At 35.7% G+C, this 57,671-nt stretch carries 59 protein-coding genes and 1 tRNA gene (1 of these 60 running past the window's edge); 12 read left to right on the top strand and 48 right to left on the bottom strand.

Translation table 11 applies throughout. The annotated features are described in order from the left end of the window. The 9 genes from sufB to EGX96_RS05915 form a co-directional block, all read right to left on the bottom strand. Positions 1-474, bottom strand: the beginning of a protein-coding gene (sufB, locus tag EGX96_RS05955) for a Fe-S cluster assembly protein SufB (RefSeq protein WP_001289834.1). The gene continues 945 nt to the left of window position 1, outside the view; the window shows 474 of its 1,419 coding nt (coding positions 1-474); the start codon lies at positions 472-474; its stop codon lies beyond the left edge, outside the window. 99 nt (positions 475-573) lie between these two features. Beyond that, complete coding sequence (sufU, locus tag EGX96_RS05950) at positions 574-1,017, bottom strand: Fe-S cluster assembly sulfur transfer protein SufU (protein WP_001218456.1); 444 nt, start codon at positions 1,015-1,017, stop codon at positions 574-576. After that, a complete protein-coding gene (locus EGX96_RS05945; RefSeq protein ID WP_000173341.1) occupies positions 1,004-2,236 on the bottom strand; it encodes a cysteine desulfurase in 1,233 nt (410 codons plus the stop codon). Before EGX96_RS05945 ends, sufU begins: the two co-directional genes overlap by 14 nt. A gap of 1 nt (position 2,237) precedes the next feature. Next, positions 2,238-3,500 carry a Fe-S cluster assembly protein SufD gene (gene sufD / locus EGX96_RS05940; RefSeq protein ID WP_000031280.1) on the bottom strand — a complete coding sequence of 421 codons (1,263 nt, stop codon included), beginning with the start codon at positions 3,498-3,500 and terminating at the stop codon, positions 2,238-2,240. Positions 3,501-3,536: 36 nt separating this feature from the next. Further along, positions 3,537-4,307 carry a Fe-S cluster assembly ATPase SufC gene (gene sufC / locus EGX96_RS05935; RefSeq protein WP_000114502.1) on the bottom strand — a complete coding sequence of 257 codons (771 nt, stop codon included), beginning with the start codon at positions 4,305-4,307 and terminating at the stop codon, positions 3,537-3,539. Positions 4,308-4,471: 164 nt separating this feature from the next. Continuing rightward, positions 4,472-5,632, bottom strand: a complete 1,161-nt coding sequence (locus EGX96_RS05930) for a glycosyltransferase family 4 protein (protein WP_000612108.1) — start codon at positions 5,630-5,632, stop codon at positions 4,472-4,474. 1 nt (position 5,633) lies between these two features. Continuing rightward, positions 5,634-6,389, bottom strand: coding sequence for an adaptor protein MecA (gene mecA / locus EGX96_RS05925; RefSeq protein WP_000425371.1), 756 nt, complete (start codon positions 6,387-6,389; stop codon positions 5,634-5,636). A gap of 119 nt (positions 6,390-6,508) precedes the next feature. After that, entirely contained in the window at positions 6,509-7,348 is an 840-nt protein-coding gene (locus tag EGX96_RS05920; RefSeq protein WP_000905327.1) for an undecaprenyl-diphosphate phosphatase, read from the bottom strand. Between the two features lie 45 nt (positions 7,349-7,393). Continuing rightward, a complete protein-coding gene (locus EGX96_RS05915) occupies positions 7,394-9,277 on the bottom strand; it encodes a DUF2207 domain-containing protein (protein WP_000710515.1) in 1,884 nt (627 codons plus the stop codon). Between the two features lie 135 nt (positions 9,278-9,412). On the opposite strand from EGX96_RS05915, the gene EGX96_RS05910 reads away from it, so the two are divergent. From EGX96_RS05910 to EGX96_RS05900, 4 genes are all read left to right on the top strand, one after another. Further along, on the top strand, positions 9,413-10,963 hold the full coding sequence (locus tag EGX96_RS05910; RefSeq protein ID WP_000722379.1) for an ABC transporter substrate-binding protein/permease: 1,551 nt from the start codon (positions 9,413-9,415) through the stop codon (positions 10,961-10,963). Between the two features lie 9 nt (positions 10,964-10,972). Then, positions 10,973-11,713: an amino acid ABC transporter ATP-binding protein gene (locus EGX96_RS05905; RefSeq protein WP_000189496.1), complete on the top strand. Its 741-nt coding sequence runs from the start codon at positions 10,973-10,975 to the stop codon at positions 11,711-11,713. A gap of 341 nt (positions 11,714-12,054) precedes the next feature. Next, positions 12,055-12,225 (top strand): hypothetical protein, encoded by a 171-nt coding sequence (locus EGX96_RS11100; RefSeq protein ID WP_000768357.1) that lies wholly within the window; start codon positions 12,055-12,057, stop codon positions 12,223-12,225. Between the two features lie 367 nt (positions 12,226-12,592). Then, the gene (locus EGX96_RS05900) at positions 12,593-12,709 is read left to right on the top strand and encodes a putative metal homeostasis protein (RefSeq protein ID WP_000818733.1); all 117 of its coding nucleotides are present in this window, start codon (positions 12,593-12,595) and stop codon (positions 12,707-12,709) included. A 91-nt stretch (positions 12,710-12,800) separates the two neighbouring features. On the opposite strand, the gene EGX96_RS05895 is transcribed toward EGX96_RS05900, so the two are convergent. The 4 genes from EGX96_RS05895 to rpmB form a co-directional block, all read right to left on the bottom strand. Next, positions 12,801-13,685 (bottom strand): SPFH domain-containing protein, encoded by an 885-nt coding sequence (locus EGX96_RS05895; protein ID WP_000052520.1) that lies wholly within the window; start codon positions 13,683-13,685, stop codon positions 12,801-12,803. Between the two features lie 147 nt (positions 13,686-13,832). Continuing rightward, entirely contained in the window at positions 13,833-15,497 is a 1,665-nt protein-coding gene (locus EGX96_RS05890) for a DAK2 domain-containing protein (RefSeq protein WP_000036700.1), read from the bottom strand. Next, a complete protein-coding gene (locus tag EGX96_RS05885) occupies positions 15,497-15,862 on the bottom strand; it encodes an Asp23/Gls24 family envelope stress response protein (protein ID WP_000216445.1) in 366 nt (121 codons plus the stop codon). Before EGX96_RS05885 ends, EGX96_RS05890 begins: the two co-directional genes overlap by 1 nt. A gap of 131 nt (positions 15,863-15,993) precedes the next feature. Then, complete coding sequence (gene rpmB / locus EGX96_RS05880; protein ID WP_001140949.1) at positions 15,994-16,182, bottom strand: 50S ribosomal protein L28; 189 nt, start codon at positions 16,180-16,182, stop codon at positions 15,994-15,996. 238 nt (positions 16,183-16,420) lie between these two features. Here rpmB and EGX96_RS05875 point away from each other — a divergent pair, with 238 nt between their 5' ends. Next, positions 16,421-17,338 (top strand): L-lactate dehydrogenase, encoded by a 918-nt coding sequence (locus EGX96_RS05875; RefSeq protein WP_000197060.1) that lies wholly within the window; start codon positions 16,421-16,423, stop codon positions 17,336-17,338. Between the two features lie 83 nt (positions 17,339-17,421). Here EGX96_RS05875 and EGX96_RS05870 read toward each other — a convergent pair whose 3' ends face one another. The 7 genes from EGX96_RS05870 to EGX96_RS05840 form a co-directional block, all read right to left on the bottom strand. After that, positions 17,422-18,303, bottom strand: a complete 882-nt coding sequence (locus tag EGX96_RS05870) for a class II fructose-bisphosphate aldolase (RefSeq protein WP_001018987.1) — start codon at positions 18,301-18,303, stop codon at positions 17,422-17,424. Positions 18,304-18,443: 140 nt separating this feature from the next. Continuing rightward, the gene (argH, locus tag EGX96_RS05865; protein WP_000164585.1) at positions 18,444-19,832 is read right to left on the bottom strand and encodes an argininosuccinate lyase; all 1,389 of its coding nucleotides are present in this window, start codon (positions 19,830-19,832) and stop codon (positions 18,444-18,446) included. 18 nt (positions 19,833-19,850) lie between these two features. Next, positions 19,851-21,041, bottom strand: coding sequence for an argininosuccinate synthase (locus EGX96_RS05860; protein ID WP_000514041.1), 1,191 nt, complete (start codon positions 21,039-21,041; stop codon positions 19,851-19,853). 153 nt (positions 21,042-21,194) lie between these two features. After that, a complete protein-coding gene (locus EGX96_RS05855; RefSeq protein ID WP_001874772.1) occupies positions 21,195-22,274 on the bottom strand; it encodes a sensor histidine kinase in 1,080 nt (359 codons plus the stop codon). Next, entirely contained in the window at positions 22,258-22,929 is a 672-nt protein-coding gene (locus EGX96_RS05850) for a response regulator transcription factor (protein ID WP_000590686.1), read from the bottom strand. Before EGX96_RS05850 ends, EGX96_RS05855 begins: the two co-directional genes overlap by 17 nt. Before the next feature lie 30 nt (positions 22,930-22,959). Beyond that, positions 22,960-23,646: an ABC transporter ATP-binding protein gene (locus EGX96_RS05845; protein WP_001274148.1), complete on the bottom strand. Its 687-nt coding sequence runs from the start codon at positions 23,644-23,646 to the stop codon at positions 22,960-22,962. Next, complete coding sequence (locus tag EGX96_RS05840; protein ID WP_000017575.1) at positions 23,646-24,734, bottom strand: ABC transporter permease; 1,089 nt, start codon at positions 24,732-24,734, stop codon at positions 23,646-23,648. The genes EGX96_RS05845 and EGX96_RS05840 overlap by 1 nt, the downstream gene beginning before the upstream one ends. A gap of 181 nt (positions 24,735-24,915) precedes the next feature. On the opposite strand from EGX96_RS05840, the gene EGX96_RS05830 reads away from it, so the two are divergent. From EGX96_RS05830 to EGX96_RS05805, 6 genes are read left to right on the top strand one after another with little or no spacing between them, the layout of a single operon-like run. Next, a complete protein-coding gene (locus EGX96_RS05830) occupies positions 24,916-25,902 on the top strand; it encodes a LacI family DNA-binding transcriptional regulator (protein WP_000104359.1) in 987 nt (328 codons plus the stop codon). Continuing rightward, entirely contained in the window at positions 25,895-26,806 is a 912-nt protein-coding gene (gene rbsK / locus EGX96_RS05825; RefSeq protein WP_000065863.1) for a ribokinase, read from the top strand. Before EGX96_RS05830 ends, rbsK begins: the two co-directional genes overlap by 8 nt. Beyond that, a complete protein-coding gene (rbsD, locus tag EGX96_RS05820; RefSeq protein ID WP_000750743.1) occupies positions 26,781-27,179 on the top strand; it encodes a D-ribose pyranase in 399 nt (132 codons plus the stop codon). The genes rbsK and rbsD overlap by 26 nt, the downstream gene beginning before the upstream one ends. A gap of 15 nt (positions 27,180-27,194) precedes the next feature. Continuing rightward, a complete protein-coding gene (locus tag EGX96_RS05815; RefSeq protein ID WP_000687230.1) occupies positions 27,195-28,673 on the top strand; it encodes a sugar ABC transporter ATP-binding protein in 1,479 nt (492 codons plus the stop codon). A 1-nt stretch (position 28,674) separates the two neighbouring features. Then, positions 28,675-29,616 (top strand): ABC transporter permease subunit, encoded by a 942-nt coding sequence (locus EGX96_RS05810; protein WP_000794185.1) that lies wholly within the window; start codon positions 28,675-28,677, stop codon positions 29,614-29,616. Between the two features lie 52 nt (positions 29,617-29,668). Then, positions 29,669-30,637, top strand: a complete 969-nt coding sequence (locus EGX96_RS05805; RefSeq protein ID WP_000668256.1) for a substrate-binding domain-containing protein — start codon at positions 29,669-29,671, stop codon at positions 30,635-30,637. Between the two features lie 39 nt (positions 30,638-30,676). Here EGX96_RS05805 and gltX read toward each other — a convergent pair whose 3' ends face one another. The 10 genes from gltX to tig all read right to left on the bottom strand — a co-directional run bounded on the left by gltX (position 30,677) and on the right by tig (position 41,572). Next, a complete protein-coding gene (gene gltX, locus EGX96_RS05800; protein WP_001284500.1) occupies positions 30,677-32,131 on the bottom strand; it encodes a glutamate--tRNA ligase in 1,455 nt (484 codons plus the stop codon). A gap of 208 nt (positions 32,132-32,339) precedes the next feature. After that, on the bottom strand, positions 32,340-33,659 hold the full coding sequence (locus EGX96_RS05795) for an FAD-containing oxidoreductase (protein WP_000759706.1): 1,320 nt from the start codon (positions 33,657-33,659) through the stop codon (positions 32,340-32,342). A gap of 153 nt (positions 33,660-33,812) precedes the next feature. Then, positions 33,813-34,310 carry a beta-class carbonic anhydrase gene (locus EGX96_RS05790; protein ID WP_000214742.1) on the bottom strand — a complete coding sequence of 166 codons (498 nt, stop codon included), beginning with the start codon at positions 34,308-34,310 and terminating at the stop codon, positions 33,813-33,815. Positions 34,311-34,445: 135 nt separating this feature from the next. After that, complete coding sequence (gene radA, locus EGX96_RS05785) at positions 34,446-35,810, bottom strand: DNA repair protein RadA (protein ID WP_001085195.1); 1,365 nt, start codon at positions 35,808-35,810, stop codon at positions 34,446-34,448. 161 nt (positions 35,811-35,971) lie between these two features. Then, positions 35,972-36,418, bottom strand: a complete 447-nt coding sequence (locus EGX96_RS05780; protein WP_000049186.1) for a dUTP diphosphatase — start codon at positions 36,416-36,418, stop codon at positions 35,972-35,974. Positions 36,419-36,480: 62 nt separating this feature from the next. Next, a tRNA-Leu gene (locus EGX96_RS05775) sits at positions 36,481-36,566 on the bottom strand. A gap of 46 nt (positions 36,567-36,612) precedes the next feature. Further along, positions 36,613-37,539 (bottom strand): alpha/beta hydrolase, encoded by a 927-nt coding sequence (locus EGX96_RS05770; protein WP_123957825.1) that lies wholly within the window; start codon positions 37,537-37,539, stop codon positions 36,613-36,615. A gap of 108 nt (positions 37,540-37,647) precedes the next feature. Next, positions 37,648-39,252 (bottom strand): CTP synthase, encoded by a 1,605-nt coding sequence (locus EGX96_RS05765; RefSeq protein WP_000170435.1) that lies wholly within the window; start codon positions 39,250-39,252, stop codon positions 37,648-37,650. Positions 39,253-39,524: 272 nt separating this feature from the next. Continuing rightward, the gene (gene rpoE / locus EGX96_RS05760; RefSeq protein WP_000418426.1) at positions 39,525-40,100 is read right to left on the bottom strand and encodes a DNA-directed RNA polymerase subunit delta; all 576 of its coding nucleotides are present in this window, start codon (positions 40,098-40,100) and stop codon (positions 39,525-39,527) included. A gap of 188 nt (positions 40,101-40,288) precedes the next feature. Next, positions 40,289-41,572, bottom strand: coding sequence for a trigger factor (gene tig, locus EGX96_RS05755; protein WP_000107750.1), 1,284 nt, complete (start codon positions 41,570-41,572; stop codon positions 40,289-40,291). 156 nt (positions 41,573-41,728) lie between these two features. Between tig and EGX96_RS05750 the strand changes: the two genes are divergently transcribed. Further along, positions 41,729-42,571 (top strand): mechanosensitive ion channel family protein, encoded by an 843-nt coding sequence (locus tag EGX96_RS05750; RefSeq protein WP_000631144.1) that lies wholly within the window; start codon positions 41,729-41,731, stop codon positions 42,569-42,571. Positions 42,572-42,607: 36 nt separating this feature from the next. On the opposite strand, the gene EGX96_RS05745 is transcribed toward EGX96_RS05750, so the two are convergent. The 18 genes from EGX96_RS05745 to EGX96_RS11150 form a co-directional block, all read right to left on the bottom strand. Continuing rightward, entirely contained in the window at positions 42,608-43,177 is a 570-nt protein-coding gene (locus tag EGX96_RS05745) for a TIGR01440 family protein (RefSeq protein WP_000599671.1), read from the bottom strand. Then, on the bottom strand, positions 43,174-43,638 hold the full coding sequence (locus EGX96_RS05740; protein WP_001224406.1) for an ECF transporter S component: 465 nt from the start codon (positions 43,636-43,638) through the stop codon (positions 43,174-43,176). Before EGX96_RS05740 ends, EGX96_RS05745 begins: the two co-directional genes overlap by 4 nt. Before the next feature lie 9 nt (positions 43,639-43,647). Then, positions 43,648-44,406: a bifunctional hydroxymethylpyrimidine kinase/phosphomethylpyrimidine kinase gene (locus tag EGX96_RS05735; protein ID WP_000857670.1), complete on the bottom strand. Its 759-nt coding sequence runs from the start codon at positions 44,404-44,406 to the stop codon at positions 43,648-43,650. Further along, complete coding sequence (gene truA / locus EGX96_RS05730) at positions 44,369-45,145, bottom strand: tRNA pseudouridine(38-40) synthase TruA (RefSeq protein ID WP_000199167.1); 777 nt, start codon at positions 45,143-45,145, stop codon at positions 44,369-44,371. Before truA ends, EGX96_RS05735 begins: the two co-directional genes overlap by 38 nt. Before the next feature lie 70 nt (positions 45,146-45,215). Continuing rightward, the gene (locus EGX96_RS05725) at positions 45,216-46,463 is read right to left on the bottom strand and encodes an aminotransferase-like domain-containing protein (RefSeq protein ID WP_000256864.1); all 1,248 of its coding nucleotides are present in this window, start codon (positions 46,461-46,463) and stop codon (positions 45,216-45,218) included. Between the two features lie 113 nt (positions 46,464-46,576). Then, positions 46,577-47,716 (bottom strand): molecular chaperone DnaJ, encoded by a 1,140-nt coding sequence (dnaJ, locus tag EGX96_RS05720; RefSeq protein ID WP_001066287.1) that lies wholly within the window; start codon positions 47,714-47,716, stop codon positions 46,577-46,579. A gap of 288 nt (positions 47,717-48,004) precedes the next feature. Then, positions 48,005-49,834 (bottom strand): molecular chaperone DnaK, encoded by a 1,830-nt coding sequence (dnaK, locus tag EGX96_RS05715; protein WP_000034648.1) that lies wholly within the window; start codon positions 49,832-49,834, stop codon positions 48,005-48,007. Positions 49,835-50,014: 180 nt separating this feature from the next. Further along, positions 50,015-50,587 (bottom strand): nucleotide exchange factor GrpE, encoded by a 573-nt coding sequence (grpE, locus tag EGX96_RS05710; protein WP_001865751.1) that lies wholly within the window; start codon positions 50,585-50,587, stop codon positions 50,015-50,017. A 2-nt stretch (positions 50,588-50,589) separates the two neighbouring features. Further along, a complete protein-coding gene (gene hrcA / locus EGX96_RS05705; protein WP_032465577.1) occupies positions 50,590-51,624 on the bottom strand; it encodes a heat-inducible transcriptional repressor HrcA in 1,035 nt (344 codons plus the stop codon). A gap of 142 nt (positions 51,625-51,766) precedes the next feature. Then, positions 51,767-52,342 carry a glycoside hydrolase family 73 protein gene (locus EGX96_RS05700; RefSeq protein WP_001231504.1) on the bottom strand — a complete coding sequence of 192 codons (576 nt, stop codon included), beginning with the start codon at positions 52,340-52,342 and terminating at the stop codon, positions 51,767-51,769. Then, positions 52,339-53,091 (bottom strand): M15 family metallopeptidase, encoded by a 753-nt coding sequence (locus EGX96_RS05695; protein ID WP_000739660.1) that lies wholly within the window; start codon positions 53,089-53,091, stop codon positions 52,339-52,341. The genes EGX96_RS05700 and EGX96_RS05695 overlap by 4 nt, the downstream gene beginning before the upstream one ends. After that, positions 53,088-53,780, bottom strand: a complete 693-nt coding sequence (locus EGX96_RS05690) for a histidine phosphatase family protein (protein ID WP_000049272.1) — start codon at positions 53,778-53,780, stop codon at positions 53,088-53,090. The genes EGX96_RS05695 and EGX96_RS05690 overlap by 4 nt, the downstream gene beginning before the upstream one ends. 121 nt (positions 53,781-53,901) lie before the next feature. Next, positions 53,902-54,381 (bottom strand): sigma-70 family RNA polymerase sigma factor, encoded by a 480-nt coding sequence (locus tag EGX96_RS05685; protein ID WP_001204194.1) that lies wholly within the window; start codon positions 54,379-54,381, stop codon positions 53,902-53,904. A 199-nt stretch (positions 54,382-54,580) separates the two neighbouring features. After that, positions 54,581-55,000 carry a YjdF family protein gene (locus EGX96_RS05680; RefSeq protein WP_000784700.1) on the bottom strand — a complete coding sequence of 140 codons (420 nt, stop codon included), beginning with the start codon at positions 54,998-55,000 and terminating at the stop codon, positions 54,581-54,583. 219 nt (positions 55,001-55,219) lie between these two features. Continuing rightward, the gene (locus EGX96_RS05675; protein ID WP_000161851.1) at positions 55,220-55,771 is read right to left on the bottom strand and encodes a nucleotidyltransferase family protein; all 552 of its coding nucleotides are present in this window, start codon (positions 55,769-55,771) and stop codon (positions 55,220-55,222) included. Between the two features lie 914 nt (positions 55,772-56,685). Next, the gene (locus EGX96_RS05670; RefSeq protein WP_000840973.1) at positions 56,686-56,856 is read right to left on the bottom strand and encodes a hypothetical protein; all 171 of its coding nucleotides are present in this window, start codon (positions 56,854-56,856) and stop codon (positions 56,686-56,688) included. A 69-nt stretch (positions 56,857-56,925) separates the two neighbouring features. Further along, the gene (locus EGX96_RS05665) at positions 56,926-57,096 is read right to left on the bottom strand and encodes a hypothetical protein (RefSeq protein ID WP_000388349.1); all 171 of its coding nucleotides are present in this window, start codon (positions 57,094-57,096) and stop codon (positions 56,926-56,928) included. Next, positions 57,096-57,353: a lipoprotein gene (locus EGX96_RS11150; RefSeq protein ID WP_011058310.1), complete on the bottom strand. Its 258-nt coding sequence runs from the start codon at positions 57,351-57,353 to the stop codon at positions 57,096-57,098. The genes EGX96_RS05665 and EGX96_RS11150 overlap by 1 nt, the downstream gene beginning before the upstream one ends. Positions 57,354-57,671: the final 318 nt, after the last annotated feature.

Raw genomic sequence — 57,671 nt, 5'->3', positions numbered from 1 at the left:
TTTAAGTGCAGAGTCAGTATCCGTAAAAACAATACCCAGCTTATCATATTCTTCTTTCATATTATGATAAACCACTTCTGATTCATATTGTGCTGATGCTCCTGCAAGATAAGCTCTTTCAGCTTCTGGAATCCCAATTCTTTCAAAAGTTTCTTTGATTTTTTCTGGAACATCATCCCAATCACGCGCAGGTTTATCAGATGCTTTTTGATAATAAATAATATCATCAAAATCAATATCTGATAAATCTGCTCCCCAGGTCTGCATTGGCATTTTATTAAACGTTTCCAAGGATTTTAGACGAAAGTCCAACATCCACTCAGGTTCACCCTTAGCTGCAGATAACTCACGAATAACAGCCTCATTTAGACCTTTTCCCGTAGAATAAATTGGCTTTACATCGTCATGAAATCCAAATTTATATTCCCCAAGATCTATTGGCTGTGGTTCTACTTTTTCATTTATTTCGGACATACTTATCCTTTCTTTAATATTTAAATTTAAGACATTCTTCTACTAGACTACCTTATGTCAGTAAAAGTTGTTTAAATGTAATTCCTTCAACTATGGTTGTCAGAGTTCTGCCTGATTATCTCTCTCAATAGCCTTTCTTAAAGCATTCCACGAAAGCGTAGCACATTTGATACGTTGTGGAAATTTTGATACCCCAGCTAGAAACTCTGCATCCCCAAGTTTCTCTTGTTTTGGATTTTGATCGCCTTGAACCATTTTGGAGAATACATCAGCAAGCTGCAATGCTTCTTCTTTTGTTTTCCCAATAACTGCATCTGTCATCATGCTTGATGAAGCCGTAGAAATTGTACAACCATTACCAGCAAATGCAATATCTGAAATAATATTTCCATCAAATTTAACAGATAAGGAAATAACATCTCCACATGTAGGATTATTTAACTGCACTTGTTCAACGCCTTCTAAAAATCCATGATGATGAGGGTGTTTTGAATGATCAGCTACCACTGCCATGTAGAGATTATCTAATTTAGAGAGTGCCATTGAAAAACTCCTTAGTTTTTTGGATAGCGTCTACCAATTTGTCGCAATCCTCTTTGGTATTATAGAAATAGAAACTTGCTCGAACCGCCGAATGGATACCAAGATGATTAATAAGGGGTTGTGCACAATGATGACCTGCACGAACAGCCACTCCTTCGTAATCCATTGCAGTTGCCACATCATGTGGGTGTAAACCTTCTAAATTGAAGGCAATAACGCCTACATGAGATTCAGCATCACTAGGTCCGTAAATAGTTAAACCATCGATAGCCTGTAATTTAGGCAACACATAAGAAACTAAACTTTGTTCATATTGATGAATCTCATCCATACCAACATCCGTTAAATAATCTAAAGCTTCTCCAAAAGCGATCGCTCCAGCAATATTAGGCGTTCCAGCTTCAAACTTCCAGGGCAATTCCTTCCATGTTGCACTTTGCTCATAGACAAAATCAATCATTTCACCACCAAATTCGACAGGTGGCATCTTATCTAAAATGCTTTCTTTCCCATAAAGAACACCAATACCAGTAGGACCAAGCATCTTATGGCCAGATAAGGCGAAGAAATCACAATCAAGGTCTTGAACATCAATCGCCATATGTGGCGCTGATTGAGCTCCATCAACAACCATGTATGCCCCAACTTGATGTACACGTTCTGCTATTGCTTTTACTGGTGTAACACAGCCAAGTACATTTGAGATATGTGCCAAACTAACAAATTTAGTTTTAGAGGATAATTTATTATAGAAATCTTCTAAATCTAAAGAACCATCTTTTAGATAGGCATAAACCAATTTAGCGCCAGTTCTCTCGCAAGCTTGTTGCCATGGGATAATATTAGAATGATGCTCCATAATGGAAATAAGTACCTCATCACCTCGTTCTAAAATACTTTCGGCAAACTTAGCTACCCAATTTAATCCTGTTGTGGTGCCACGTGTGAATAAAATTTCTTTACTTAATTTAGCATTTAAAAACTGCCTTGCTTTTTCACGAGCATTCTCGTACTGAGCAGTCGCTCGTTCTGCTAAAGTATGAACACCACGATGGACATTTGCATTGTCGTTTTGGTAGTAGTCTCGCAAAGCTTCTAAAACTTGATTCGGTTTTTGTGTCGTTGCTGCATTATCTAAATAGATAAGCGGCTCATCATTAACTAATTGATTTAAAATTGGGAAATCTTGCTTTAGTTTATAACTATCTAGTAATGTCATATTAACGTTTTTCTAGTTTTGTATCAATAACGGCAATCATTTCATCGCGAACTTCTTTTACTGGTATTTCAGCAATGACTGTTCCTAAAAATCCACGAATAACTAATTGCTCTGCTGTTTTTTGGTTCAAGCCTCGGCTCATCAAATAATATAAATCCTCTGGGTCAACCTGACCAATTGAGGCTGCGTGACCAGCTGTAACATCATTTTCATCAATCAAAAGGATAGGATTAGCATCTGAACGTGCTTTGTCTGATAACATGAGAACTCGGCTTTCTTGTTGGGCGTCTGCTCCCTTTGCACCTTTTATAATATGTCCGATACCATTAAAAGTAAGAGTCCCACGCTCTAAAATAACCCCATGCTGTAAAATATGTCCTACTGAATTACAGCCGTAGTTTGTAACACGCGTATCAATTCCTTGAACTTGACGCCCTGACGAGGCAGCAACTACTTTTAAATTAGCGTGACTTCCATCACCAATTAAATCAGAATCAAAGTCAGCAACAACATTGCCTTCATTCATCACCCCAAGGGCCCAATCTATTGTTGCATCGCTACTGTGACGACCACGACGACTTATAAACGTTGTCACATTTTCTCCGAGGCGATCAATTGAAGCAAATTTAATTTGGCTACCTGCTTGGGCAATTACTTCTACAGAAATATTAGCACTTGTTCGTTCTGTCCCATCACCAATTGACTCAAATCGCTCTAAGTAACTAACTTTTGCATTCTTTCCAACAATAAGAAGGATATGCTTATTAAATGGTACTTTAGACTGACTATCTTGATAAAAAAGACCTTCGATTGGTTGAGTAATTTCAACATTATCTGGAATATAAAGCACTGCACCACTGTTGAAGTAAGCTGTGTGATAGGCAGCAAGTCTATCTTCTTCAAAAGGACGTGCTTTCCCAAAGTAGCGCTCTATGACTTCTGGAATTTCTTCCAAGGCCGAATAGAAATCTGTAAAGACAACGCCTTTCTCTATTAATTCCATAGGAACTTGTTCAAGGACGGTTTGGGTCCCAATTTGAACCAACTTGGGATTGTTTCCTAACTCTGTGAAATCTGGAACGTTAGCTGTATAGTCATTCTCTAAAATGGTTCCATCACCTAAATTCCATCTATGAAATTTTACACGTTCAATTACTGGTAATTCTAGTTCTTCTATTTTTTCAAAAGCCTTTAGTCGTAATTCTTGTAACCAAGTAGGCTCACCTTTGGCTTGTAAAAAATTTAATATAGCTTCTTTAGACATTTGTAACTCCTTTTCTCTTCTAGTTGAAGTGACAAATTAGACTTCTTCTTTATACTCTAAACCAAGCTCTTCAGCGATTTGAGCATAACCTTCTTTCTCAAGGCGAACCGCTAATTCTGGTCCTCCTGACAATACTACCTTCCCGTCCATCATAACGTGTACTTTATCTGGTGTAATGTAATTCAAAAGGCGTTGATAGTGTGTAATAATCATAGCACCAAAACCTTCACCACGCATTTCATTGACTCCCTTTGATACCACTTTAAGAGCATCAATATCAAGGCCAGAGTCAATCTCATCCAAGAGGGCAAACTTAGGCTCTAACATTAGGAGTTGTAAAATTTCATTGCGCTTCTTCTCACCACCTGAAAAACCTTCGTTAAGATAACGTTCCGCCATTTCTTCTTTCATGCCAAGTAGTTCCATCTTTTCATCTAACTTAGTGATAAATTGGCGGATGGAAATTTTATCATCATCAGCCTTTCCCGCATTCATAGCTGCTCGGATAAATTCAGCATTAGTAATCCCTGGAACCTCTGAAGGGTATTGCATGGCAAGAAATAGACCCAAACGAGCACGTTCATCCACTTCTAGCTCTAAAATATCTTCACCATCAAAAAGAATTTCACCTGCTGTAACTTCATAATTAGGATTTCCCATAATAGCTGCTGAAAGTGTCGACTTCCCAGTACCATTTGGACCCATGATAGCAGCAATTTCTCCTGTTTTCAACGTTAAATTAAGACCTTTTAAAATTTCTTTATCTTCAATAGAAACATGAAGATTTTTGATTTCAAGTACAGACATTGTACACTCCTTTTCTTGGTTAACAGAGAATATGTGATATTTCTCTATGGTTTAAAGAAGATATTATAGGGCACTCACCCGATATTATATTCTAAATAATTATAGCAAAAATGAGGTGTGACTGCTATCTAAATGATTAAAACTAAAAAAGCCTTTTCAGGCTTTTATTTTTGATGCTTATCGCTATATTTAGCAATAACACTTTGTCTGTAATCACTGTTGCCAATGAACTTTAAGAGATTAAATAGTGGTGTCCGATTCTCACCCCAAATATTTAAACCTTCTATAAAAATTTCCATCGCTAATAGTAGCGCCAATAGAAGAAAAATTCCCCCAATACGACTAGAAACATTTAAAAGCAAAGCGATAAGCGAAAAGATAATTGCAATACCATAAACAACTAAAACTGCTCCTCTATGTGTAAATCCCATAGATAGCAATCGGTGATGCAGGTGCATCTTATCAGCTTCAGAAATCTTTTTCCCTGATAATTTACGCCTCACAATAGCAACAGCTGTATCCAAAATAGGAACTCCTAAAATAATGACAGGTGTTATCACTGCAACAGCTGTGGAGTTTTTTAAACCTTGAAGCGATAATACACCAATCATAAATCCTATAAACAAGGCACCAGCATCACCTAGGTAGATAATGGCTGGATGATAATTATAAGGGAAAAAACCAACTATTGAGGCGATTAAAATAACAATAGTTAGCGTGAGAAAAAAATCTATTTTAGGTAAAAAGAAATAAGAAACCACTGCCATCGTTGCTAGACTGATAATTGAAACACCACTAACTAGACCATCTAGACCATCAATCAGATTGATAGCATTAGTGATTGAAATAATCCATAAAACTGTCAAAAAGAAAGTTAAAATAGGACCAAACTCCAAGAGTGGACCACCTATTGGAATCTTAAAACTATCAAATCTAAAATGTGTAAATTTCCATATGATAATAGCTGCAATAATAATTCCCAACATTTTATAACGAGGTCTTAATTCAAAGATGTCATCTATGAATCCTGTTGTTGTAACTACGAGACCGCCAATAATTACAGGCAAAATGTAGTGAAAATAAGAGACTTCTATAAAGTGTCTACTGGCCGCCATTGGCATGAAAAATAATGTTGTTACAACAAAGGAGAGAAATATTGCTAAACCACCACTACTTGGCATTGGTACTTTGTTGATTCTTCGAGCGTTCGGTTTATCAACCGCTCCTACCTTCAAAGATATAACTCGAATAATAGGAGTTAGAATGATTGATAATAAAAATGCTCCAATCAATACAAAAATATACTCAATTGTAAAAGGTATCATTTTATCCCATCTCAATCATTTGTAATTTTGAAATAGCATCATCATGAATCAATTGAATACTATGCTCTTTCAAGTAAGCTCGTGTTTTTGTGCCCACATTAGCATGTTCAAGCATTCGAGCATACATCAAATTAGCAAAGTAGCTTGGTTGGTTTTCCAAGTCTAGCAAAATTGTCATATGATAGCCTTTACCATTTTTATAGAGTTCAGAAGCTTCTATTGGAAAATCAATCGTTTGTGAAAATCGAACTACAGCTTCAATATTATCAAAATCAAAGACATAGTGAACATATCCAATCGTTTCTACTTCCTTTTCAGGTTGTTCTTCAGAAACATTTTCCTCAACTACTTCTTGAGTTGCTTTATCCATCATATTTTCAATTTCTGCTAATTTGGCATGGGCATCCGTATCCCCTTTTTCCAACATCGATTGTTCCAATGTTTTAAAAAAGTCTTCTGGAGACATTTTTGAAATGTCACCCAAATCTGCTAATTCTTCTAAATTTAAATCTTTACTTAATTCAGACTTTGTAACAAAAACATCAATGCGATCTTTTTTAGGTGTTACTCGAAAACTTAACATACCACTATTTTTAAAGTTTTCTGGCAAGTCTAATTCATCCATGACAGAATAGAAAAATTCCTCAGTCTTCTCCTGAGGGATTAGGAAATCTTTCAGCTCCATACCACGATCTTCTAAATCTTCCATACTAATTGTAATTTTCAGTGTTGTTTCACTGATTTGTTTCATTTCCATATCATCACCTCATACGAGTATTCAGTTTTCTTATTATACCGAAAAAGCTATTTTTTAGCAATTTTTCACAGCCTAACACGCTAAAAAGCTGAGGAATACTCAGCTTTTTATGTTATATTTTAGAATAAATGAACAACTAACCAGTAGAGGATGAGTAAACTTCCTAAGACTATACGATACTTACCAAAGATGGTGAAATCGTGTCGTTTGACATAGTCTGTCAAGAAACGAATAACATATAAACTAACTACGAAAGCTGTCAGACTTGCTACTAAAAGTATTAAAGATTGGTCTAAACTCAAGACGTTACCATCTAAAAAGTATTTAACCGCCTTAAGTCCACTATAACCAAACATAGTTGGGATGGCAAGGAAGAAAGTAAAGTCAGCAGCGACCGAACGACTAGTTCCAATAATAATTGCTCCTAAAATAGTAGCTCCAGAACGACTGGTTCCCGGAACAATACTGAGAACCTGGAAGCATCCAATCAAGAAAGCTGTCTTGTAAGACATACTTGCCAATTCGGTTACCTGTGGTTTGAGGTGTGCATTACGTTTTTCAACCCATATGAAGACAAAACCATAAAAGATTAGGGCTATTGCAATCGGGATCATGAAATTAAAATGAGCTTCAAACCAATTATCAAATGGTAAAGCAATTAAAATAGATGGAATACAAGCTATCACTACTTTTAACCATAATTGCCAAGTTAAACGAATTTCTCTAGCAGATTTACCTGGCTGAAATGGGTTAAGGCGTTTAAAATAAATGACAATAACTGCCATAATTGCCCCAAGTTGTATAACAATATTAAACATTTCAACAAAGGATTTGCTTTGGTTCAACTTCATAAACTCTTGAACCAAGATTAAATGGCCAGTACTAGAAACAGGTAACCATTCTGTCACTCCCTCAACGACTCCTAAAAATAGGGCTTTGAGTAATTCAATTATTAACATAATAACTCCATAAATTTTTCTTTATTATACCATACTTTTGGAAAATTAGAAGGCACCACCACCTCCGCCGCCTCCGCCGCCTGAGAAACCACCTGAAGAACCGCCTGAATTAACACTAAAATTAGAAGCGTGACTAACATCTTCAGTTATCGTTGAAAAATGATTACTAGATTGATTGACTGAAATCGCAAATTGATGACTATCAATGTTTGCAAATCTTTCTGGAATATCTATTTGGTTCACTCTGAGTGCTTTCTCAACACGGTCAGCGTAGCCGAATAAAGTAGCGTAAACCAATATTCGATTCCATAATACGATACTTTCTAACTCTGAACGATCAAACGATTTGATATCCCTTAGCATGTTCCTAAAACTAGTCCATTGGTAGACACGACTTGCTCCATCTTCAGTTACAATATAACCGTTACTTATTTTTCTTGTCATCATAAAAATGATTTTATTCAACAACAGGATAACACCAAACAATAAGAGATAGATACAGAAATAGGTAAAATAATTTAAAAAAAGCGTATAAATTATAACAACAAAAGAAATAAGAGGTGATAGGTAACTGAATCTTTTCAACCTAGATAATTCTTTAGACTCTTCTGAAGACATTTTACGATAAGGGGATGAAATTCCCTTTCTTCTAAGAGAGTTTATATTGTCTTTAGAAATCAACCTTGTGAGACGCGTAATTCTTGATAAGGCATTACTTCCTCGGCGTCTCATTTGAGTTTGCAGATCTGAAGCCTTGTGCTGCTTTTTCAGTTCACGTAGTGTTTCTTTATAACTAAATTGGTAATTAGAAAAGAGTTGATCTGGCTTCAAACTCGTAGAATCCGCAAAAGCAAACTCTATAAAATCTATTTCTGCATCAGAAGCTCTATCTAAGTTAGCTAGAGATAACAAGTTATCATCATAATTCAATACTTTTCTATCAATCAAGTCTAATAGAATTGACTGAATGAGTTGTTCTTGACTGATAAGGTGAGTTTTCTTCTCCTCATCTTGAAAATTTTTAAAACTCATACTATAAATGCTTTGAGTTAACTCTAGTGGTGAAAGGTCCTCAGGTGCTTCATATAAATGATGTTCCTTAGGGAATTGCCCGTATTTATTAACTTTTTTTCTAAACAGGAACACCCTAATTGAGATGAATAGTGTCACAATAATAAAGAATGAAGGTAATAATATCCTTAACAAGAAACTTAGGATAAAACCATGACGCTCTATCATCTTCTCTTGATATTCAATTTTTTTCTTGTAATTATTTTTACTGTTTGTAGGTAGATTAAAATAAGATCTATCCCAATAACCATGAAATTCTAATCGTTTGTTTACATTAAAAGCTGTCAAATGGTAACGATTATTATTTTGTCTTATTTTAGGAGGAGTTTTAAGATAACCCAAGTGCCCCCAAAGACGAGAAAGAGCAACCTTTTTGTCAGTTGATATCCAAAAATCTACTTTCTCTAACGTTTTATCCCAGTCGCTAATAGGAATCCAGTTAAGTTCACCAACATCCTTATGCATAAATAGAACATTTTTTAGTTTCCACTGAACATTGACTTTAACAGTATCACCTGCTTCACCACCATTAAACACTTTCAAACGGTAGCCATCCTCCAAATCTTCTATCTGGTAACTAACTTTCCTTACTTTACCATTAATTGAAACTTCAACCTGTGGCTTATTATTAATATCAAAATTGTCAGGTAACTTACCCGCCGTACCTAATGTGACATACTGTCCATTATAGGACGAATCAAATTGGTAAGTAACCTTCTCTGTAAAATCAGCACTATTATCATTGTGAATAGTTAGATTACCCTCATAATGAGGAATGTTATAGTCCACCTCATCTGCTTGAACTGAAACCATAAAAAAACTAAGAGCTAAACAAATAGCCAAAAAACATTTCTTCATTATCATCCTCCTTCCTTTGTTTGTATACCATTTTAACATAAAAATACAATTAATCGCTTTCAATAAGATAATGATATTGAAATCGACCTTGTTTTTCGGTAAAATAGGAGGAAGTAACTTATCGGAGGCTGTTGAATGAAAAAAATATTACTAAGTTTATTCACTGCTTTGCTTATCACCTTTGGAGGTATGACAAGTATACAAGCAGATGAATATCTACGTGTCGGTATGGAGGCAGCCTATGCTCCTTTCAACTGGACACAAAATGATAACACAAATGGTGCAGTTCCTATTGAAGGAACTGATCAATATGCTAATGGTTATGATGTACAAGTCGCTAAAAAGTTAGCTAAAAAGTTAAATAAAAAAGTTGTTGTTGTCAAAACAAAATGGGAAGGCCTTGTTCCAGCACTAACTTCTGGAAAACTCGATATGATTATTGCAGGAATGAGTCCTACCGAAGAACGTAAAAAAGAAATTAATTTTTCAAAGCCTTACTACATTTCAGAACCTACTCTAGTTGTTAATGCTGAAGGAAAATATACTAATGCTAAAAATATTAGTGATTTCAAAAATGCTAAAGTAACTGCCCAACAAGGAGTCTACTTATACAACCTCATTGATCAAATCAATGGTGTCAAAAAAGAAGTTGCCATGGGGGACTTCAATCAATTAAGACAAGCTGTAGAATCTGGTGTTGTAGACGCCTATGTTTCAGAACGTCCAGATGCAACTTCCGCTCAAACTGCTAATCCTAAATTAAAAATGATTGAACTGCACCAAGGGTTTAAAACATCTGATGCCGATACAAATATTTCTGTTGGGATGCGTAAAGGTGACAATCGTATTAATCAAGTTAATCAAGTTCTCGAAAGCATTTCTAGAGATAAACAAATCGCCTTGATGGATAAGATGATTAAAGAACAGCCATCCGTTAAAAAGGAAAAAAATGGGAAACCAAACTTCTTTGAACAGATGGCAACTATTTTAAAAAACAATGGTTCTCAATTCCTCAGAGGAACAGCTACAACCCTCCTAATTTCTATGGTAGGAACAATCGTCGGATTATTTATCGGCCTTCTCATCGGTGTTTTCCGTACAGCACCAAAATCTGACAATAAGTTAAAGGCTGCCTTACAAAAATTATTAGGTTGGTTACTTAACATCTATATTGAGGTCTTCCGCGGGACACCTATGATTGTACAATCGATGGTTATCTACTACGGAACAGCACAAGCTTTTGGAGTTTCGCTGGACCGTACACTAGCAGCTATATTTATTGTTTCAATCAATACTGGTGCTTATATGAGCGAAATTGTACGTGGTGGTATTTTCTCTGTTGATAAAGGACAATTTGAAGCCGCAACTGCACTTGGTTTCACCCACGGACAAACCATGCGAAAAATTGTTCTACCACAAGTTGTACGTAACATACTCCCAGCTACTGGTAATGAGTTTGTTATCAATATCAAAGATACCTCTGTACTGAACGTTATCTCTGTTGTCGAACTCTACTTCTCTGGTAATACTGTTGCAACACAAACCTACCAATATTTCCAAACATTCACCATTATTGCGATTATTTACTTCATCTTAACCTTCACCGTAACACGTATCTTACGTTACATTGAAAAACGTTTTGATTCAGATAATTACACAACCGGTGCGAATCAATTACAAGTCTAGGAGGTTGGTATGACACAAGCTATTTTAGAAATTAAACATTTGAAAAAATCTTACGGAAGCAATGAAGTGTTAAAAGATATTTCGCTTTCGGTCAACAAAGGCGAAGTTATTTCTATCATTGGTTCTTCTGGATCAGGAAAATCAACTTTCCTACGTTCTATTAACCTCTTAGAAGAACCAAGTGGAGGAGAAATCTTATATCACGGTCACAATGTTCTTGAAAAAGGCTATGATTTAAATAATTATCGTGAAAAACTTGGGATGGTCTTTCAATCTTTTAACCTCTTTGAAAATTTAAATATCTTAGAGAATGCTATTGTCGCACAGACTACTGTTCTAAAACGTGAACGCCAAGAAGCTGAAAAGATTGCTAAAGAAAACTTAAATGCTGTTGGCATGACTGAGCAATATTGGAAAGCTAAACCAAAACAATTATCAGGTGGGCAAAAGCAACGTGTCGCAATCGCCCGAGCACTTTCTGTTAACCCAGAAGCTATACTTTTTGATGAACCAACTTCAGCCTTGGATCCAGAAATGGTTGGTGAGGTCCTTAAAACAATGCAAGATCTAGCTAAATCTGGATTAACAATGATAATTGTGACACACGAGATGGAATTTGCTAAAGAAGTATCAGACCGCGTTATTTTCATGGACAAAGGAATCATTGCAGAGCAGGGTACTCCTAAACAACTTTTCGAAAATCCAACACAAGAAAGAACTAAGGAATTTCTACAACGCTTCTTAAAATAAAATTTATTCACATTTAAATATAGACTATTTATACCCCTACAGGTTTTGTCATTGTCATCATTGCAATGGAACTGGAGGGGATTTTTTATTGCTACATCTTTAGTGAAATCCACGACTAGCTTCAACTATAGATCAAATTAGACAGTCGTTATTGGATTGTATACTATTAAATAAGTTACTAAATCTCATTTTTTAATTTTAAGCGATATTTGATTAATCATATATTTGTTTAAAATTAAAAACATGTTGTTCGAATGAGCTTTTGATGATATAATATAGTATGCACAAAATGAACTAACCACTGTGCAAGAATAGTTTATTATCTTTGAAAGGATTTTATAATGAAACTTAAAATCAGTGTTTTAACAGCAGCTTCAGCTGTCACTCTATTATTAGCTACTTTAGCAAGTCTTGCGAAGGCAGACACAGTGTCTTATCCTTCACGTGATGCCGGATTTGTCTACTCTCGTGGGTATGCTCCAAAACACTTCCTAAGTGCTTACGATAAATAAAAACTGACCTTATTAACTTAACCGATACACTTTCACAAGTATAAATTTTCATTCAATTACATTAAAAATAATTATTTAGTTTGCTGAAAAACGATCACTCATCGATCGTTTTTTTATATGCACAATGATAGCCATTAGCTACTTTCTCGTTGGGTATTTTCCTCATTCATCTTTCACTTAACATCACTTGTCAAATCCAAACCTCATTAATAAAGGTTTAATATATCTTTGAACTTATTACTTTTGATTGATATTTAATTACTTTGCTATTTATTTTTAAATTTATCAACAAAGTACTTTACCAGTTAATTTTTTTGTGGTATACTGGTGTCTGTTAACGTTAATAAATTGTCTATAGGAGGTAATCATGGCTGAAAAAACAGACCTATCGTCAGCCTATCGCAGACTTAAAAGTCCTAACATTAAAACTAGAAAACGTGCTCTGAAAATCATTCATGAGTACAAACGTTACGGTAAAAAATAACTTTTTTCCGTCTCTCCAATTATAATAAATAAGTCAGACACAAAATAACCAGAGCAAATGCTCTGGTTATTTTGCTTCTATAAAAAGTTCATTATCTTGTTTTAAGAGCAGATAAAACTTGTGTACGAATATCTTCAACACCTTCTGGGTTATTTGGTAAGAAAATCGTTTGATTACCATTAATAGCAAATGTATTTAAAGTATCTAAATATTGATTTGTTAACAAGATAGACATGATTTGTTCTTCTGTCAATGTCACGTTAGCATCTTTCAATTCTTGAATCGAATCAGCTAACCCATCTACAATTGCTTTACGTTGTTGCGCAATACCCACACCATGTAGACGATCTTTTTCTGCTTCTGCTTCTGCAGCAGTTACAATTTTGATCTTATCAGCATTCGCTAATTCTTGAGCTGCTACACGTTTACGTTGTGCAGCATTGATTTCGTTCATGGATTGTTTTACTTCTGCATCTGGCTCAACCTTAGTAATTAAAGTCTTAACAATGATGTAGCCGTATGTTGACATTTCTTCTGCCACTTGATGTTGAACTTCCAAGGCTATTTCATCTTTCTTTTCAAATAGCTCGTCTAATGTAAGTTTAGGTACTGATGAACGCAAAGCATCTTCGATATAAGATTTAATCTGAGCTTCTGGCTTTATTAATTTGTAATAAGCGTCTGTAACGTTATTTTCATTGACACGATATTGTGTAGCAATATTTAAAGTGACAAAAACATTATCTTTTGTTTTTGTCTCAACGATAATTTCACTCTGTAAAAGACGTAACTGCACTCGTGCTGCAATCTTATCGATACCCAATGGTACACGAATATGAATACCGCTAGTAGCAGTCTTTTGATATTTACCAAAGCGTTCAATGATGGCTACTGTCTGTTGTTTAACAACGTATAAAGAAGTTATCAACAGAACAATCACTAAAACCAAAATAACCGTAAGAATAATTAATGACATCATAAATCTCCTTTGTATGAATGTTTTAAAACAATTCTAACACAATTTGTCAAAATTTTCAAAATACTGATGCTTTATCATACTAAAATAGAAACTCTGATAAAATAAAAAATTAGAAGTATCTCTCCTAATTTTTAATTTTATCAATTATTCAACGCTCATGAGGTATGGATATACAGGTTGATCTCCTTGGTGGATCTCAACTTCAACATCTTCATAAGTTTCCTCAAGATATTCCGACAAGGTCTCAGCTAATGCTTGCTTACCATCTTCACCAACATAGATTGTCACGATTTCACTATCTTCATCAATCATTTTATCAAAAGTGTCTTTAAGTGCTTTTTCCATATCTGGTGTAGATACTAGAATTTTACCATCAACCATCCCAAGGATGTCGTTTTCATGAATTTCAAGGCCATCTATCGTTGTATCACGAACAGCTAAAGTCACACTACCACTAATGACATCTGAGAGGCTATTTGTCATATCAGCTACATTAGTTTCAAGAGACTTAGCAGGATCAAAAGCAAGTAAGCTAGTAAATCCTTGTGGAACTGTACGTGTCTCTACTACTGCTGCTGGAATATCAACGACATCTGCAGCTGACTGTGCAGCCATGAAGATGTTCTTATTGTTTGGTAAAATAATAACATTTCTAGCGTTTACTTTTTCAATCGCTTTTACAATATCTTCTGTAGATGGGTTCATAGTCTGGCCGCCAGAGATGATATAATCAACACCTTGTGATTTAAAAATCTCAGCTAGACCGTCACCAGCTACAACAGCAATAATACCATATTCTTTAGTTTCTTTGACAGTTTCTTCAACTTCAACCTTTTGCATTTGGGCATCATGTTGGTTACGCATGTTTTCAACTTTAACCTTCACAAGCGATCCATATTTCAAACCTTCTTGCATAACAAGACCTGGATCTTCTGTATGAACATGAACCTTGACAATTTCATCATCATTAACAACTAGTAAAGAATCCCCTAGATTGCTAAGATAACCTTGAAATTCTTCGTAGTTAAATTCCTTAACGTAAGTTGGTCCTTGCTTTAAACCAACCATGACTTCTGTACAATAGCCATATTTAATATCTTCTGTGGCTACGTGGCCTACTACAGCTTTATGGTGCTCTGCATTAACCATTTCAGTCATTGTTGCGGGAGTTGCTTTAAAATCTTCTGATGCGATATATTCCCCAGTCAGTGCTGAGAGGAAACCTTCGTAAATAAAGACGAGTCCTTGACCACCAGAATCAACAACACCAACCTCTTTAAGAACAGGTAGCATATCCGGTGTTTTAGCAAGAGCACGCTTAGCACCTTTGAGAGTTGCGCGCATAACTTCAACTGCATCATCAGTTTCTTCAGCTTTTTTTAGAGCAGCGGTAGCTGCACCGCGTGATACTGTCAAGATAGTTCCTTCAACTGGTTTCATAACGGCTTTATAAGCTACTTCAACACCATTCTGGAAAGCGTGTGCCAAATCTTGACCCGTTAATTCTTCTTTATCCTTGATACTTTGACCAAAACCACGGAATAATTGTGATGTAATTACACCTGAATTTCCACGTGCTCCCATCAATACACCTTTAGAAAGAATTTGACCAACTTCTCCAACAGTCGTCGCTGGTTTGTCCGAAACTTCCTTGGCTCCGTTTTCCATAGTCATCCCCATATTCGTACCAGTATCACCATCTGGAACTGGGAATACATTTAATGAGTTGACATACTCTGCCTGTTTACTCAGACGTGTACTGGCAGCTTGTACCATTTCTTGGAATAAACTTGTCGTAATCTTTGACACTAATCTTCTCCTACAACCTTAATACTTTGCACATAAACATTCACCATATCAGCAGATAAACCAAGCTGATTTTCGAGATTGAATTTCACTCGCTCTTGAATATTTTTTGAAACTTCACTAATTTTGACGCCGTAACTCATGACAGTATAAACATCTACTACGATGCCCGCTTCACTAGACCTCACAACAACACCTTTTGCGTAGTTTTCCTTACGCAAAAGTGCTTGAAAGTTATCTTTGATAGCACTTTTACTTGCCATACCAACAACGCCAAAAATTTCCGTTGCTGAACCTCCAACGACAGTTGCAATAACGTCATCAGAGAGTTCAATTTGACCATCTCTTGTATTGATTTTTACAGTCATATCTACTACCTCAAAAGGTTTTTATCACTCTATTCTATCATATCTCACTATTATTGTAAAAAAATAGAGGCATCTAACTATCAAATCAGCCTTAGAAACACTAAAAAAAGCCCTAAGGCTTTCTCAGTTTATTAAACGCGTTCTACTTTACCAGATTTAAGCGCACGAGCTGAAACCCAAACTTTTTTTGGTTTACCGTCGATAAGAACAGTAACTTTTTGAAGGTTTGGTTTAACAGTACGTTTTGTTTGGTTCATCGCGTGTGAACGGTTGTTACCAGAAACTGTTTTACGTCCTGTGAAATAACATACTTTAGCCATTTTACGAGTTCCTCCTATATTGATCAATATTTACGGATGTGCTAGCACCACATACTAGACTATTCTATCACAACTTACTTCTTCTAGCAAGTTCTTTTCAAAATTACTTTTTCATTTGTTTTATCTAAATCGCTTACATATTTTTTATAATAAGACACACTTCCTTCTAATTCATTTTTTAGTTTACATTTTCTTTCAAAATATTATAATAGACAACAATAATCAAAGGAGGTTTCATATGACACGTAAAATTGGAATTATAGGCATGGGGCACGTTGGATCAACTGTTGCACACGCTCTTATTGCACAAGGTATTGGTGATGATTATGTCTTTATTGATACTAATGTTGATAAGGTTAATGCTGATATGATTGATTTTCAAGATGCTCTGGCAAATGCTACTTATCACGCTAATCTAGTATTAAACGACTATGACGCGTTGTCAGATGCTGATGTTGTGATTTCAGCCTTAGGTGATATTTCACTACAGAATAACAAAGAAGCTAATCGCTTTGCTGAACTACCATTTACCAGTAAAGAAGTCTACGACGTTAGCCAAAAGTTAAAATCATCTGGTTTTAGAGGGATCCTTATTGTCGTTACTAATCCTGTTGATGCCATTACCCAGCTTTATCAAGAATATACTCAATTTCCTAAATCACGCGTTATCGGAACAGGAACCTTATTGGATACTGCTCGGATGAAAAGAGTGCTTGGTCAACGCCTACAAGTTGATCCAAGGAGTATCGGTGGTTATAATCTAGGAGAGCATGGTAACTCCCAATTTGTCGCTTGGAGTCAGGTAACTGTAAAAGGACAACCAGCTATATCACTATTAAAAGCAGAAGAATTAGAACAGATAAAAGAAGCTTCTTTAAAAGGCGGGCACACTGTCTTTTTTGGTAAAAAATATACTAGTTATGGTATCGCTACCGCAGCTGTCCGCATCGTTTTAACTGTGTTAAATGATTCCCATGAGTTACTACCTGTATCTACCTTCTATGAGTCCGAAGGGGTTTACCTTGGATATCCAGCTATTATTGGTAGAGTAGGAATTGTAGAAAGAATTTCTCTTTCACTAAGCCCAAAAGAAGAGCAACAACTCACAGATTCAGCGGCATTTATTCGAAATTATCTTAAGCATATCAATCTTTAAAGAGTATCTATTTAATAAAAAGTCATATAATCCAAAAAAAGCTCACCATAAGTGAGCTTTTAACTATTATCTGTTTATGTTAATTATGCTTTGTTTGCTGAACCAAACACGTCAATACGTTCTTCAACTGCTTCTGTAATTGCATCGAAACCAGGTTTCAAGAATTTACGTGGGTCAAAGAGTTTTTTCTTCATGTATTCAGCTTCGTTAGCGTTGAATTCAACAGCGTAGTCACGAGTTGCTTGACAGAAAGCTAATTGACATTCTGTGTTAACGTTAACTTTAGCAACACCAAGTTTGATAGCTTCTTGGATTTGATCATCAGGAATACCTGAACCACCGTGTAACACGATTGGGAAACCAGGAACAGCTTCAGTCAATTTCTTCAAGTGATCAAGGTCAAGTCCTTCCCAGTTTGCTGGGTATGGTCCATGAATGTTACCGATACCTGCAGCCAAGAAGTCAATACCAGTTTCAACCATAGCTTTAGCGTCTTCGATTGGTGCTAATTCACCTTTACCGACAATACCATCTTCTTCACCACCGATAGTACCAACTTCAGCTTCTACTGAAATACCTTTAGCATGTGCTTTAGCAACAACTTCGCGTGCTTTTTCAAGGTTTTCTTCAACTGGAAGGTGTGAACCATCAAACATAATTGAAGTGTAACCTACTTCAATACACTCAAGGGCATCATCGTAATGACCGTGGTCAAGGTGGATAGCAACTGGTACAGTAATACCCATTGATTCAACCAAAGTTTCAATAAGTTGTTTACAAAGTTTGTAACCACCCATGTATTTAGCCGCACCCATTGAAGTTTGGATAAGTACTGGAGCTTTTTTAGCTTCTGCTGCGCGCAAGATAGCTTGAGTCCACTCAAGGTTGTTTGTGTTAAATCCACCTACTGCATAGCCGTTATCACGAGCTGCTTGGACGAATTTTTCTGCTGAAACGATTGCCATTATTCAGGCCTCCTATTTATTTTTTGGGCGTTGCCCACTTACACGTTAATTCTAGCACAATTCTATAAAAAATGCTAGTTTTTTACTGAAAATACGTGAGAAACTTAACAGAGTTAAACGAGGGTTTTTTCAGAAAGCAGTCATTCCGCTTTCAATTCTTTACGTGCCAATAGGATCTGTTTTTTAACCTGGTCAAACCCCGTTCCTCCTAATGAATTTCTTCGTTTAACTGCTGTCTTTGCAGTTAATATCTCATAGATATCGTTTTCTATCAACTCTGAAATTTCTTGATAATATTTTAAAGGTATATCCTGTAAATAAGAACCATTTTTACTGCATTCTAAAACCAATTTACCTACAATTTCATGTGCTTTTCTGAAAGGTACCCCCTTACTTGCTAAATAATCTGCTAATTCTGTTGCATTTGAAAAATCAGTCTCCGTTGAGGTCATCATTATGTGCTCATTCACAGTCATTGTCTCAAGCATATTAGCCATGATTTCAATAGCTATGCTGACTGTTTCTACGCTATCAAACATCCCTTCTTTATCTTCTTGTAAATCTTTGTTATAAGCTAACGGCAATGATTTCATAACAGTTAGTAAACTAAATAAATTTCCATAAACACGGCCTGTCTTCCCTCGAATTAATTCTGCCATATCAGGATTTTTCTTTTGAGGCATAATAGATGATCCTGTAGAGAAAGTATCTGATAATGTGATGAATTGATATTCATAACTGCACCAATTAATGATTTCTTCACAAAAACGTGATAAATGCATCATTAAAATGCTAGCATTGGATAAAAATTCTATGATAAAGTCACGATCTGAGACAGCATCAAGCGAATTACTATATGGTTTTTCAAAATCTAATAAACGAGTTGTCATATGGCGGTCAATAGGAAACGTTGTCCCTGCTAGAGCAGCAGCTCCTAATGGTGATAGATTGGTGTGTTTCATATTAAACTCTAATCGCTCTGTATCACGCGTAAACATATTATAGTAAGCCATTAGATGATGTCCAAATGAAATCGGCTGAGCATGTTGTAAATGTGTATACCCTGGCATAACAGTATAGATATGATTTTCTGCTAAATTAACTAAGGTTGTTCGTAAATGAAGCAATTTCTTCATCATTTCTTGCAATTTATCTTTCAAATAAAGGTGCATATCTGTAGCCACTTGATCATTTCGTGAACGTGTAGTATGAAGCTTACCTGCTACTTCTCCAATTTCAGCGGTTAATAAGCTCTCTATGTTCATATGAATGTCTTCATTTGATATGCTAAAAGTCAATTGACCTGCTCTGTATTTATCTTGCAGTATTTTTAAACCATCTTTTATCAAGCCTGCTTCTTCTTGACTAATAATATCCGTTTTGCCTAACATTGTGACATGGGCCATAGAAGCCTTCATATCATAGGGAGCTAATTTTTGGTCGAAACTGATTGATGCACCGAACTCTTCAACCCATTTTTCAAGACTACTTTCAAAACGACCACCCCATAACTTATGATTTTTTGTCATCCTCTTATCTTCCTTTATTTATCCTTTGTTTACTTGGGCATTAACTTGGGTTGGAAGTCCCCAGAGTTTGATAAAACCAACTGCTGCATCTTGATCAAAGCTATCAGCAGCTGTATAGGTTGCTAAATTCTCATCATATAATGAATTAGATGAGTGGCGAGCAACGACTTGGGCAGAACCTTTATATAACTTAACTTTTGTAGTACCATTAACCACTTTTTGTGTTTCTTTGACATAGGCAATGATAGCTTTTGTAGCTGGACTAAACCATAAAGCATTATAAATAAGATTTGATAGTTCATTTTCAAGGATAGGTTTAAAATGAGACACTTCACGAACTAGTGTTAAATCTTCAATTTCTTTATGAGCAGCTAACAGTACCATTGCCGCAGGACATTCATAAATTTCACGTGATTTGATACCGACTAAACGATTTTCAACATGATCAATGCGTCCAATACCATGTTTTCCTGCAATTTCATTTAGCGATAAAATCAAATCTGCTAGTGTCATTTCTTGATTGTTTATAGCTATAGGCTTCCCATTTTGGAACGTAATATCAATATATTCTGCACAATCAGGAGCTTCTTCTGGTGATTTTGTAATACCAAAAGCTTCTTCTGGCGCTTGATTCCAAGGATTCTCAAGCACACCACATTCATTGGCACGTCCCCATAAATTTTGGTCTATAGAATAAGGGTTATCTAAATCTGCTGGAATAGGTACGCCGTTAGCTTTTGCAAAAGTAATTTCCTCTTCACGATGCCACTTCCACTCACGAACAGGGGCAATTACTTTTAATTCAGGATCTAGTGCTGCAATTGCAACTTCAAAACGCACTTGGTCATTTCCTTTACCTGTACAGCCATGTGCAATTGTGGTCGCACCTGTTTGATGTGCCATTTCAACTAATTTTTGGGCAATAATTGGACGACTAAGCGCTGAAACAAGCGGGTATTTTTGTTCATACATCGCATGTGCCTGTAAAGCTGGTAAAACAAAATGCTCAGCGAACTCATCTTTAACATCTAAAATATAAGATTCTATGGCACCTATTGTTAAAGCCTTATCGTGAATAAAATCAAGATCTTTACCTTCGCCAACATCCATACAGATAGCAATAACGTCATAATCTTTTTTTAACCAAGCTATAGCAACAGAGGTATCTAAACCACCAGAATAAGCTAAAATTAATTTTTCTTTTCCCATAAAAAATCCCCTTCCAAATTCCTATGTTTTGTAATATTATACACTTGCTATATTTATTGTCAAATATTTTTATAGTTTTTGTCTATTTTTAGTATATTTATTTCTAAACAAATAAAACAATAACTGCCAATTGGCAGTTATTGTTTTAAATAATTATGATAAAGGTAGTTCTACACAAAATTCTGTTCCAATTTCCAACTGACTGGAGACACTAATACGTCCCTTACAAAGAACAATTATACGTTTAACTATTGCTAGTCCTAATCCATTTCCTTGTTGATTATGCGACTGATCCGCTTGGTAAAATTTATCAAATATATGCTGAACATCATATTGAGAAATTCCCCTACCTTTATCAGAAATAATAACTCTCAGATAATGATTATTAGTTTCTTCCATTCGTACACTTAAGTCTACAATATCCTCGGAATATTTTATTGCATTATCTAAAAGGTTTATCCAAACTTGCATCAGCAAGTCAGAGTTTGAGTAAACAGTATATGGTTTTGAATCCAGTTGAAAATTTATCCTTTTAGCTTGCCAACGTTCTGTTAAACTAATCATTGCTTGACGAATTTGTTCATCTACACGAACAGAGGATAGCTCCCCAATAGTCTCCTGATTATCCACGCGCGACATTTGCAACATCGTATCACATAATCTTGTTAACCTTAGGCTCTCTGTTTTAACAAGACCTAATAACTCACTTTGTGTTTCTTCATCTAATTCTGGATCTTGTAATAGTTCTACAATATTAGCTACTGCAGCAATCGGAGTCTTTAGCTCATGAGAAACATTAGTGATAAAGTCTTTTCGCATATGATCCATATGAGATAAAGAAACAATCATCTGATTAATACTTTCAGATAGCTCATCCAATTCATTATAATACTCATAGGATTTACGACGATTACTGTTTCGATAAATATGCCCTTCAAAGTCACCGTCTGCAACATTGGACACAATATGGCTAATATCTAAAATTGGTTTTGTTAAATGATAAGAACCGTACCACATACTAATACTAGCTATCACAAGGCTTAAAAAAACAACAGCGAGAGCACTAACTTGTAATACATGAGTAGTTAAGACTCCTTGAAAAAAAGTAAAAACTATTGCTGCAACTAGTAAAAGAGAAGCTAGGACTGAGAAAAGCATCGTTAACACAAACATTAATGTGAAATAAAATCTTAACGGAAACCGAAATCGCCTTAGCTTAGTCATTTTTTGCACGATACCCTACCCCTCTCACCGTCTCAATCTTAAAATCTGGTAAGTGTTCTACTTTTCGTCTAATTTTATTGATGCAAGCATCTACCACCCGCTCATCTAAATCAGTATCCATTCCCCAAATACTATCCAATAGTTCTAAACGTGTGAAAATCCTATTAGGATAGCTAAGTAAGTGGAAAAGAACCCTAAATTCTTTCTGAGGAAATATAATTTCTTGCTCAAAATATTTCAAGCTTAATTCATCTTCATTAAGACAAGTATTCCCAATAATTAGCTGATGTTGAGCTACAATATTAGCTCTCCTCAAGAGTGCCTTAATACGTAAAGCTAATTCTTGTAACTGCACAGGCTTAACCATATAATCATCTGCACCAAGGCCAAACCCTTTTGTCATATCTTCCATTTGTGATTTTGCTGTCATAACAATGATTGGAACATTATAAGCAGCTGACCTGAGTTCTTGAATTAATTGATAACCATCCATCATGGGCATCATGATATCAGTTATAATCAATTGTACTTCTTCTGTATCTAGACAATTTAGAGCTTCTTGTCCATTTGAAGCAGTGATAAATTGGTAGCCCTCTTGTGTTAATTTTGTGGTAATGATTTTTTGTTGAACAATGTTATCCTCTACAACTAATATTTTAATCATTAAATCACCTCTAGCTTATTGTAACACAAGTTAGAAGTTTTCTTTAACTAATTTCCCGTCCTTTAAACGATAAACGGTATCTACTAAATCTAGAACGCGCTCATCGTGTGTCACCATAATAGCTGCAGTATTATGTGATTTAACTTCCTGACGAATAAGTTCTGTAACTTGACGCCCACGTTCTTCATCAAGGCTAGCTGTTGGCTCATCTGCCAAGATAACCTTAGGATGATTAATAAATGCTCTAGCAATTGCTGCGCGTTGCTTTTGTCCTCCCGATAATTGGTTAGGGTATTTATGTGCACACTGCTCTATTCCTAAATCTGATAATAATTTATTAATTTCTTCCAAGCTTGTTTTCTTATCATAGTGTTTTGCAAATCGAGCCTCTTGTTGCAACTGTTCTTGGATTGTTAAATAAGGAAGCAGTTGATGACTTTGAAATATAAAACCTAGTGCTTCACGGCGCAATTGTGTTCTTTGTCTTTGAGACAAATCCGTAACGTTCTCATGATTGACATACAAACTACCTTGATCTGCGCCAAGAAGTAACCCTGCAATGGATAAAAGTGTGCTTTTACCTGAACCTGAGGGTCCCAGTATAGCTACAAACTCACCTGCAGAAACTGATAAATCTAAATTATCTAATATTGATAAAAGCTCATCTCCATCTGGATAGTGCTTTGAGATGTGTTTTAATTCTAAGATTGCTGACATTATTCTCCTCCCCCATTAATAACTTCGACTGGGTCGATTTTAGCAACTTTTACAATTGACAAAGCACTACTAATCATTGCAATGACTAAAAATACAAACGATACTAGAATAATATTTTGCCAATTAATAACAAATGGCATTTGAGCTGGTAATACATAAGAGAGAGCAACCGCCAATCCATCTCCAACAATGATACCAAACAGTGCCAATATAATGACTTGACTCAATTGAAATAGGGCAATCTCTGACATTTTTGTCCCAATAGCTTTCATGACGCTAAATTCATGACGTTTTTGAAGTGTGATGATGTAGAAAAAGACACCTAAAATACCAGCTGAAGCTACGACAAGGACCCATAAAATCATATTCAAAGTGGATTGTTCGGCACTATAACCAGGAATATGTTGAATGACATCTTTTTTACTAACAGCTTCTAATTGAGTTGGTAAATGAGATATACTTTTATCATTTTTCATAACTAATGCCTGAGGTAAGAACTGGTATTGAGGATTAATCTTTTTATTAATTTCGGTATAAATGTCTTTATCAATAAATGCCACAGGTCCGTGACCATACATACTATTATGGACAAATCCAACGACTGTTAGTGATATAGATGATGACTTATCAATCACTTTATCACCTAACTTTATCCCTTCAGCTTTTAAACTATCATTTAAAATAATAGCTTTTTTGTAACTTGTCAGTTGTTTTCCCTCAGAAAGTGTAGGTGCCATAAAAGAATCTTTATCAATAGCAAAATAAGAAATATCAATTTTCTTTTCGTGTCCTTGTCGAGTTAAACTCGAACGTTGAATATTTAAAGTGGTACTATCTTTTAAATTCAAACTGTTTAAATCTGTCTGATCTTTAGTTGTCAATACAGATGATGTAATCACTTGTTCAGCACCTTCATTCAAAATATAGGTTTGAGCTGGGTTATTTTCAATAGCAGCACTAACAGCTCTACCTAAACCGTTTGCTAAACCTGATAAAAAAACTACCATGAACATCATAACAATGATTAGCAATTCAATCAGGAGGTATTTTTTCTTATAAAAGGTTAATTCTTTCCAAGCATGTGACATGGTTTTTCTCCTTTGATCTTTTGATGTGAACATAGTATCACAGCTTTATGACTTGAATATGACCTCTAAAAATAATGATATTTTATCATTAAATTATTTAAAAAATAGCTTGACAATTTTTTAGTAAGCGATTACAATTCTAATTGTGAAACCGTTTCCACAATATAAGAAAGGAGTTTCTATGAGTACGATTAGACAAGTCGCCGAGAAAGCTGGCGTATCAACATCTACTGTCTCAAGGTATATATCCCAAAATGGTTACGTTAGTCAAAAAGCAAGTCAAAAAATCGAGCAAGCTATCCGCGAACTCCATTATGTTCCAAATTTCCTTGCACAATCTCTGAAAACCAAAAAAAATCAACTTGTTGGATTACTACTTCCCGATATTTCAAACCCTTTCTTTCCAAGACTTGCTAGAGGAGTTGAAGAATTTCTAAAAGAACAGGGTTATCGTGTCATGCTTGGCAACACAAATAACAAGAGCCATTTAGAAGAAGAGTACTTAAATGTGCTATTACAAAGTAATGCTGCAGGGATTATTACAACACACGATTTCACCAAAAATCATCCTGAAATAGATATTCCAGTTGTAGTTGTTGACCGCGTTAATCAAGAAACACAGTACGGCGTTTTCTCTGATAATAAAGAGGGAGGAAAATTAGCAGCTCAAGCTATTTGGACAGCAGGTGCTACCAATATATTACTCATTCGTGGTCCGCTAGATAAAGCTGATAACCTTAATCAAAGGTTTCAAGGAAGCCAAAATTACCTATTAAACAAAGGGGCTTGTTTTGCTATCGAAGATAGTGCCAGTTTTGATTTTGCAGAGATTCAAATTGAAGCGAAAACTTTACTTGACCACCATCCAGACATTGATAGCATTATCGCTCCATCTGATATACATGCTATTGCCTACCTACACGAGATTCTTAATCGAGGGAAGCGAATCCCTGAAGATGTACAAATTATTGGTTATGATGATATTTTAATGAGCCAATTTATCTACCCTTCGTTGTCAACTATTCACCAATCATCATATATTATGGGACAAAAAGCAGCTGAATTAATTTTCAAAATTACTAATCAATTACCTATTACCAATAAGCGTATTAAATTACCCGTTCATTATGTCGAACGTGAAACCCTAAGGAGGAAAATAGATGAGTAACATTGTCATTATCGGTAGTATTTCCATGGACTTAGTTATGGAAACCAATCGTATCGCCAAAGAGGGAGAAACCGTATTTGGCCAACGTTTTTCAATGGTTCCAGGAGGTAAAGGTGCTAATCAGGCTGTCGCTATTGGGCGTCTTAGCCAAGAGCGAGATAATATTACTATTCTTGGTGCCATTGGCGAGGATTCTTTTGGTCCCATTCTTTTGGATAATTTAAACAAAAATCATGTTACTACGGATTTTGTGGGAACGATACCATCTTCTTCAGGTGTTGCCCAAATCACTCTTTATAATAATGATAATCGAATCATTTACTGTCCTGGAGCCAACGGAAAAGTTGATACTAAAAAATGGTCTCAGGAGTGGTCAATAATTAAAGAAGCTGATTTAGTTGTATTACAAAATGAAATTCCTCATCAAGCAAATATGAAAATTGCTAATTTTTGTAAAGAACATAGTATTAAATTACTCTATAATCCTGCACCATCTAGAGAGACTGATATTGAGATGCTCGATAAGGTCGATTATTTCACACCAAATGAACACGAATGTCAAGAGCTGTTCCCAAACCAAAAACTAGAGGATATATTAGCCACATATCCTGAAAAACTAATCGTAACACTCGGCACAAAAGGAGCCATCTACTCTGATGGAAAAGAAAGTCATTTAATTCCTGCTTTAGAAACTAAAGCTGTTGATACAACTGGTGCAGGTGATACTTTTAACGGTGCATTCGGTTATGCTATCTCGAAAAAATTTAAGATTGCTAAGGCCTTACGTTTTGCAACTCTAGCTGCTCACTTATCCGTGCAAAAATTTGGTGCACAGGGTGGCATGCCTACAATTAAAGAAATGGAGGACAACCAACATTATGAAAAAGACTGGTATATTAAATAGTCATCTCGCTAAATTAGCAGACGACCTTGGGCATACTGATCGAGTTTGTATTGGAGATCTGGGTCTACCTGTTCCAAATGGCATTCCAAAGATTGATTTGTCTTTGACCTCTGGAATACCTAGTTTCCAAGAGGTACTTGATATCTATTTAGAGAATATCTTAGTTGAAAAAGTCATTTTAGCAGAAGAAATCAAGGAAGCAAATCCGGATCAATTATCAAGGTTATTAGCTAAACTTGATAACTCTGTTAGCATAGAGTACGTCAGTCACAATCATTTAAAACAAATGACCCAAGATGTCAAAGCAGTTATTCGTACAGGTGAAAATACACCGTATTCAAATATTATTCTACAATCTGGTGTTATCATCTAGAAAGGAGTTTAGTCCATGAAAATTGACATGAGGAATATCTCCAAATCCTTCGGTACTAATAAAGTTCTAGAAAAGATTGATTTGGAATTACAATCTGGTCAAATACACGCGCTTATGGGTGAAAATGGTGCGGGTAAATCAACCTTAATGAACATTCTAACAGGACTTTTTCCAGCAAGTACAGGAACTATTTATATTGATGGCGAGGAACGAACTTTTTCAAACCCTCAAGAAGCAGAGGAATTTGGTATTAGTTTTATTCACCAAGAGATGAATACTTGGCCGGAAATGACTGTCTTGGAAAATCTCTTTCTTGGACGTGAAATCAAGACAACTTTTGGCTTACTCAATCAAAAATTAATGAGACAAAAAGCACTTGAAACTTTTAAAAGATTAGGTGTGACTATTCCCCTAGACATCCCGATTGGTAACTTGTCTGTTGGACAACAACAAATGATTGAAATCGCCAAAAGTCTCCTAAACCAACTCTCTATTTTGGTAATGGATGAACCGACTGCTGCTTTAACAGATCGTGAAACTGAAAATCTTTTCCGAGTTATCCGAGGTTTGAAACAAGAAGGAGTGGGCGTTGTCTATATCTCCCATCGAATGGAGGAAATTTTTAAAATCACTGACTTCGTAACCGTCATGAGAGATGGTGTCATTGTAGATACAAAAGAAACATCACTCACAAATTCTGACGAATTGGTTAAAAAAATGGTTGGCCGAAAATTGGAAGATTACTATCCTGAAAAACATTCTGAAATTGGGCCTGTTGCTTTTGAAGTTAGTAACCTCTGTGGAGATAATTTCGAGGACGTTTCCTTTTATGTCCGTAAAGGCGAGATTCTTGGATTTTCTGGATTAATGGGAGCTGGGCGTACTGAAGTTATGCGAACTATCTTTGGAATTGATAAAAAGAAGTCTGGTAAGGTGAAAATTGATGACCAAGAAATCACTATTACTACCCCAAGCCAAGCTATCAAGCAGGGCATTGGTTTTTTGACCGAAAATAGAAAAGATGAAGGTCTCATCCTAGACTTCAATATCAAGGACAATATGACTCTCCCTAGCACTAAAGATTTTAGCAAACATGGTTTCTTTGATGAAAAAACAAGCACAACATTTGTGCAACAATTGATTAATCGTCTCTACATTAAATCAGGGAGACCAGATTTAGAGGTTGGAAATCTTTCTGGAGGTAACCAACAAAAGGTCGTTCTCGCTAAATGGATTGGTATTGCTCCTAAAGTCTTAATTCTTGATGAGCCAACGCGTGGTGTTGATGTCGGTGCTAAACGAGAGATTTACCAATTAATGAATGAACTAGCAGACAGAGGTGTTCCAATTGTCATGGTATCATCAGACTTACCTGAAATTCTAGGTGTTAGTGACCGCATCATGGTAATGCACGAAGGTCGAATCAGTGGAGAACTCAGTCGAAAAGAAGCTGACCAAGAAAAAGTTATGCAACTAGCCACAGGAGGTAAGTAAAGTGAAAAATATGATGAAATATATATCAGAGTTAACAACCCTGATTGCGTTAGCTGGTTTAATGGTTATTATCACACTCATTAATCCTAATTTCCTCACAACCAATAATCTACTCAATTTATTATTACAAGTAACTGCAAATGGTTTTATCGCTTTCGGGATGACCTTCGTTATTTTGACTGGCGGTATTGATTTATCAGTCGGGTCCATATTAGCCCTATCTAGTGCATTAACAGCTGGATTAATCGGCCACGGAGTACCCGTTGGTATTGCTATCGTTTTATCTGTTGCCTTAGGTGGCATCTTGGGAATGCTAAACGGACTCTTCATTTCTTACGGAAAATTAGCACCATTTATCGTTACACTGGCAACAATGACTATCTTTAGAGGAGCAACGCTAGTTTATTCAAACGGCAACCCAATTACCGCTGGCTTATCCGATAGTTTTCTATTCCAATTTTTGGGACAAGGCTATATTGTTGGTATCCCATTCCCAGTCATTCTCATGTTTCTTACTTTTATTATTTTGTATATTTTGTTACATAAAACAGCCTTCGGGAAATCTGTTTACGCTTTAGGAGGTAATGAAAAAGCAGCGTATATCTCGGGTATTAAGTTAAACAAAGTTAAAATTATCATCTACACTATCTCAGGTATCATGGCTTCCATTTCTGGGTTAATTATCACATCACGCCTTAGCTCAGCACAACCAACAGCTGGAGCAAGTTATGAGATGGATGCTATTGCCGCCGTTGTCTTAGGTGGAACGTCTTTATCTGGTGGGAAAGGACGTATCATTGGAACATTGATTGGTGCTCTTATTATTGGTGTCCTGAACAATGGATTAAACATCATTGGTGTCTCTGCATTTTGGCAACAAGTTGTGAAAGGTATCGTTATTTTAATGGCTGTTTTACTTGATCGCTTTAAAGTAGCAAAATAGTCTTTACTCTAATTTCTATAAGTTCATTATATTTTATCTAAAGGAGTTTCAAATGAAATTTGGAAAAAAACTTGGCTTTCTAGCCTTATTGATGTCTATTGTCCTCATTCTAGGTGCATGTGGTAAAACTGGACTTGGAAATTCTTCTGGGAATTCTACAAAAAATGTAACCAAAAAATCTGCTAAAGATTTGAAACTAGGTGTATCTATTTCAACAACTAACAATCCCTACTTTGTTGCGATGAAAGACGGTATTGACAAATATGCTAGCAATAAAAAAATAAGCATTAAGGTAGCTGATGCTCAAGATGACGCCGCACGTCAAGCAGATGATGTCCAAAACTTTATTAGTCAAAACGTAGATGCTATTTTGATTAATCCCGTTGACTCAAAAGCTATTGTAACAGCTATTAAGTCTGCAAACAACGCTAATATTCCTGTTATTCTAATGGACCGTGGTAGTGAGGGAGGCAAAGTATTAACTACTGTCGCTTCAGATAACGTTGCTGCTGGTAAGATGGCTGCGGATTATGCCGTTAAAAAACTAGGCAAAAAAGCAAAAGCCTTTGAATTATCTGGAGTACCAGGTGCCTCTGCTACTGTAGACCGTGGTAAAGGATTTCATTCAGTTGCAAAATCTAAACTTGACATCCTTTCAAGCCAATCTGCCAATTTTGACCGCGCCAAAGCTTTGAATACTACACAAAATATGATTCAAGGACATAAAGATGTCCAAATTATTTTCGCACAAAATGATGAAATGGCACTTGGGGCTGCACAGGCTGTCAAATCTGCTGGCTTGCAAAATGTTCTTATCGTAGGAATTGATGGTCAGCCAGATGCCCATGATGCCATTAAAAAAGGAGATATTTCAGCCACTATTGCACAACAACCAGCTAAGATGGGAGAAATAGCAATTCAAGCAGCAATTGATTATTATAAAGGCAAAAAAGTAGAGAAAGAAACAATTTCTCCAATTTACCTTGTTACCAAAGACAATGTTGAAAAATACAATTGGTAAAAGTACACAAAAAGTCGTGAAAATTCACGACTTTTTATATTATAATTTTGCTAACATATTATCGATATGTTGAACTGATTTTTCTTTACCTAATAAATAAATAGTATCTGGTAACTCTGGTCCATGCATTTCACCAGAAACCGCAATACGAATAGGCATAAATAGGTTCTTACCTTTAATACCTGTTTCTTTTTGAACAGCCTTAATTTGAGGGAAAATAGTATCTCTAGTGAATTCTTCGTCAGAAAGCGATACTAACTTTTCCTTAAAAGCAGATAAGACTGTTGGGACTGTTTCAGCTGCCATTACTTCTTTTTCGGCTTCTGTTAGTTCTGGAAAATCTGCAAAGAAAAGGTCTGTTAATGGTACAATCTCATCAGCTGATTTTAATTGAGGTTGATAAAGCTCAACTAATTTTTCAGCTTTGTCTGTAAGTCGACCAGCTTCTTCTAAGAATGGTTTGCAAAGTGCAAAAACACTCTCAAAATCAGCATTTTTTAGGTAATCATTACTCATCCAATCCATTTTCTTCTGATCGAATGCTGCTGGTGATTTGCTAAGACGATTTTCATCAAATAGATTAATTAATTGCTCGCGTGAGAAGATTTCTTCTTCTCCACCAGGATTCCAGCCAAGAAGGGCAATGAAATTAAAGACAGCTTCCGACATATAACCTTTTTTACGATAGTCTTCGATAAATTGAAGAGTATTGGTGTCGCGTTTTGATAATTTCTTACCAGTCTCTGAGTTTATAATCAATGTCATGTGACCAAATTGTGGCGCTTCCCAACCGAGTGCTTCATAAACCATTAATTGTTTTGGCGTATTTGCAATATGGTCATCGCCACGGATAACATGCGAAATTTGCATGTCATGATCATCAATGACTACTGCGAAATTGTAAGTTGGATAACCATCTTTCTTCTGAATAACCCAGTCTCCGCCGATATTAGAGCCTTCAAACTCAATGTCACCTTTTACCATATCAGTCCATTTATAAATCCCAGATTCATTAACAGCAAGGCGTACTGTCGGAATGATGCCTGCTGCTTCACGCTCTGCAATGTAAGCTTCTTTTTCAGTTTCTGACATTCCGATAAATTCGTTGATATAGCGAGGTGTTTCGCCTGCCAATTCTTGGCGTTCACGCTCTGCTGCTAATTCTTCCTCAGTCACATAGGACTTGTAGGCTTTACCTTCTGCTAACAACTGATCAATATAACGTTGGTAGAGCTCAAGGCGTTCTGATTGACGATAATTTTCATGTGTTTCAGGACTTTCATCCCAGTCCATACCTAGCCAACGTAAGTTCTCCAATTGAGAGCGTTCACCATCTTCGACGTGGCGTTTTCGGTCAGTATCTTCAATACGAATAACAAAATCCCCACCATGATGGCGAGCATAAAGGTAGTTAAAGAGCGCAGTACGCGCATTTCCGATGTGTAACAATCCTGTTGGACTTGGTGCATAACGCACACGAATCTTATTAGCCAAAATTCTACTCCTATATTTTCTGATAGTAAACTTTTTCAGTTTAACTGAATTAGTCAAGGGGGCAAAACATCATTCAAACTCTTACAGATGATTGCCAATCAACCCTATTATACCACTAAATCACTAAAAATGATAATCAGTAATAATAGCCACACTAATTTTCGATAAAAAAAGTAAAGCAAAATTGCCTTACTTTTTAAAAATATTCTTAAAAGTTAAACAAATCATTAAAATTCTCTACCATTGTTGGGTGAGTGAAAATTTGTTTTTGGAAATAAGTATATGGGATTTTATTATCCATTGCCATTGTGATGATATTAATTAATTCATGGGATTCTGCACCAAATAAGCGAGCTCCCAAAATAAGATTTGTCTCAGTATCTACCACAACTTTAAAAATACCTCTAAGGTCATTATTAACATGTGCACGTGGCATGGCAGAAACAAGAAGGCTATTAGATTTAACTTGATATCCTTTTTCCTTAGCGGTCTTTTCATCTAGACCTACCGTTGCTAAAGGAGGATTTGTAAAGGTTGAAGTCGGTACTGCTCCTCGATTTTTTAGAGAATAATCCTTATCACAATTCAAATAATTTAAGACAATACGTGAGTCATCTAAAGAAATATATGTGAATTGAGGGCCGCCATTAACATCACCAACTGCAAAAATATTCTCAACAGAAGTTTGGCAATATTCATCAACAGCAATAGCTCCACGTTCTGTCAATTTAATATCTGTATTTTCAAGTGCTAAACCTTCTGTATTTGGCTTACGTCCTGTTGCATATAATACTGCATCAAAGCTTAATTTTTCATCCTCAAAGCTAATAACAACGTCTTCATCTTCATTTTGCACAGATTTGATATCGGCTGATAATTTAAAAGATATCCCCATCTCTTCTAAATAATCTTGAGCCATCTCTGATAATTCCTCTTCCTCACGCGCAAAGATACGGGATTGACTATCAATAACTGTCACTTTGCTCCCTAATTCGGAATATAAAGTCGCAAATTCAAGCCCAATATTACCGCCTCCAATGATACCTAACCGTTTAGGAAGATGAGCCAATTCTTGGATTGCCGTTGAATCATAAACATGTTGAGAATCAGCTAATCCTGGGATTGGTAATTGTACTGACTTAGCACCAGTATTGATAATAATAACATCAGCTGTAAGTTCTTGTTTGTCAGCTCCTCCTGTTAATTCGACCACTTTATTTGATATAAAGCGGGCTTTAGCATTATAAACATCCACAGTGTCTTTATTATCCAACATAGCAAAATTTTTAGCACGTAAACGACTTGTAACTTCATTTCTAGTAGTCATAGCTTCTTGAAAATCATGATTTTTGCTAGCTGATACTAAAAGCGTTTTTGTCGGAATACATCCAATGTTGATACATGTTCCCCCGTACATTTTATCGTCTTCTTCGACCATTGCAACGCTTTTACCTTGTGTTGCTAATTTTGCTGCTAATGTTTTACCTGCTTTACCAAAACCAAGAACAATGACATCATATTTTTTCATTTTAAATTTCCTCCGCTTTTATAGTATAGTTTCAGTATAGCAAAAGATGTTTCCTCTGTCTGAATTCCAGCATAAGGCATGATAAGCCTAACTGTTGCCTTTAAATCTAGTTTTCTAAAATAAAAAAACCCATCGCTAAGGACAGGATTTTTTCTATTTAACTTCCACCATACGACCAGTATCTACATCATAAATAGCACCAGAAATAACAACATCATCTGGGATTAATGGAGAAGCATGTAATTTTGCCACATCTTCACGAACGCTTTCTTCAATATCATTAAAAGGAAGAAAATCATGTCCATGCATATCAACACCCAAATCTCTCTGTAATTGAGCAGCAAAAGCTTCGTTAGTAAACGTCTGTGCTCCACAATCTGTATGGTGTAGAACAACGATTTCTCGTGTTCCTAATTGTTGTTGCGAAATAACTAAAGAACGTAGAACATCGTCTGTAACTCGTCCACCAGCATTACGTAAAATATGAGCATCTCCTAAAGCTAGCCCTAGAGCTTGAGCAACGTGTAAACGAGAATCCATACAGGTTACAATAGCAACCTTTGTCTTTGGCTTGATAGGTAGATGAGCTGTTCCATGTAAGTCAGCATAGGCTTGATTGGTTTTTAAAAAGTTATCAAAATAAGTGGTCATAGAGATCTCCTTTGTTAGTGTAACATCATTCGATATTTACTAAATACCAACCCTTTTATATTATCATTTTGCCCATTATTTTTCACGAAATGTTTCTCGCCACCAAAAAAGATTCGGCTGAACCGAATCTAATCATTATGTTGAAAACACTGCTTTTAAGACCTGACTAACAGTTGTCACACCAATAACATCAATGCCTTTAGGTATTTCAATCCCAGCTAGAGAATTCTTTGGTGCGTAAATTTTAGTAAAGCCCAATTTACTAGCCTCATTAATACGTTGCTCAATACGTGTCACGCGACGAATCTCACCAGTGAGTCCAATTTCTCCAATAAATGATTCTTGTGGATTTGTGGGTTTTTCTTTGTAACTGGAAGCAATAGCTACAGCAACAGCTAAATCAATTGCTGGTTCATCCAATTTAACACCACCCGCTGATTTTAAATAGGCATCTTGATTTTGAAGCAATAAACCACAACGTTTTTCTAGAACTGCCATAATAAGACTGACACGATTAAAGTCAAGACCTGTTGTTGTACGCTTAGCATTTCCAAAAACAGTCGGAGTCACTAAAGCTTGAACCTCTGCTAAAATAGGCCTTGTTCCTTCCATAGTAACAACAATAGCAGATCCTGTTGCACCGTCTAAACGTTCTTCAAGAAAAACTTGACTTGGATTCAAAACTTCAACTAGACCACCCGACTGCATTTCAAAGATACCTATTTCATTGGTCGAACCAAAACGGTTTTTGACTGCCCGTAAAATACGGAACGTGTGATGACGCTCCCCTTCAAAATAAAGAACCGTATCCACCATATGTTCTAGCATTCGAGGGCCTGCTAATGTTCCCTCCTTAGTCACATGACCTACAATAAAAGTAGCAATATTATTAGTTTTAGCTAACTGCATCAATTCAGCGGTCACTTCGCGAACTTGGCTAACAGAGCCTTGGACACTTGATACTTCGGGACTCATAATAGTTTGTATAGAATCAATAATAAGAAAATCTGGTTTAATCTTCTCAATCTCCGACCGAATACTTTGCATATTAGTCTCGGCATAAAGGTAAAATTCATTATCGATATCGCCTAGACGCTCACTTCGTAACTTAATCTGTTCTGCAGATTCCTCACCTGAGACATATAATACTGTACCTTTATTAGCTAGCTGAGTTGATACTTGTAGTAATAAAGTAGATTTACCTATCCCAGGGTCTCCTCCAATCAGAACCAAACTTCCTGGTACAACACCGCCTCCTAGAACACGGTTAAATTCATCCATATCAGTCTTAGTTCTAGAATAGTTAATTGAGGAAACATCTTTTAACTTCGTCGGTCGGGACTTTTCACCGTTCAAACTAACTCGTGCATTTTTAACTTCTTGAACTTCAACCTCTTCTACAAATGAAGACCAGGCTGAGCAATTTGGACAACGTCCCAAATACTTAGGTGATTGGTAACCACACTCTTGACAGGTGAAGACTGATTTTTTCTTAGCCACTCAGGCCTCCTTTATAACTTCTAAATTAATATGATAGCTTGGTACCAAATAACTAGTACACTCATTATATCACACCAAGTTAGAGAAAATATAAGTTTACTCTCATCAAAAAAGGCTAAGAAGTAAGTCTAGCCTTTTCTAACATTATTCGTAAAATAATTTTATTTTCCAGTACTACCAAAACCACCTGTACGCATTCCTGTAGCCTGATCGTCATCTGCCAATAAGAATGGGGCAAAAACAGCCTGAACAATCCGTTCCCCTTCTTCTAAAATAACAGCCTGATCAGTAATATTTTGCATCTGTGCAAAAATATGTCCTTCATTGACTTGGTTATTATAGTAGTCACCATCAATAACACCAACTGAATTTATTAGGACAATCCCTTTTTTACGTGGATTCGATGAACGATCATAAAGGTACAGGACCTCCCCTGGTTGCATGTATGCTTTAATACCGGTCGGGACCAATGTAATTTCACCAGGTTCAATAACCGTTTTTTTAGCTACTTTTAAATCATAGCCAGCTGCGTGAGCTGTTTCTCGTTTTGGTAATAACTCTTTATTGCTAAATTGGCTAACTAATTCAAAGCCACGTACTTTTGACATGTGATACTCCATCTTTATCTTAAATATGCAAAAAGTCGAGTTCCAAATGAACTCGACTAGTCTGCGGAGAGAGGGACTTGAACCCTCACGACCAAAAGCGGTCACAAGATCCTTAGTCTTGCGCGTCTGCCAATTCCGCCATCCCCGCTTAACAACATAATAAATTATATCAACTTATCATATTGTTGTCAATATTATTTTTCATATTTTTCCAAAAAACTAGAGATACGTTTCTCATATTTTTCTGGCTCTGTTTCAAAAGATTTCGCATGTTTTGCCCCTTTTACAATATAAAGCTCTTTCTTACCTGCTGTAGCTTTATAGTTGTCATAAACCATACTTGTTGGAACAAAATTATCCTTATCACCATGAATAAAGAGGGCTGGTAAATTATTCTTTTTCAATTGTTCGACACTACTTGCTTGTCCATACGAAAAACCTGCTCTGATTTTAGAAATTGTTGAAACTTCATATAAGAGTGGGAAGGCTGGTAAACCATACATCTCTTTAGCCTGAAATTTTAATTCATCCCAAACACTAGAATAACCGCAATCTTCAATGATATTAACAACCTGACTAGGTAATTTTTCACCACTAGCCATCATGACTGTTGCTCCACCCATTGAAACACCAAATAAAGTAATTTGGCTTGATGGATTCTTATCAACTATCATTTCTGTCCATTTGATAATGTTCTCGCGGTCGTTCCAGCCATAGCCTATCAACTGCCCATGACTTTCACCATGTGCAATATTGTCAGGCATAAGAACATTGTATCCTAACTTATGAAACAGCCAACCATATGCCTTCATATTCTCTTTGCTATTCGCAAAACCATGAACGACAACAGCTGTCTTATGAGTTTTCTTAACAGCAGGAACATACCAAGCAACTTGCTTTATATTTTGGTTTGTCATTTCTATTTTTTGCTTTAATAGCTTATCAAAGGATTTATCATAAGCATATAAAGAGTTTCCAGGCTTACGTTGACCATTTGAAATAAAGGATTTATCATCTCGAACTTGGGCAACGTGGAAAAAATAAAAACTAGCTGCTACACTAATTAAAAACAAAATAACAACAATCATTTTAATAAACTTTGATAATCGAATCTTTTTCATGCAACCTATTATACCTTATTTTTAGAAAAAGAAAAGAGCTAATGATACTTTGATAGTGAAACTATCTAAAAAAATAAAATCGCCTCCTAATACTGGGAGGCGATAAAGTTATTTCATATTTTCAACTGCTGCGGTTACAAAAGCTGTGTAAAGCTCTTCAGCATGGTTAGGACGTGATTGTAATTCTGGATGGTATTGTGCTGCAACAAAGAATTTTTTCTCTGGTAACTCAACAACTTCCATCAAACGATTATCCGGTGATACCCCTGAGAAGACAAATCCAGCAGCCTCAAATTGCTCACGGAATTTTGTATTAAATTCATAACGGTGACGGTGACGACGTTGGACAACTTCTTGATTATTATAAGCTGCCGCAGCTCTTGAACCTGATTTCAATTTACATGGATATAGACCAAGGCGAAGTGTACCACCCATATCTTCAATATCGATTTGATCACGCATGATATCAATGATTGGGAACGGTGTTTTAGGGTCAAGCTCTGCTGAATTAGCTCCATGAAGGTTTAAAACATTACGCGCAAATTCGACACAAGTTAGCTGCATTCCGAGACAAACACCAAGCATTGGAACATCATTTTCACGTGCATAGCGAATTGCTTCAATTTTACCCTCACTACCTCTTTGGCCAAATCCACCAGGAACGATGATACCATCTGCATCTCCGACAAGTTCTTTAATATTATCTTCTGTCACTTCAGCAGCATTTACCCATTTTAGATCAATAGCAACATCGTTGACGTACCCTGAGTGCTTAAGGGCTTCCACAACTGAAAGGTAGGCATCAGGTAATTCAACATATTTACCAACCAATGCAATTTTAACTTTTTTCTCAAGGTTCATTACTTTATCAACCATTGCTGACCATTCTGTCATATCAGCAGCAGGTGTCTCAAGCTTCAAGTGATCACAAACAATTTGATCCATATTTTGAGCTTGCATGTTAAGTGGAATTTGATAAATATGGTCAACGTCAAGGGACTCTATAACAGCCTCTGGTGCAACATCACAAAATTGTGCCAATTTATTCTTAATACTTTGACCTGCTGGTTGCTCTGTACGGATAACAAGCATATTAGGTTGGATACCTAGGCCACGTAACTCTTTAACAGAATGTTGAGTCGGTTTTGTTTTCATTTCGCCGGCAGCCTTTAGGTATGGTAATAACGTTGTATGAATGTACATAACATTATCAGAACCAACATCTGCCTTCATTTGACGAAGTGCTTCTAAAAACGGAAGGCTCTCAATATCTCCAACAGTACCGCCAACTTCAGTAATAATAACATCTGAATCTGTAGTTGTCGCAGCACGTTTGATTTTTTCTTTCAAAGCATCTGTAACGTGTGGGATAACTTGAACAGTTGCACCAAGGTATTCTCCACGGCGTTCTTTTTTAAGAACTTCACTATAAATCTTACCCGTTGTAACATTTGAATATTTGTTTAAGTTAATATCAATAAAACGCTCGTAGTGTCCAAGGTCAAGGTCAGTTTCTGCACCATCATCTGTAACATAAACTTCTCCATGTTGATAAGGGCTCATTGTCCCTGGGTCAATATTAATATATGGATCAAATTTTTGAATTGTCACCTTTAGCCCACGGTTTTTTAGTAAGCGCCCAAGACTTGCTGCAACAATCCCCTTACCAATAGAAGAGACCACACCACCTGTAACAAAAATATACTTTGTCATTAAAAACTCCTTAAATTAAATGTTAATCTAACAGTTAGTTTACGGGTAAAACCCAAAACACATGATTGATAAATAATACCAGCTTCTCTAGTCAAAACTAGTAGAAACTATCTGATCAAGGGCCTACTCAGAAAACTATCTGGAACCATTCTGTATCTTTCCCAAAAACAAAATAGCCCCCTATCACTAGGGAGCTTTATCTGACCTCATAAGAGGTGCCCGAATAATAGTTTAAACTATATCTGACTATTTGTCAAATACAAAATCCCCGTCTAAACCTCTTCTTCCTCTTCTTCCTCTTCATCGTCTTCTTCGTTGATTTCTACATCCTCATCTAAATCTTCATCAGGAATGATTTCATTAATCTCAGAATCATACGATTCTACCTCTGATTTTTCATCGTCAGGGTTTTCTTCATCATATTCTAAACTTGGTGTTTCTTCTGTGAAATCTTCATCTTCTGGATCATCATCATTGTAATCAATAGCATCTTCATCACCATCCATGAAAGCATTGACACGTTTCTTCTTACGTTTTGGAGCGCCATCTTCATCTTCTTCAAGAGTGATGATTTCCTCGTCAATTTCATCGATAGCATACCATGAACGAAGTCCCCATTTGTTTTCGCCAAGTGGAATAAAACTTCCGTCTGTATTCAAATCTGAATAGAAAAATGGCAATGACTCACGGATTGCTGAGTCAGATTTTCCAAGGTAGGTTTGAATATCATTTACCAAATCGCTGAAGTACATTTCGTTATCACGACCACGTTGCTCTAAAATAGCGCGAGCAACTTCAATCATCGAAAGTTCACTTTTTTCTTGCCCAGCAAATACTTCTAATTCCAAAGTTATTCTCCTTAATTGTGTAAGACTATCATTTTGTTTAGCAATATTCTTTATAGATAGAAAATAGATAAGTCATATTTTCAAATTTTCGCTATTTACTATTTTACGCTATTTTTAGCTATTCGTCAAAAGAATAATCACAAATAAAAAGACTGGGAAGCCCAATCTTTTCAAAATTTAATAAGCAATTATTTTACAGTAGCTGAGCTAGTGATAACGTCAACCGCTTTTTTCATTGCAATATCATGTTTAAGCATATCTGCTGAAAGTAGACCGCGTACTTGGTCAGCTTCCATATTGTATTCTGAAGCAAGATCTGTGATTTCTTTTTCGATTTCTTCATCTGTTGCTTCAAAGCCTTCTGCAGCTGCAATTGCTTCGATAACAAGGTTAGTTTTAACGCGTTTGTCAGCATCTGCTTGGTATTGCTTATGAAGGTCTTCTTCAGTTGTACCTGTTAATTGGAAGTACATTTCTGGTGAAATTCCTTGACGTTGCATATTACCCATGAACTCATTCATAGCACGATGTACTTCATCATGGACCATTTCTTCTGGTAATTCAACAATTTCTGCATTGGCAACAGCTAATTCGATTGCTGCACCTTCAACTGCATCATCAAATGCAATTTCTTTTGCTGATTCTAGCTCTTTGCGATATTTCGCTTTCAACTCATCAAGTGTTTCAACTTCATCATCAATATCTTTTGCAAGTTCATCATCAAGTGCTGGAACTTCTTTAGTTTTTACTTCATGAATTGTTGTAACAAATTTAGCATCTTTACCAGCAAGATCTTCTGCTTGATAATCTTCTGGGAATGTTACATTAACGTCTACAGTTTGACCAGCTTTAGAACCTACTAATTGTTCTTCAAATCCTGGGATAAATTGACCTGAACCAAGTTCAAGTGAGAAGTTATCTCCTTTACCACCATCAAATTCAACACCATCAACTGAACCTACAAAGTCAATAACAACTGTATCACCTTGTGCTGCTTCACCATCTTTAACAGTCAATTCTGCAAGGTTGTTACGCTCACGTTCAACTTTAGCATCAACTTCTTCATCTGAAACTTCTTTTGAAGCATCAACTTCTACTGAAAGGTCTTTGTAATCTCCAAGTTTAACTTCTGGTTTTGTAACAACTTCAGCTGTCAACTTCCAATCTTGACCTTTTTCCATTGATACAACATCAATTTTTGGTTGAGCAACAACGTCTAAACCAAGTTCTGCAACAGCTGCTTCGTAAGCCTTTGGCAACACTAAATTCAATGCATTTTCGTAGAGTGCTTCTTCACCAAATTTTTGGTTGAAAACTGTACGAGGCATATGTCCTTTACGGAATCCTGGAACGTTCAAATCTTTTTTTACTTTGTTGAATGCTTGATCAAGAGCTGGCTTGATCTCATCTTGACTAATTGTAAATGTGATAATACCACGGTTTGTAGCTTTATTTTCAAATGATGTAGACATTAAGTCATTTCTCCTTAAAATTATTTAGATACAGTTTAGTTTACCATAATTTAAAACGTTTTACAAAGTTTTTATGCAAAAAAGAAGCTTTAAACTGCTTAACGATAAGCTTTTAAAATACTTGCTCTATGGCTTTTTTTTTACTAGACTATTACTATGATTACTTTAGAAAAATTTATAGACCATCTTAATGTAGAGGAAGTTTTATTTACTTTCTTCACCAAACTAATATCAATCTTATTATTAATCATTGCATTCGTTATCGTTAGGCAAGTCATCAATTATCTTTTCGAAAAGACTGTTAATCGCTCACTCGCCTTTTCTAGACAAAAAGTAGCTCGTCAAAAAACATTAGCTAAACTTTCTCACAATGTTTTAAACTATACCCTTTATTTCTTTCTATTCTATTGGATTTTAAGTATATTGGGCGTTCCAATTTCTAGTTTATTAGCTGGGGCTGGTATTGCTGGGGTTGCTATTGGACTTGGTGCTCAAGGCTTCTTATCAGATGTTGTCAATGGCTTTTTTATTCTGCTAGAAAACCAATTTGATGTTGGTGATATTATTAATGTTGGTACTGTATCAGGCACTGTTACTAATGTTGGGATACGCACCACACAAATTCATGATTTCGATGGAACCTTGCACTTCATTCCTAATCGTAATATTACAATTGTCAGCAATAAGTCTCGTAGCAATATGCGTGCTCAAATTGATATTCCTTTATTTGTTCATACAAACCTTGATCAGATTTCTGATATTGTAACAAAAATCAATGAAGAGTATGTTTCAAAACACCCTGCTATCGTTGGAGAGCCTACTGTTTTTGGTCCTACAACCAATGCTAATGGTCAATTTGTTTATCGTATTAATATCTTCACGCAAAACGGTGCTCAGTTTGACATCTATGCTGAATTTTACAAACTTTATCAAAAAGCTATTCTTGAAGAAGGTATTGACTTACCAACGTACAATTTCTCCAATAACCACTCTCGTTGAGATAAATAATAAACCTCTGCAGAGCAGAGGTTTATTTTAAAATTTACGGATTGGATCGCTCGTATATCCTGCTCTAGCACCGCCAATTAATTTAGGACGACTAGCTAGTGCTGTAACGTGTGCTCCTCCCAACTCACGACTAATTGGAATCAAGGGAACTTGTACTCTCTTGATATGCATTCCAATAGAAGTATCTCCAATATCAATTCCAGCATGTGCCACAATTTCTTCAACCTCAACTGGTGATGTCATCAACTTAAAAGCTGCAACCTGACCACTACCGCCAGCATGTAGATTAGGAACAACATTAACGACTTCCAACTGTTGACGTTCAGCCAATTCTGCTTCAACAACCAACGCCCTATTAACATGTTCACAACCTTGAACTGCTAAATAGATGCCGCGTGAATGTAACTCTTTGAGGATAACTTCAACGATAATTTCACCAATTTCAGAACTAGAATTTTTTCCAATTAAACCACCAGAAACCTCACTAGATGATAGACCTAGTACAAAAATTTGACCTTTTTTAAGAGCGCTACGTTCAATAATATCAACTACAATAGCTTTAGTTTCCTGCTTTAACTTATTATAATCTAGTATCATTTCTTCACTCTTTCTAGAGACTTATTAAGAGCAAAACCAACAACCATACCAACCATATTTTGCATAATATTGCCAGGAATATCTGGTAGAACAGCTCCCCAACCATACATCAATCCACTAGCTATAGCATAACCTAATACCATAACAAGAGTTGCACTAATAAGACCTAAAAGACGTCTTCTACCTGGTAAACCCGCTAAATACCCTTGCGTCCCATGAATCAATAAACTAAAGAACATCCAATTGGGATAACCTTTCAATAAATCAATTAAAAAACCAGCTAAGGCACCTACCACAGCCCCTTCTTTTTTGCCAAAGTAAAAGGCAGCAAAGAATATTCCAGCATCTAGTAATGTCAAAAAACCTGTTGGTGTCGGAATACTTATAAACATCCCCAATACAATAGATATAGCTGTTACAATTGCCAATTGAACCAATTGACTAGTTTTCTCTTTCCTCATTAAAATCTCCTAAAAATGTTGGACAACTCCGTACTTATCCGATGCTTTAATAGCTTGATAGACGAAACCTTTAGACATTTTGACTGCATCTTCTACATTTTTACCCATAGCTAATTGGCTGGCAATACTTGACGCAAATGTACATCCAGCACCTGTATTATTGGCATCTACTACAGGAAAAACATAGGTTTCAAAACGTTCACCATCATAGTAAAGGTCTGTAGCCTCTTCAGCATTTAAACGGTTGCCCCCTTTGATAACAACATGTTTAGCTCCCATATCGTAAAGTTTCTCAGCAGCAATTTTCATTTGATCTAAGTTTTCAATCGAAAGACCCGTCAATAATTGAGCCTCTACTAAATTAGGAGTAATCACATCAGCATATGGGAAAAACGCAATTAGCTGCTCACGTAATTGGCTAACTTCTAAATCATGATTTTCTTTACAAACTAAGACTGGGTCTAAGACTACTGGACATTCTTGTTTTGATTTTACAAATTCCAAAACAACTTGTGCTGTTTCTACATTGGGAAGCAATCCTAGTTTAATAGACCCAAACTCTACATCTTTTAAACTTTCTAGTTGCTGCTTTAGTATAGATGCCTCTATAGGAATGACTTCAAACCCTTTATCTGACATTGCTGTTAAGCATGTTACTGCCACAAAACCATGTAATTTATTAACAACGTAAGTTGCTAAATCTGCATGCAAGCCGCCGCCAGAGAAAATATCATTTCCTGAAATTGCTAAAACATTCCTCGTCTTCATAAATAATCTCCTTCAAATATAAACCATTTCCTGCCGCAGTTGGACCTGCTAAATCCCGATTTTTAGCCTGTAAAATTGTTTTGATTTGGCTAATAGGCATGCGTCCATTACCAATTTTTAGCAGGGTACCAACCATATTACGCACCTGTTTATACAAAAAACCATTTCCTGTAAAGGTAAAAATTAAAAGATTTTTAGACGCTTCAAACTGAATTTTCGCATCAAAAATAGTACGTACTTTATTTTCTACACTCGTACCTGAAGCAGTAAAGCCTGTAAAGTCATGGGTACCTACTAAATCTTTAATAGCTTCTTGCATAAGCTCAATAATGACAGGATAAGGGTAATGTGTTGCATAGTTTCTCATCATAGGATTTTTCGGCCTACCGATATCCACTAAAAACTCATAAGTTTTAATGTGTTTATCATATCGACAATGAAAATCATCAGACACTTGCTCTACTTTGACAATATCAATATCGTCTGGACACTGTGTATCTAAACCAAAGCGTAATTTTTCTACATCACGCGCCTGTGGTAAATCAAAATGGATAACTTGTCCATAAGCATGAACACCAACATCTGTGCGACCAGCACCATGGATTATCACATCGTTCCCGCTATTTAGGCGCTTAAGAGTTCTCTCAATTTCTTCTTGAACTGTCCTACAATTTGGTTGTCTTTGGAAGCCTGAAAAAGCTGAACCATCATAAGAAATCTGTGCCTTATACCTTGTCATGGGTTTATTTTACCACCTTTCATTTATGAAAACTATATTATCTATTTTAAACTGTCCCCCTACAATTATACTACAACGATCCCAAGAACTGCTTTAAGCAGGAATCATTTTTTACTTGTAAGAGAGATTGATGCGATTTTTGACAAAAATAATTTTCCAAAGTATCGCCGTATTGCCGTAATATTTTAAAGTTATCGAGTTTCGAACAATCAAATAATACACTATCGTGATGTAAACTATATGAGGGTAGATTAGGGTGATCAGCTAAAATAGATTTTGAATTTGCAAGGTCTTTCTGATAACGATATTTCAAATATTGACTATTCTTAGCATAAAGGCCATTTTCAATATAAAGCGCTAATGCTTTTTGTAAAATCAGATTAGTATCATAATCCATCAACTTCTTGTAAGCCATAAATGTTGATTTTAAAGCTTGTGGTAAACAAATCGCAGCTAATCTTAAAGCAGGGAAAATAGCCTTTGAAAAAGATTTTAGATAAATAACACGCCCGTGAGTATCATAATAATGTAATGGTGACTGACTTGCAAAATCAGACATATAGTCATCTTCCACAATATAAACATCATACTTCTCTGCCATCTCTATTAATCTTTTCATCTCTACCGGATTATAGGATGTTCCCAAAGGATTATGCATGCGAGGTATAACATAAAAAAACTTAATTGATTGTGTCTGGAAAATCTCCTCTAAACGCTGAAAATCAATTCCATGAGTACCTCGAGAAATAGTTTCATAGGGTAAATTTTGTGTTTTGATTAGTTCAATCATACGAGGATAGGTCGGTTCTTCTATTAAAACTCGAGATTTTCGATTTGGAAAGGTAACCTGTGTCAAAATAAATAATGCCTGTTGAGTACCAGCCGTAATAACAATATCATCAAGGGGAACATAGACCCCTGTTTCTTCCATTAATTTAGCCACTGCTTTACTTAAATCAAGAAGACCTTCTTGACGATAGTAATAATTGAAAAGGTAATCTTCCCTACCAATAAGGGTCTCATTCAAACACAATCTAAAATCATCATAAGCTATATTTGCAATCTCAGAGTTTGGTAAACTAACCCCTTCTTCAACTTCCTCTTGATGAGAATCAAAGACGTAATAGCCTGACCTAGGCTTTGCATAGATATAATTATCAAAACGCAATTCCATCAAAACTCGTTGCACTGTATCTTTGTTACAGAAAAATTGATTAGCTAACTGTCTTATAGATGGTAGGCGATCTCCTGGAGCCAACTTACCATTTTGTATAGAAGCTATCAAATATGAGCGAATCTCTTCAACTTTGGTTACCATAAAAATTGTCCCCCTACAATATTAGATTCATTGTACTGTAAAATTTAGGTTCAAGCAATCCCTCTAGCAATACAAAAAAGTCTAGAATACTTTCGATTCTAGACTTTTATTTTTTAATCAACATCTAAAGCATCTTTGACTTTATCAAAGAAACCTTTCTTCTTCGGATGTACCATCTTATCTCCACTTGCCTCTGCAAAAGCGTGCAATGCCTCTTTTTGAGCATCATTCAATTTAGTAGGAGTTACGATGTTAACAGTAACATGCTGATCACCTTGTCCACCCCCTCGAAGTTTAGGGGCACCTTTTCCGCGAAGACGAAACGTTTTTCCTGTCTGAGTACCAGCAGGAATTGACATTTCTACCGCTCCATGGACAGTAGGTATATCAATTGTATCACCCAAAGCAGCTTGGACAAAGCTAATATTCAAAGTATAATAAATTGTTGATCCATTACGCTCAAACTGTTGGCTTGGGAGAACGTTAATAATAACAAAGAGATCACCATAAGGACCACCATTGAAGCCAGCTTCACCTTGTCCTGTTAAACGAATTTGTTGCCCAGTTTCAACTCCTGCAGGTATTTTAACTGATACTTTATGCGTCTTCTTCTCATGACCAGTTCCATGACATGTTGGACATTTCTCTTTGATTTCTTGACCACTACCCTGACAAACATCACAAGTCACTTGGCGACGCATTGTTCCTAGAGGTGTTTGTGTATCAACATTAATCACACCCGAACCATGACACTTTTGACAAGTCACAGGGCTAGTACCTGGCTTAGCTCCACTTCCTGAACAAGTATGACATGATGACTCCCGATTATAAGATACTTCTTTTTCAGCTCCAAAGATAGCTTCTTCAAAACTTAAATTAACACGATATTGTAGGTCATCTCCTTGACGTGGTGCATTAGGATTGCGCATCCCTCCTCCACCAAAAAAGCTTGAGAAGATGTCTTCAAAACCACCAAAGCCACCACCATCGAAGCCACCAAAACCGCCACCATCGAAGCCACCAAAACCGCCATTTGCCCCAGCAGCGCCATATTGATCATAGGCAGCACGTTTTTGTGTATCACTCAAGGTTTCATAAGCTTCTTGAACCTCTTTATATTTTTCCTCTGCTCCCGTCTCCTTATTAATATCTGGATGGTATTTCTTAGACATCCTACGGTAAGCTTTTTTTATTTCGTCCTGAGAAGCATCTTTTGAAACGCCAAGACGATCATAAAATTCTGTATTGTTCATTATCTAATCCTTTATATTTTGTTCATATACTACACTTGAAGAGATTAACAATTATTCTTGCCCAGTTACAGCTCTAAATAGTTAACATATATATGACACTTAATAAAACAGACGGAGCGAGGCGCCCCGCCTATTTATTATTAATATGTTTTTATTTAGTGATAGCGAAATTAGCTTATGTAATCTGAAACTTATCTAGATTATTGAGCAACCCCTATCACGAAGAACTTTACTATGCTAGTATAGTTTTCATGCTTATATTCAAATGAATCTGAACAATATTAATAATTATTTCTCAGTGAATTCGCCATCTACAACATCATCACCCTTGCTTGATGAATCAGCTGATTGTGCACCTTCAGCCCCTTGAGCTGCTTGTTGTGCTGCAGCCGCTTGTTCGTAAAGTTTAACTGCAAGAGCTTGTGCTTTTTCGTTAAGAGCTTCAAGTTTAGCTTTCATGTCGTCAAGGTTACCTGATTCTTGAGCTTTTTTCAACTCATCAAGTGCTGATTGCGCTGCATCACGTTCTGTATCAAAGCCTTTGCCTTCAGTTTCTTTAATAGTTTTTTCTGTTGCAAAGATGGCTTGGTCAACTTCATTTTTAAGATCAACTTCTTCTTTACGTTTTGCATCTGCTTCAGCATTTGCTTCAGCATCTTTCATCATTTTATCAATTTCTTCATCAGTTAATCCTGAATTAGATTGGATAACAATGTGTTGTTCTTTTTGAGTACCGAGATCTTTAGCTTTAACAGATACAATACCATTTTTATCGATATCAAATGTTACTTCAATTTGTGGGATTCCACGAGGTGCAGCTGGGATATCAGTCAATTGGAAGCGACCGAGTGTTTTGTTATCTGCTGCCATTGGGCGTTCACCTTGAAGAACATGGATATCAACGGCTGGTTGGTTGTCTGCTGCTGTTGAGAAGACTTGTGATTTAGATGTTGGGATTGTTGTGTTGCGGTCGATCAATTTAGTGAAGACACCACCCATTGTTTCGATACCAAGTGACAATGGTGTTACGTCAAGAAGTACAACGTCTTTCACATCCCCAGTGATAACACCACCTTGGATAGCAGCACCCATAGCAACCACTTCATCAGGGTTAACAGATTTATTTGGTTCTTTACCAGTTTCAGCTTTTACAGCTTCAACAACTGCTGGGATACGTGTTGATCCACCAACGAGGATAACTTCATCAATTTCTGACAATGACAAGCCTGCATCTGAAAGAGCTTGACGAACTGGAGTTTTCGTACGTTCAACAAGGTCACGAGTGAGATCGTCAAATTTAGCACGTGATAAGCTCATCTCCAAGTGAAGAGGACCAGCAGAACCAGCAGTGATGAACGGTAATGAAATTTGAGTTTGAGTTACACCTGAAAGGTCTTTTTTAGCTTTTTCAGCAGCATCTTTCAAGCGTTGAAGAGCCATTTTGTCTTGAGAAAGATCAATACCATTTTCTTTCTTGAATTCTTCTACCAAGAAATCAATAATTTTCTGGTCAAAGTCGTCACCACCAAGTTTGTTATCACCTGCTGTTGCAAGAACGTCGAAGACACCATCACCTAATTCAAGGATTGATACGTCAAATGTACCACCACCAAGGTCAAAAACTAAGATTTTTTCATCCTTGTCAGTCTTGTCCATACCATAAGCAAGTGCGGCTGCTGTTGGTTCGTTAACGATACGTTCTACTTCAAGACCTGCAATTTTACCAGCGTCTTTAGTTGCCTGACGTTGTGCATCGTTGAAGTAAGCTGGAACAGTAATAACTGCTTTTTCTACTTTTTCTCCAAGATAGTCTTCAGCATAACCTTTAAGGTATTGAAGAATCATTGCTGAAATTTCTTGAGGAGTATATTCTTTACCATTTGCAGAAACTTTTTCAGAAGTTCCCATCTTTGATTTGATAGAGATAACAGTATCTGGATTTGTTACCGCTTGACGTTTTGCAGCATCACCCACGATAATTTCACCATTTTTGAATGATACTACTGAAGGAGTTGTACGATTGCCTTCTGGGTTAGCAATGATTTTTGATTCAGTCCCTTCAAGAACTGCTACTGCTGAGTTTGTTGTACCTAAGTCAATACCAATAATTTTAGACATGTTAATACCTCTTATTTTATAATACTTTATTACTTTTTATTTCAATTTATCTTAGTAAGCACTCGAATTATTTTACTTCCAATTCTAAGCAATCACTATAGTTTAATCAGCAAGCTGAATAGCTTCTAACTTGCTATCTAGTTTACTGTCATTACGGACAAAAACGAAAACTCATTTACCTTAGTTATAGACAACTACCATCGCTGGTCTTAGCAGACGCTCGTGCAATTTATATCCCTTTTGAAAGACTTCTGCAATGCTATCGGCTGGATGTTCATCATCGGCTGGGAGAGTCTGAACTGCCATATGAAAGTTGTGGTCAAATGAGTCGACTTCTACTTCTTCTACGCCTTCTTCCTTTAGTGCTTGAATAAGGCTATCACGAGTCATTTCTAAACCTTTTTTAACATCATCTGTCAACCCTTCAACAGCCAAGGCACGTTCTAGATTGTCAAGCGATGGTAAGATTGCTTTTGCCAGATCCTGAGAACGATAGCGTTGAAGTTGTTGACGTTCTTCACTAGAGCGACGTTGTATATTCTGCATTTCTGCATGAGCTCGCAAGTATTTATTTTCAAACTCATCAGCACGCTCGTTTGCGAGTTCTAACTCTGATTTTTCAGGAATTTCTTCAATAACTTCCTCAACTGTCTCTTCAGTTTCAGTGGCTTCCACTTCTTCCTGTAAATCGTCTTTTTTAATTTCTTCTGACACTGAGTGCCTCCTTTTAAATAACTTATTGAATACTGCCATTATCAGTGAACTTCATAATGGTTAGAATTTAGGTATCGATAATAATCACCTAATTTAGCAGCCAATACCTTTCCGATAATGTTTACCAAACTAACAGACCTACGATAATCCATATCAATAGGACCAATCAAACTCAGGAGTCCAAATCCACGGTAAGGAATCAAAAATTTGTGAGTTAAAACTGACACATCTGCAAGTGCGGCTTCTTGACTATCTGCCACTTGGACAGAAGCCATCTCACCCTCTTTCAGACTTTGCCTCAAAGAAATCGCTACTTGCTGCTCATTATCCAAAAACTGATACGTTGATAGATCTGAATACGTTAAAGAATTTACCTTGCCAGCTACAAATACCGTTTCCAGAAACAGCTCTGAAAAAACATAATCAAATAGTTGTAAAACATTATCCGTAGTTACAAAATACTTCTGAACGATCTGAGGAATTTCTGTCCTCAACTTATAATGAATATCCATGACACTACCATCCAGCAAGCGCTCCTCTACGATAGCTTTAAATGCTATCAAGTCACGTGTCAAAAAGTTTCTTGGAATAGCAAACTGCACTGTCACTGGCTTAGATTCATCTAAAGTCATGACTGCTAGAGCATCATGGTTGCTAAGCTGAACAACATCAAACCCTGTCAAACGTTGACGAGCTGGCTCCACATCTAAAATAACGGATGTATAGCCCGTCATCTCCGATAAAATATGACTAGCTTTTTGAAGCATGTCTTCTAATTTGAATGCTTCAAAGTCAAAAGCTTTTATAACATGATAAATATCTTGCTCATCAATACTATCTAGTCTAAGGGATTGCTCTACAAAATACTTAAAACCAGCTGGACTCGGCATCCGTCCACTAGAAGTGTGTGCTTTTTCCAATAACCCCAACTTCTCTAGTTTTGCCATATCATTACGAATAGTGGCGCTACTAGAATCAATCGTTCTCTGTAAAGCTTTAGACCCTACTGGTTCATGAGTTTGTGTAAATAACTCAACGATTAAATTCAAAATATCATTTTGACGTTGTGTAATCACAAAAACATCACCCCTCTCGGTCTTTCTGAAATTAGCACTCTTACACATCGACTGCTAACTATGATTTTATTATACTCCTTTTTAAAAGATAGTCAAGGAAAAAACATCAAAAATTAGCACTCTTATTCAAAGAGTGCTAATATCACTTATCATATCTTGTTAAATCATACAAATCAATGATTTCCGTCATTTTTTTAGCGTACTTTTTGTCATTATCAAAACCACTATCTTGTAATTTTTGCACTAAAGTTTTTGGATTTTTAACAGACACCATTATAGTATATGAATCTTTTTTGCCTGTCGCTCCAGATTTTATATGAGCAAGGTAATCATACATTGAATACTTCCAAGATTTATAATGAGTAAATTGCTTTTCCTGTTTTTTTCCTGTACTACTATCATTTAAGGTAATTGAGGGCGTTCCTGGTTCTGCAAGCAAACCAAACAGATTATGATACTTATTAGCTAATATTTTCTCTCCGAAATCAGAATCCAAAGCCGCCTGTGCAATAATAAATGAAGGACGAATACCGTACGACTTTCCTAGATCTTGCGCATCTGGCACAATTTTTTGTATAAATTCTTCTTTGGTGTAGGTAACACTCTGCCTAGAATTAGCATCTACTTTTCCCTTATGGTTTAAAAGCGGAAAAAGAATAAAGAAAAAGAAAATAAAAGTAACAACAATAAAATTTAGCAAGGAAAAACGTTTCCTCATTGGTTATTCTCCTTTAATAAAGTTATGTATTCTTCTAATGTTAAATGATGTTTGGCCATATATTTTGCAGACTCTACCCCAACATAGCGGTAATGCCAATCTTCATAACCTACCCCTGTTTCTGCTGTTTTACCATCCGGAAACCGTAAGACAAAACCATATTGTGGAGCTATCTTTTTCAACTGACTGACTACTCTAGGATCGCTCTCATTCAAAGAATCTACAGTACTCATATCCATCGCTAATCCAGTCTGGTGTTCACTAGCACCTGCAGGCTGAGAGTAAGTTTTTACCAACTTTTCTGCTTGTCCCCTCGTCAAATTAGGGTTACTAGTCATCTCTTGAGTAACATAAGAATTGAACAACTTCTCCTGATAGGCAACACTACGATAACCCGAAATTAAATGTTCTCGTGAATCAATTGCTCTAGCAGCCTCTAAAAACTGAGTAGCTTGCTTCGTAATACGTTTATCCAAATAAATATTTTCAACAGGAACCACATCTGGACTTAATTCTTCATGTTTATGGTCACGATTGACCAAAATCAAGTTCCAATCTTTTGATGATACAGCTGGTAATTGTAATTTCTTATTTCTTTTTTGAGAGGATATCTTTTTTATATCCTCATTCCTCAACTTTTGAGATGATGATTGTTGACTGTTAGGCTTCAATAAAGCAAAAAGACTAAAGCATAGTATCGCAAGTAGAACACCAACTAAACTGAATCGGATAATTTTATTTTTTTTCATTGCAATGTTTTTTCTAAAATTTCTCTTCCTTTTTCTCGATAGGACATATCCCCAATAGATTGAATAGAAAATGTTCCATCTTCAAAATCAACGACTGAGACACTACCATTATCTAAGCCTAAACTACGAGGGGTACTATGGTCGATTAACCATAAAAAAGTCGCAATAGTCATCCCATGACTGACAACAATCGCATTACCTCCCCCAATATCCTCTATTTTTTTAGCTATAGCAGTGAAGCCTGACAGAATACGGTTACTCAATATTGCCCACGGTTCTGCCCAGCCAGCCGTATCAACTTGACAAATCAAATTAGCAATTTCTTCGTGTGTCAAATGGCTCATATCTCCGTTTGAAACTCGAGGCAGAACGCCATTAAAAAGGTCGCCATCATATCCTCCATCCAAACTACCAAAGCACCACTCGCGGATTCGTTTATCTCTCGTATAGGGAATATTTTCTTGTTGCACTTCCCTGAGAATAATTTCCATAGTTTGTAAAGTACGTCCACTATCACTAGAAAAAGCCTCTTTAAAACTAATATTTGAAGCCTTTAGTCCCAAACCAAGCTCTTTAATCCCGAGTTCTCCAAAAGTAGTTAAAGGAGTATCACTCCACCCCTGAGCGCGACCAATTGTATTAAACATTGTTTTACCATGACGAGCGATATATAAACGAACTTTACTCATACTGACACCTCACAAGCATTTTATTATATTATAACAAAAAACAAAGGCTTTCACAGGAATATATCAGCGAACTTTCCCTATAAAAAAATTCTGCAGCTATCTACTGCAGAAATAAAATCGATTAATCCGCTTTAAAAGCATTGAAAAAGGGTTGAATATCTCGTATGAATTGTTTCTTCCCCGCAAAACGTTCACCACTAATCAGTTTTTCAAATTTTTCTTTATCAATATCTGACAAAGTTTCTTCCACTTTTGTTAAAGTATCACGATAAGCAATATAGTCATCTAAAACTAGTCCTTTACTCTTAACATAGTGACTAACTTCACTTATTTCTTCATAAGGCATTTTATTAAATTGTCGCTTTTGACAATCTTGGTGTCTTAATACATCGTTTAAATAATTTGAAAATTTTGTTTTAAAGTAAATGAATAGTTTGCTTTCATTATCCAATAAATACGGATGCTCTTCAAGCAACCTAAAAAGTACAATACGTCCTTCTTGAATCCAATCATCATATTCCCAAAGTTGAACAAAATAATTTCTTCTCAGCTTCATTACGATTGGCTTTACTTTATCAAACAACTCCTCAAAATCTCTCAAAACAACTTATTCCTTTCTTAAACATATACTAAGTATAAAAAAAGTAAGGTGATAACAACATGACAATGGTGTCCTTTAAGGAAATGATTTTTTCCCAAAACACATTAATTGAGCATTATCAGACTATTTAGTGACTCATATTAGTTAACATATAAAAAGCTTGAGATGACACTCTCAAGCTTTTTATATGATGACACAATCAATGTCCTTTTTTCTTTTGGTAACGTTTTTCTTGTTTTAATTGGTACCGATGTTTTCTTAACTCATTTTTCTTACATTTCTGACTTAATTGACGTTCGTTTTTTATACTCATATGAATAGTTTTCATCGCCAATTGCGCTTTTGTAGATACTACTGGCTTACGTTTTTCTCTATTAATTTCTCTTTGCATTCTTTTAGGACTTTTTTTGTGTTCATTCGTACGCTTTAGAGAAATATCCGTTTTAACAAACTCATATTTTTTTATCAAATCATTAAGTTTATGATTTATAAAATTAAAAACATCATCATCTTTAGGTTCTTTTCCAAAAAAATACCGAAAAACTTTGTAATCACCATCATCATCGTACTCAATCAAACCCAACCAAAAATTACCATCAAAATAGACTGTCATTTTCATACAGCCCCCTCCTTTAAATATTAAATTGCAATGGACGACCTGGAGGGAAGGTTACTGACGTTCACTGAACGCTTGCAGACTACCAACTGCAACGTGTTTTTATGCTATAACGATTATAACACAGTACACTATGATTATCGATAAACGACCTTATTAAAGGTCTATACTATTTGTCAGTCTAAAAATTTAAAAGCTGTTAAGCCAACTCCAGTAACGTTATCATTTTTTTATGATTGTTAAACGAGGCCAAATATTATTCCATTTCTTCTTATCCACTCGCTTCAAATAAACATTATAACGTAATAGATCCTCTTCAAAATATGGCGTAGGACTAACAATGAAATTTAATATTTCCTCTTCACCATAAGGGAGGTAAAGTTCGAGTTGATTTCTATCATCTAACCTTGCTCCCACTGCAGTACACTTTTCAGGAAATTTTGAAATAGCATCTTTAGAGCTAGTATACTTTGGGGTATTAGGAGAATGAGTGTTCATGTAAAATTCATTTTTAAGTTCCCAATCGTACTGTGGATAGTTATCCTTTAATTGTTGTTCTAATACCACCGTTTCTTCATAAGAAATATTTTTATCAAAAAATACAACATCAATATCTGATGTCAATGTCTCATTTATTCCAGAAAGTTTATTCCATACAAAGTTTCTCAATGTGCCAGCACACAGCCAACAATCATTCAGTGGAAGAGATTTTATTATAGCTAAAATCTTCATTATATCAGAATTACATAAAATCATATGATAAATTTTAGTCATTTTATCTCCTTTGCTACATCTCCAGACAATGTTTAAATTTTAATCTTATTATATACTATTATTAGATCAGATAGTAAGATCAACAAGAAATACATCCTTAAATTTTAAACAATTTTTAGTTATTACATCACGTGATTGAATGCTCCAAGTGTCAATTTAAGATAATTATTATCCCATATATTAAGCAAGAAGAACAATCATCAAGTTAACATATTAAATCAACTAGATAAAGGGATCGCTTTTGATGAAAAGAATTACATTGATGATTTATTGACAAACTGGAATATTAAAAGTATCATTTGATACCAGAATAATTACATGATTAATAAACCATTACTCAGAAAGAATAAAAACAACAATATTGTTATCCCGCCTAATACAAGCAATAAACTTACATTTAGTTCACTAAAAATATCTAGCCTATTTCATATGTACAAGGTTATCAAAAGGATACTTAAAACTATGTACCAATATATGACGTTAGATACTAGGTTAAAATATTTTAACTTCTACAGTCCTTTTAAAGATGTCTTCGAAAATACTATAATGGAGCATACATACTCCAAAATATTAAATTAAAAATAATGAAAATAAACCTTAAGTAAAGGTACATATAAACAAAGTAACTTAGAATGAGGAATCCCAATAATCTCATTTTTAGAAAAATAACATGTCACTTTTAAAAGCAAACAGACCTTGATTTAACAAGGTTTGAGCTTTAGAAGTTAACTTAAACACTAAGCAATGATGAGCTTTTAGTGATTATAGAGTTACTGCTTCATCATCTTTCAGTAACCTTTCTGATAGGAATTAGTAACACAATGCTCAGAGTGATAACCGCCATTGACATCAGGAACGCGAACCTCTACTTTTTCATCAATTGTATTTAAGGACTTATCCAGTTTGCAGGTAGATTACCCTATGACTTGGGGGTGCCCTCCTTCGATAACCTTATTTTCTTTCTTAACATCTTTAGAAAAATTAAACTTAACTGACTCCCCATTTTTTAACTTTTCTCTTTGAAATTCAGTTAATTCTTCTAAAACAAAAGAATTCGATCGACCTGTATTAGCACTTTCTGCCATACTTCAAAATATATCTTCAAATTCCTTAAGATTCCATCATCCCATTATATACCTTTCTTATTGTTATTATTAATCTTCAATAGTTGATAAATTATCTGAGCCAACTGAGTCAATATTAGGCATTTGATTATCACCCAATGTGAAATTTAGAGTAAAATTGGTTAATTCACTGCCATTTGCATAACCCAAAATTAATAATAGTTGCTCTCCGCCTTGAGGGGTTCCACTACTAGCTTCCACTATGCGCACACTATTCCAATCATACTTAATTTCACTAATATCTGGATTTTGACATATTCAGTTAATTCTTTTTCATGCTTTTTGAGATAAGCTACTTGTTCTTTTTTTATTACTTTTTTACCTTTCTTTACTGCTGACTGTTTGCTATTTTTTACTTCGTTTGACTGACTTTTAGATTCACTATTCATTTGACAGCCTGCTAGTAACATCCCAATAATAGATATGGGAATTAACCATTTTACATATTTTTTCAACATGCTCTCTTTTCTTAGAAAATAAACTTCCCATGTCAAGTATCTAATAAAAATAATTATTATTTACCAGTATGTTAAAACTAATATTAGTATAACAAATTTTCACGAGTTTAATTTTTTAGTCGTAACATATACACTGAAAAATCTTATTATTTTATACTACCTATCTATCATTCACAAACACTTTTATTACTTCAGAACCTATGACATTTAGGAGTCCTCTTTGAATTTCATTTAAATGTTGAGTCTCCACTAACTCTTGAAAAATTTCCTTATTATTTCTGCTTGTTTTAAACCTTCTATAACGATTGCAATAATGAA

It is taken from the genome of Streptococcus sp. FDAARGOS_520, from assembly GCF_003812685.1.
In the GTDB taxonomy this organism is placed as follows: domain Bacteria; phylum Bacillota; class Bacilli; order Lactobacillales; family Streptococcaceae; genus Streptococcus; species Streptococcus agalactiae.
The sequence above is the reverse complement of the archived record's forward strand: the minus strand, read 5'-3'. Positions and strand labels throughout refer to the sequence as shown.

Bases quoted from the DNA above. Each gene is read 5' to 3' on its own strand.
- sufU (WP_001218456.1), bottom strand. From the start codon at position 1,017: ATGGCACTCTCTAAATTAGATAATCTCTACATGGCAGTGGTAGCTGAT.
- EGX96_RS05945 (WP_000173341.1), bottom strand. From the start codon at position 2,236: ATGACATTACTAGATAGTTATAAACTAAAGCAAGATTTCCCAATTTTA.
- sufD (WP_000031280.1), bottom strand. From the start codon at position 3,500: ATGTCTAAAGAAGCTATATTAAATTTTTTACAAGCCAAAGGTGAGCCT.
- sufC (WP_000114502.1), bottom strand. From the start codon at position 4,307: ATGTCTGTACTTGAAATCAAAAATCTTCATGTTTCTATTGAAGATAAA.
- EGX96_RS05930 (WP_000612108.1), bottom strand. From the start codon at position 5,632: ATGATACCTTTTACAATTGAGTATATTTTTGTATTGATTGGAGCATTT.
- mecA (WP_000425371.1), bottom strand. From the start codon at position 6,389: ATGGAAATGAAACAAATCAGTGAAACAACACTGAAAATTACAATTAGT.
- EGX96_RS05920 (WP_000905327.1), bottom strand. From the start codon at position 7,348: ATGTTAATAATTGAATTACTCAAAGCCCTATTTTTAGGAGTCGTTGAG.
- EGX96_RS05915 (WP_000710515.1), bottom strand. From the start codon at position 9,277: ATGAAGAAATGTTTTTTGGCTATTTGTTTAGCTCTTAGTTTTTTTATG.
- EGX96_RS05910 (WP_000722379.1), top strand. From the start codon at position 9,413: ATGAAAAAAATATTACTAAGTTTATTCACTGCTTTGCTTATCACCTTT.
- EGX96_RS05905 (WP_000189496.1), top strand. From the start codon at position 10,973: ATGACACAAGCTATTTTAGAAATTAAACATTTGAAAAAATCTTACGGA.
- EGX96_RS11100 (WP_000768357.1), top strand. From the start codon at position 12,055: ATGAAACTTAAAATCAGTGTTTTAACAGCAGCTTCAGCTGTCACTCTA.
- EGX96_RS05900 (WP_000818733.1), top strand. From the start codon at position 12,593: ATGGCTGAAAAAACAGACCTATCGTCAGCCTATCGCAGACTTAAAAGT.
- EGX96_RS05895 (WP_000052520.1), bottom strand. From the start codon at position 13,685: ATGTCATTAATTATTCTTACGGTTATTTTGGTTTTAGTGATTGTTCTG.
- EGX96_RS05885 (WP_000216445.1), bottom strand. From the start codon at position 15,862: ATGACTGTAAAAATCAATACAAGAGATGGTCAAATTGAACTCTCTGAT.
- rpmB (WP_001140949.1), bottom strand. From the start codon at position 16,182: ATGGCTAAAGTATGTTATTTCACAGGACGTAAAACAGTTTCTGGTAAC.
- EGX96_RS05875 (WP_000197060.1), top strand. From the start codon at position 16,421: ATGACACGTAAAATTGGAATTATAGGCATGGGGCACGTTGGATCAACT.
- EGX96_RS05870 (WP_001018987.1), bottom strand. From the start codon at position 18,303: ATGGCAATCGTTTCAGCAGAAAAATTCGTCCAAGCAGCTCGTGATAAC.
- argH (WP_000164585.1), bottom strand. From the start codon at position 19,832: ATGACAAAAAATCATAAGTTATGGGGTGGTCGTTTTGAAAGTAGTCTT.
- EGX96_RS05860 (WP_000514041.1), bottom strand. From the start codon at position 21,041: ATGGGAAAAGAAAAATTAATTTTAGCTTATTCTGGTGGTTTAGATACC.
- EGX96_RS05850 (WP_000590686.1), bottom strand. From the start codon at position 22,929: ATGATTAAAATATTAGTTGTAGAGGATAACATTGTTCAACAAAAAATC.
- EGX96_RS05845 (WP_001274148.1), bottom strand. From the start codon at position 23,646: ATGTCAGCAATCTTAGAATTAAAACACATCTCAAAGCACTATCCAGAT.
- EGX96_RS05840 (WP_000017575.1), bottom strand. From the start codon at position 24,734: ATGTCACATGCTTGGAAAGAATTAACCTTTTATAAGAAAAAATACCTC.
- EGX96_RS05830 (WP_000104359.1), top strand. From the start codon at position 24,916: ATGAGTACGATTAGACAAGTCGCCGAGAAAGCTGGCGTATCAACATCT.
- rbsK (WP_000065863.1), top strand. From the start codon at position 25,895: ATGAGTAACATTGTCATTATCGGTAGTATTTCCATGGACTTAGTTATG.
- rbsD (WP_000750743.1), top strand. From the start codon at position 26,781: ATGAAAAAGACTGGTATATTAAATAGTCATCTCGCTAAATTAGCAGAC.
- EGX96_RS05815 (WP_000687230.1), top strand. From the start codon at position 27,195: ATGAAAATTGACATGAGGAATATCTCCAAATCCTTCGGTACTAATAAA.
- EGX96_RS05805 (WP_000668256.1), top strand. From the start codon at position 29,669: ATGAAATTTGGAAAAAAACTTGGCTTTCTAGCCTTATTGATGTCTATT.
- EGX96_RS05795 (WP_000759706.1), bottom strand. From the start codon at position 33,659: ATGAAAAAATATGATGTCATTGTTCTTGGTTTTGGTAAAGCAGGTAAA.
- EGX96_RS05790 (WP_000214742.1), bottom strand. From the start codon at position 34,310: ATGACCACTTATTTTGATAACTTTTTAAAAACCAATCAAGCCTATGCT.
- EGX96_RS05780 (WP_000049186.1), bottom strand. From the start codon at position 36,418: ATGTCAAAAGTACGTGGCTTTGAATTAGTTAGCCAATTTAGCAATAAA.
- EGX96_RS05770 (WP_123957825.1), bottom strand. From the start codon at position 37,539: ATGAAAAAGATTCGATTATCAAAGTTTATTAAAATGATTGTTGTTATT.
- EGX96_RS05765 (WP_000170435.1), bottom strand. From the start codon at position 39,252: ATGACAAAGTATATTTTTGTTACAGGTGGTGTGGTCTCTTCTATTGGT.
- tig (WP_000107750.1), bottom strand. From the start codon at position 41,572: ATGTCTACATCATTTGAAAATAAAGCTACAAACCGTGGTATTATCACA.
- EGX96_RS05750 (WP_000631144.1), top strand. From the start codon at position 41,729: ATGATTACTTTAGAAAAATTTATAGACCATCTTAATGTAGAGGAAGTT.
- EGX96_RS05745 (WP_000599671.1), bottom strand. From the start codon at position 43,177: ATGATACTAGATTATAATAAGTTAAAGCAGGAAACTAAAGCTATTGTA.
- EGX96_RS05740 (WP_001224406.1), bottom strand. From the start codon at position 43,638: ATGAGGAAAGAGAAAACTAGTCAATTGGTTCAATTGGCAATTGTAACA.
- EGX96_RS05735 (WP_000857670.1), bottom strand. From the start codon at position 44,406: ATGAAGACGAGGAATGTTTTAGCAATTTCAGGAAATGATATTTTCTCT.
- truA (WP_000199167.1), bottom strand. From the start codon at position 45,145: ATGACAAGGTATAAGGCACAGATTTCTTATGATGGTTCAGCTTTTTCA.
- EGX96_RS05725 (WP_000256864.1), bottom strand. From the start codon at position 46,463: ATGGTAACCAAAGTTGAAGAGATTCGCTCATATTTGATAGCTTCTATA.
- dnaJ (WP_001066287.1), bottom strand. From the start codon at position 47,716: ATGAACAATACAGAATTTTATGATCGTCTTGGCGTTTCAAAAGATGCT.
- dnaK (WP_000034648.1), bottom strand. From the start codon at position 49,834: ATGTCTAAAATTATTGGTATTGACTTAGGTACAACAAACTCAGCAGTA.
- grpE (WP_001865751.1), bottom strand. From the start codon at position 50,587: ATGGCAGTATTCAATAAGTTATTTAAAAGGAGGCACTCAGTGTCAGAA.
- EGX96_RS05700 (WP_001231504.1), bottom strand. From the start codon at position 52,342: ATGAGGAAACGTTTTTCCTTGCTAAATTTTATTGTTGTTACTTTTATT.
- EGX96_RS05695 (WP_000739660.1), bottom strand. From the start codon at position 53,091: ATGAAAAAAAATAAAATTATCCGATTCAGTTTAGTTGGTGTTCTACTT.
- EGX96_RS05690 (WP_000049272.1), bottom strand. From the start codon at position 53,780: ATGAGTAAAGTTCGTTTATATATCGCTCGTCATGGTAAAACAATGTTT.
- EGX96_RS05680 (WP_000784700.1), bottom strand. From the start codon at position 55,000: ATGAAAATGACAGTCTATTTTGATGGTAATTTTTGGTTGGGTTTGATT.
- EGX96_RS05675 (WP_000161851.1), bottom strand. From the start codon at position 55,771: ATGACTAAAATTTATCATATGATTTTATGTAATTCTGATATAATGAAG.
- EGX96_RS05670 (WP_000840973.1), bottom strand. From the start codon at position 56,856: ATGGCAGAAAGTGCTAATACAGGTCGATCGAATTCTTTTGTTTTAGAA.
- EGX96_RS11150 (WP_011058310.1), bottom strand. From the start codon at position 57,353: ATGTTGAAAAAATATGTAAAATGGTTAATTCCCATATCTATTATTGGG.